The organism is Butyricicoccus intestinisimiae (genome assembly GCF_018918345.1).
GTDB lineage: Bacteria > Bacillota > Clostridia > Oscillospirales > Butyricicoccaceae > Butyricicoccus_A > Butyricicoccus_A intestinisimiae.
In genome coordinates this window covers 114482-172152 of sequence record NZ_JAHLQI010000005.1, presented here as the reverse complement: position 1 = coordinate 172152, position 57671 = coordinate 114482, and the positions used below count along the sequence as shown (strand labels likewise).

The following is a 57671-nucleotide window of genomic DNA, read 5'->3' as shown; positions in this document are numbered from 1 at the left end:
TCGGGATGCCGCGATAGATGAGCGTATCATCATCACAGTCGGTCAAAATCTCACTGACAAAAATGAAATTGCCGGAGGTCTCGCCCTTGTTCCACAGCTTCTGACGGCTGCGGGAGAAAAACCAAGCGGTTCCTGTTTCCATCGTGTTTGCCAATGCCTGCTTGTTTGCATAGCCCAGCATGAGAACTTCATTGTTCCGCTCATCCTGACAGATGACCGGAATCAGCTCTCCTTTTTTGAAAAATTTATCTAAATTCATAGAATTTCCTCACAGTCTAACCGGAATGTTCTTGCCATTCAGGTATTCCTTTACCTGCGGAACTGTCAGCTCGCCATAATGAAATAGCGATGCCGCCAGCGCGGCGTCCGCACCGGTCTTTTCAAATACTTCCGCAAAGTGCTCCAAGTTGCCGCAGCCACCCGATGCAATAACCGGAATGCCGACTGCCTGCGCAACCATATCCGTCAAATTCAGTTCAAAACCGGACTTGGTGCCGTCCTTATCCATCGAGGTCAGCAGAATTTCACCTGCACCCAGTTCATAAACTTCCTTTGCCCAAGCAACGGCGTCCAATCCTGTCGGCTTTCTGCCGCCTGCGACATAGACTTCGTAGCCGCTCGGGCACTGTTCCAAGTCCGTGCAGGCACGCGCGTCAATCGCAACAACGACGCATTGGCTGCCGAATTTCTGTGCAGCCTCTGCAATCAGCTGCTTGTTGGTAACAGCGGCGGAATTGACGGAAATCTTATCTGCGCCAGCGCGCAGCAGCTCTTTAAAATCGTCACTGGTGCGAATGCCGCCGCCGACAGTCAGTGGAACAAACACCTGCTGTGCCGTGCGGCGCACAACGTCCGCGATGGTCTGCCGGTTCTCATAGGTCGCTGTGATGTCCAAAAAAACAATCTCATCTGCACCCTGCTGCGAATAAAACGTTGCAAGCTCTACCGGATCACCGGCGTCGCGCAGGTTGACAAAATTGACACCCTTGACCACGCGGCCGTTATTGACATCGAGACACGGAATAATACGTTTTGCGAGCATTGTCACGCCTCCCCTGCTGCCACGGCAATCGCCTGCTTGACATCCAGCTGACCGGTGTACACCGCCTTGCCGGCAATGGCTTCTTCGATGCCCATGTCGCGCAGCTTGGCGATGTCCTCCAGCGTAGAAACGCCGCCGGATGCCACAATGCCGCAGGAAACTGCATCGCGCAGTGCTTGCAGCTGCTCAAAGTTCGGGCCGGACAGCATGCCGTCCTTGTCAATATCGGTAAAGATAATGGTCTTGACGCCGTACGATTCCATCAGCTTGGCAAAGGCAATGTAATCCGTGCCGCTGTCTTTAATCCAGCCTTCCGTGCGAACCGTACCGTGCAGGGCATCAATGCCAACAGCAATTTTATCGCCATATTTTTCGCAGGCTTCCTTGACAAACTGCGGATTTTTCACCGCCGCAGAGCCGATAATCACACGCTTTACGCCCAGCTCCAATACGCGCTCGACATCCTCCATCGTGCGGATGCCGCCGCCCAGCTCAACCGCTGCGCCGGTCTGCTCAATGACGCGGCGAACCACCGGATAATTCGGATGGGTGCCGTCTTTTGCGCCGTCCAAATCCACCATATGAATCTGCTCCGCGCCGGCGTCCAAAAATGCCTTTGCGGTATCTACTGCGTCCTCCGCAACCTTATGTGCCGTTGCGTAATCGCCCTTTACCAAGCGCACGCACATCTGATCGTGCAGGTCAATTGCAGGTAAAATTCTCATTCTGCCCCTCCTACCATGTTTCCGAAGTTGCGCAGGATGGTCATGCCGACCTCTCCGCTCTTTTCTGGATGGAACTGGCTGCCGTACATCTGTCCGCGTCCAACCAGTGCCGTCACCTGATCGTTGTAATCGCAGGCTGCAATCAAGTCGTTGCTGTCAGACGGGCACATCTTAAACGTATGTACAAAGTACACGTAAGCGCCTTCCGGCACGCCCACCAGCAGCGGATCCTGCTTGTGATACTGCAGGCTGTTCCAGCCAATCTGCGGCAGCTTAAGATCCGTCTCAATTTTCTGCACGCGGCCCGGCAGCAAGCCCAGCCCCTTTGTCGGACGAATTTCATCGCTTTCTTCAAACAGCATCTGCGCGCCAAGGCAAATACCCAAAAACGGCTTGGTCTTTGCCGCTTGAATCAGCGACGCGGTCAGACCGGATTCTTCCAGTGCCTGCATCGCATCCGGAAATGCGCCAACACCCGGCAGGATAATGCCGGAAGCGCCTTCCATCAGCTCCGGTGTGGTGACAATTTTATTTTCCAGCCCAAGAAAATTGAGTGAGTTGGATACACTCATGAGATTTCCTGCGCCATAGTCAACAATTCCAATGTATCCCATCACGTTTCTCCTTTTATGCCTGCATATCTGCGCAAATATCTTCCAGCTCGGTCAGCAGGATTGCATTTTCCTGCTCGCTGCCGGTGGTGATGCGAAGCATCTGGAATTTCGGGAAGCAGCGCACGCAAATGCTGCGTTTTTTCAGTTCTTCAAAGATTTCCGTGCACTTTTCTGTGCGCAAAACAGCAAAATTGGTATGTGTCGGCAAAACGGTAAACACGCCGTATTTTTCCGCCAACTTTTGGCAGGCGGCTTCCAGTTCTTCCTTGCGGGCAATGAGCTGTTTGCACTGCTCCTTCTGCCAGCTCGTATCTTCCAGCACGATGCAGGCAGCGAGCTGCGTCATCGTGTTGATGTTATACGGCGAACGGGTCTTGTTGAGCTGGTCAATCAAATCTTTGTAGCCGATGATAAAGCCGCAGCGCATCGCTGCGCAGCCAAATGCCTTGGACAGCGTTTTCATCACCAGCACATTTTCCAGCGCGGTCGAGCAATCGAGAATGCTCTGATCCCAGAAGTCCATATATGCCTCGTCCACGACAACAAGCGTATCTTCCAGTGCCATGCAAATGCGCACTGCTTCGCCGTGGTCAAAGCCCTGACCGCCCGGATTGCACGGATTGGAGAAAATCAAAATATCCGGCTTTTCCGCCTTTGCGCGGTCAATCACTTGCTGCTCGGTCAGCATAAATTCGCCGTCCTTGAGCATATTGACGACTTCCAGCTCTGCAACCTCTGCATAGAACTGATACATGGAAAAATCCGGAGACAGCACCATGACCTTGCCGCCGCGCGGCGCAAAGGTATTCATAATCAGAGAAATCAGCTCGTCTGAACCGTTTCCGACGACAATATTGCCCGGCGCAATGCGGAATTCGCGTCCTGCCAGACGGCGGACATCCGCCACGGTCGGGTCAGGATAGCGATTGAAATCAATCGTGTCAATGCTCGCCGCAATGGCATCGCGCAGTTCCTCCGGCAGAGAGAAATAGCTCTCGTTGGCATCCAGCTTAATCTGATAGACATCCTCGCACGGATCATACGGGGTCATGCTTGCCAGCTTTTCTGGTAATGTAATCATGTTGTAGTTCCTCCCGTGCTCACTTGTCCTGCTTCGGTTCTGCCTTTTTGGCTTCTTTCTTGGTCTCGTCCTTTGCCCGCAGGCCTTCCTGCAGCTGCTCAGTCAGCGCCTGAATCTGCTGCTTTTTCATCTTCATGCTCGCCAGATTGACAATGACACGGGCGCTAATCGGCGCTACCGTCTCATACGGCTCCAGACCATTTTCCTTCAGAGTCGTGCCGGTCTCGACAATATCGACAATGGCATCGGCAAGACCGAGCAGCGGAGCCAGCTCGACGCTGCCTTCAATCTTGATGATATTGACGTCCATGTTCTTGCGGGAGAAGAAATCACGCGTTACCTTCGGATACTTGGACGCGATGGTTCTAGTATGATAACCGGCGTAAAAATCCTCGCCCTTCTTTCCGCACAGGCAGAAGCGGCACTTGCCAAAGCCCAAATCCAACGTCTCATAGAACGAGCCGCCCTTTTCCATAATGGTATCCTTGCCGACAACGCCCATATCACACACGCCGTGCTCGACATAGGTGATAACGTCAGCCGCCTTGGACAGCACGAGTTCAATATTGGAATTCGGCAAACGGAAGATGAGCTTACGGGAGCCGGAACGCAGTTCGCTGACATCATAGCCGGAATGCTCCAGCAACTCCAGGGTCTTTTTTTCCAATCTGCCCTTGGTCAGAGCGATACGAATAATGTTTTCTGGAGTCATGCCTGTACCTCTACTTCCTTCACGGCGCCATCGCGGAAGATTACCAGCGTGCGATAGCCCTTCTTCTTTGCCAGCTCCATCGCTTCCTTCTCGGTGTCGCACGGTGCCAGCTCTGCCAGTTCACTGTTTGTATTGATGTAATTGAGCGCGCCCTTGAGGTCGCTTCTCTCGCAGAATACCAGCTCCTGCGGAATTACTTTTTTCTTGAGGTCTACGGACTCGGACAGTGCATCAATGTCAATGGCAAAGCCGGTAGCCGGAATATCTCTGCCGAACTTGGCACACAGATTGTCGTATCTGCCGCCCGCCAGAACCGGAGAACCTGCGCCGCCCATGTAGCCGCGGAACATCAGACCGGTATAATAGTCAATCTCCTGTACCAGACCGAGGTCAATCATGACATTTTCGCCATAGCCCGCGTTGGTGATTGCATCAATCAGATTTTTCAGATATGCCACTGCCTTGAGTACGCCCGGATTGTCGGTCAAACCTGCCAGCTCGTCGAGTACCTCGCTGCCGCCGAACAGATTCGGCATTGCCTTGAGGGCACGATATGCCTCTCGATCCTGATACGGCTCCAGCTCATCGCCCAGCGCTGCATAGGACTTGTTCTCGATATTGGAACGAATGCGCTCTGCAGTCTCTGCATCGACATTGAGAGACTGAATCAGTTCCTTATAAATCGCCGCATAGCTCAGCTCGATGCGGAAGGTCTCGCCGCGAACCGCTGCCAGTGCAGCAAACGCAGTGGTCAGAATATCAATATCCGCCATCATGCCGCGTGCGCCGAGCAGCTCGGCACCTGCCTGCATGACTTCCGTTGAATGTCCGCGGTGGAACGAGCTTGCGCGATGTACCTTCTGCATGTAGTACAGACGCAGCGGAAGCACATCGTCATTGAGCTTGGTCGTAACCACACGCGCAATCGGTGTGGTGTTGTCCGGACGCAGCACGAGCAGACGGCCGTTGCGGTCGGTCAGCTTGTACATCTTTTCCTGTCCGATGGACGAGCCTGCCTGCGTGAATACATCATAGTATTCCAGAGACGGCGTGATGATTTCATCATAGCCGCGTGCTTCAAACAGATCTCTGATTCTCTTCTCGTTCTGTCGGAACATGCGGGTCGCCGCGAACAAACGGTCGCGGGTGCCCTCCGGCGTGGAGATTGCATACTGATTCATACTTTATAACCCCTAAATATAATGTTCGTTGTTTTATCGCTTTAGCGTGTTAACATGATAACACGACCAGTTTGGTATGTCAAGCGTTCCGGAAAATGTTACGGAAAAGAAAGCAGCTTCTTACAATCATTTGACAATTCTCTCCGATTTGTTCAGAACAGCGATACCTGCGTACTGGTCGGCATCTCGGACAGGGCGCCGATGCTGGCGAGTGTCTCGACAACGCTCTTTGACACGCGGGAGCAGCGCACCACAATTTCCTCCTGCGACAGGAACGGGCCGTTTTTGCGTTCTTCGACAATCGCCTGTGCAGCCTGTTCACCGACGCCTGGCATGGACGAGAACGGCGGAATCAGACCCTTTTCCGTGATGACGAAATGCTTTGCCTCGGATTTATAAATATCCATCGGTTCAAATACAAATCCTCTGTGATAGAACTCATGGACAACTTCCAGTGTTGTCATCATATCTTTTTCAACAGCAGAAATCGTCTTGTCGCGTTCTTTTGCCTGCAATTCGTGGATTTTATCCAAGCACACGGTATCTCCCAGCACCATGCAGGAAGCATCAAACGCCTTCGCGCGAATGGAAAAATATGCAGAATAGAACGCCAGCGGCTTGTGCACCTTAAACCACGCAATACGATACGCCATGATAACGTAAGCAACCGCATGTGCCTTCGGGAACATATACTTGATTTTTTTGCACGAATCAATATACCAGTCCGGCACATCCTGCTTCTTCATCGCTTCTTCCATCTCCGGCTTCAATCCCTTGCCCTTACGCACGGATTCCATTGTCTGGAAGCTCAGCTTCGGGTCAACACCCTTGCCAATCAGATAGTTCATGATATCGTCTCGGCAGCAAATGCATTCTTTTAGCGGAATGCCGTCATGTACCAAATCCTGCGCATTGCCCAGCCATACATCCGTGCCGTGCGACAGACCGGAAATACAGAACAATTCGTCAAATGTCGTCGGCTTGGTCTCCTTTACCATGCCGCGCACGAACTTGGTGCCGAACTCCGGCACGGCAATACAGCCAATGTCGCCCAAAATCGGGTCCGGTTCGTCTGTGACATACTTGAGTGCTTTATTGGACGTAAACAGACTCATGGTCTCCGGATCGCCGAGCGGAATATTCTGCGCGACAACACCGGTCATGTTTTCCATGTGCTTGATAATTGTCGGGTCATCGTGTCCCAGTTCGTCCAGCTTGAGCAGATTTTCGTCAATGGAGTGATACTCGAAATGTGTCGTGATGATTTCAGAATTCGGATCGTCTGCCGGATGCTGTACCGGACAGAAGTCGTAAATATCGACTTCCTTCGGCACGACGACAATGCCGCCCGGATGCTGACCGGTGTTTCTGCGGATACCCGTGCAGCCCTTGACTAAGCGGTTTTCCTCCGCGCGTCCCACTTCCATGTCGCGCTCCGCCATGTATTTTTTGACATAGCCATATGCGGTTTTTTCCGCAACCGTACCAATCGTACCCGCGCGGAATACATGGTCATGCCCGAACAGCTCACCGGTGTACCAGTGAATGGTCGGCTGATATTCACCGGAAAAGTTCAGGTCAATATCCGGCACTTTATCGCCGTTGAAGCCCAAAAACGTCTCAAATGGAATGGAAAAACCCTCTTGATTAAGCGGTTCTCCGCACTTCGGGCAGGTCTTGTGCGGCATATCCGCGCCGCAGCCAAAGCCCTCATTTTCGTGCCATTCGATGTAATGGCATTTCGGGCACAGATAATGCGGCGCGAGAGAATTTACCTCGGTGATGTCCGACATAAACGCAACCAGCGACGAGCCGACAGAACCACGGGAGCCAACCAGATAGCCATCCTGCAGCGACTTCGCCACGAGCTTTTGCGCAATCATGTACATTACATCGTATCCATTTCCGATAATGGAACCCAATTCGCGTTCCAAACGCGCCTTGACCTTTTCCGGCAGCGGATCGCCGTACATGCGCTTGGCTTTTTCGTAGCACATGCGTTCTAAATCCTCCGCAGAATTGTCCATCTTCGGCGGATAGTTTTCGCGCGGTACCGGACGCAGCGTATCGCACCAGTCCGCAATCATGTTTGTGTTGGTGACAACGACTTCCATCGCGCGGTCTGCGCCCAAATACGAAAATTCCTCCAGCATTTCATCGGTGGTCTTGAGATACAGCGGCGCCTGATTGTCGGCGTCTTTAAAGCCCATGCCCGCCATCAGGATGCGGCGGAACGCCTCATCCTCCGGCTCCAAGAAATGCACGTCACCGGTTGCCACACACGGCTTGTCCAGCTCGTCCGCAATCGCCAAGATTTTGCGGTTGTAATCGCGCAGTTCTTCCTCGTCCTTTGCCGTGCCGTTAGCAATCATAAATTGGTTGTTGCCAATCGGCTGAATTTCCAGATAATCATAAAAATCCGCAATCTTGAGCAGTTCTTCGTGTGACGCGCCGTGCACCATTTCGGAAAACAGCTCGCCCGCCTCGCAGGCAGAGCCGAAAATCAAGCCCTCTCTGTGACGAATCAGCTCACTGCGCGGCATAATCGGCTTTTTATTGAAATATTTCAGGTTGGAATAGGAAATCAGCTTGTACAGATTTTTGAGTCCCACCTGATTTTTTGCCAAAATAATAAAGTGATACCGGCGCAGATTTTTCAGACTGCCGGTCTTGGCTTTGAGTCCCGCCAGCAGCGGGTTGATGTCGGAAATTTTGGTCGCGTGCAGTTCTTCCTGCATCTTTTCCAACAGCTTGATGTAAATTCTGCCCAGAACTGCCGCGTCCTCACTCGCTCTGTGATGGTCGAACGGGCCAACTTTGAGTTTTTTCGCCATGACATCCAGCTTATGCCGCTTCATGTCTGGGAACAGAATCTTACTCATTTCTACTGTATCAATGGAGGTAAATTCCCGCTCGATGCCCAGTCGCTCACAGGCGCGGTTGATAAACGCCATATCAAAGCCCGCATTGTGCGCGACAAGCGGCAAATCTCCCGCAAATTCCAAGAATTTCGGCAGTGCCTCGGAAAGCTCCGGCGCATCCTTGACGGTTTCATCCGAAATGCCCGTCAGCTCCGTGATATTCGCCGGAATCGGCTTGTGTGGATTGACATAGGTTTGAAACTCCTCCAGCACTTCGCCATTGCGCACTTTGACTGCCGCGATTTCGGTCATTTCTTCCTCTGCCGGCTTGAGACCTGTGGTCTCGGTGTCAAAGCAGACAAAGGTTTCGTTCAACGGCGCGTCATAGTTTCCCTTGACAACGGAAACGTTGCCGGAATCATTGACATAATACGCCTCAACGCCATACAAAATCTTCAAATCAATGCCGTTTCGCTCAATCGCATGCATGGCTTCCGGAAAGGCCTGTGCCACGCCGTGATCGGTGATTGCCATCGCCGTATGTCCCCACGTTTTTGCGCGCTGCATGAGGGATTTTGTCGTGGACATGCCGTCCATTGCGGACATATTGGTATGCAGATGCAGCTCGACACGCTTTTTCTCTGCCGTGTCCATACGCATCTTTTTCTTACTCAACACGATGCCTGTCGGCTCCATGATGGTTTCTTTTTCAAAGTTATCAAAGCTGACCTTGCCCTGTACGGTCAGGTACATGCCCTCGTGAATGAGATCCACATACTCATCGGCTTTTTCCTTCGCCAAAAACTTGCTGACGCGCATGGAGCCGTGCAAATCGGTAATGTCAAAGCCAATCTTGACCCATTCCTTGCCGGTATTTTTGCTTTTGATTTCGCGGGTTTCTACCAAAAATACCTCACCGCGAATGGTTGCGCTGTCTACTGCGTGCAGCGCATCCTGAATCGACACAACCGGCTGGTCATACAATCTGCCATACAGCAGATTTTCGTCCTTTTTGATGTGAAATGTTTTGCGATTGTACTGTACTTCGCCCTTGTCGGCACGCACCGGCTTTTTCTTGGGCTTTTCTTTCTTTTCCTGCACGGGCGGCGTGTGCATCATGCGCTTGAGCATTTGTTCTCTGCCCTGCTCCGTCTTCTGCGCCAAGCGCAGTTCGGTTTCTTCGTTGGAGGTCTCGGTATTGACCGCGCAAGTCAAGCCGGTTTCTGTGCGAATCATCTCCGGCAGCTGCCGCAGATCATGCGCCAGATACTCCATGCCGCTTCCCAGCATGGAAACCGTCAGGCCGTTCGCCGTCATGTCCCATTTGCTGTCGGTCAGATAACCCTGTGCAGACGGCTTGCGCAGGACAATATACTCTTTCAGGCTGTCGACATACGGCTGTGTCAGACCATTCAGCTGATAGCGCGGTGCAATGCGCACGCGCGACAAACCGTACATGGAACCGATGCCCTTTTCCATATCAAACAGCGCCTTTCGCGGTACAATGTCGTCAAACTGGACACGACACAGCACAGCACGCTTATCGTGGCTCACCACAACGGAGCATACCTCACCGTTTGTGAGGTATGCTCCGTGGTCTTTGCTTTCATATCGTTCAAACAGATCTCCCAGTGTGGTCAAATCTTATCCTTGCTCCTTTATGATCGCATGAATTTCTTTCATCAGTTCATCCACCAGCTGTTCCTGCGGCACTTTTCGCAGAATCTCGCCATGGCGAAAAATCATACCAACACCGTCACCGCCCGCAATGCCGATGTCCGCCTCGCGCGCTTCGCCGGGGCCATTGACAACGCAGCCCATCACGGCAACCTTCAGCTTGGCGTCCAATCCGGCAACGCGGCGTTCCACTTCATTGGCGATGCCAATCAAATCAATCTTGGTGCGGCCGCAGGTCGGGCACGATACAATGTTTACACCCGTGTCGTTGAGACCGACAGCTTTCAAAATCGCATATGCCGCCGTGATTTCGTGCACCGGATCTGCGGTCAGCGAGACGCGAATCGTGTCGCCGATGCCCAGCGCCAGCAGGCCGCCGATGCCCGCCGCAGACTTGATGGTTCCCATATACTCGGTTCCCGCCTCTGTGACACCCAGATGCAGCGGATAATTGGTCTTTTCGTGCATGAGCTGATACGCCCGCATGGTCGTCGGCACGCTGGACGATTTCAGCGAGATGCAAATATCGTCAAAATCGTATTTGTTGAGCAGCGACACATGATACAGCGCACTCTCCACCATAGCTTCCGGTGTCGGAGAGCCGTATTTTTCCAGAATGTGCTTTTCAATCGAACCAGAGTTGACGCCGATGCGAATCGGAATGTGCTTTGCCCTGCACGCCTCCGCAACCGCCTTGACGCGCTCTTCCGCGCCGATATTGCCCGGATTGATACGAATGGCGCTGACGCCCGCCTCGGCAGAGGCGAGTGCCAGCCGATAATCAAAATGAATATCCGCGACGACCGGAATCGGAGAATGCGCACAGATGGTCTTCATCGCCTCTGCGGCAGCCATATCCGGTACCGTACAGCGAACAATATGACAGCCTGCGGACGCCAACCGCTCAATCTGCGCCAGCGTTGCCTGTGCATCGCGCGTATCGGTATTGGTCATCGACTGCACGGCAATCGGTGCTCCGCCGCCGACCGGCACATTTCCGACAAAAATCTGTTTTGTTTTCATACTCCTCTTCCTTTCTCTCACGCCGCGCCGAGCAGACGCAGAATATCCTGCCAAGTCACATAGACCATGAGCAGCATCAGAATGGCGAATCCGCCGAAATGAATATAGCCTTCGTATTTTCGCGGAACCGGCCTGCGCGCAATCAGTTCAATGAGCACGAACAGCAGCCGTCCGCCGTCCAGTGCCGGAAGCGGCAGCAGATTCATCACGCCCAAGTTGATGGAAATGAACGCAATAAGCAGGAAAAAGCTGGTCATGCTGCTCTGTGCGGTCTGCACGAGCACATCGGTCACGCCGACCGGACCGGACATCTGGTCAATGCCTACCTGCCCGCTGACCAGCTGCTTCAGGCTAATCCACACGAGCCGCGCATAGTCATACGACCGGTACACGGCATTCTTCACTTTATCCACAACCGTCAGCTGTTTGACGGTGAAATCCACACCGTACCGCTGGACGCCATCGTATTCCGCCGGTTCCAGCTTGACATCGTGCAGCTCTTTCTTTTCGCCGTTGCGCTGCACGACGATATCATAGCTGGTATCCGTGCCGAGGCTCAGTCCCGTCGTCACATCCGACGTCAGCAGCACGCGATACCCGTCAATGCTGAGGATGCGGTCGCCCTTCATCAGCATGCTCTCGCCCTGCGACGGAAAGCCGTCCGCAAAGCCTTGAATCACCGGCTCGGTGCCCTCAGTCTGCGGCAGCACCAGAATGAGCACAATGAGAAATCCCAGCAGGAAATTCATCAGCGCACCGGCAGCAAGAATCAGCGCGCGCCAGCCAATCGGCGCACCCGCCAGTGTGCCCGGCTGATCCTGCTCGGTGTCCTCGCCTTCCATGACGCAGGCGCCGCCGAACGGCAAAATACACAGCTTGAAATCCGTCTCGCCGATTTTCTTGTGTGCGAAGGACGGACCCATGCCGACCCAAAATTCGAGCACATGCACACCGGCAGCCTTTGCCGCCATGAAGTGTCCGAACTCATGGACGATGACCAGACAGCCAAACGCCAAAATTGCTAAAATTACAGTTAAAATGGTCAAAGAAACACCTCTTACGAAGCAAATTTACGACAACAGCAGTCCCTTGACAATCTCACGGGCTGCGCGGTCGCTTGCCAGAACATCCTCAATCGTGATTTCCGGCAAATACTCGACGTTGTCCATCGCCGCCTGTACCAGCTCCGGAATGCGATAGAACGGAATTTTATCGTGCAGAAACAGCTCAACGGCTGCTTCGTTTGCGCCGTTCATAATTGCGCCGAGATTGCCGCGGGCGGCAGCCGCACGGCGTGCCAGTCCCAGTGTCGGGAACGCTTCTTCATCCGGTGCAAAGAATGTCAGATTGTGTCTGCGCGGCAGATCCAGTGGCGGCACCTTGCACGGCACACGCTCCGGATAGGTCAGCGCATACTGAATCGGCAGGCGCATATCCGGATTGCCCATCTGCGCAATCACGGAACCGTCCTCAAACTCCACAGCGGAATGCACGATGCTTTCCCGATGCACGACAATGTCAATGTCATCCGGCTCTACATCGTACAGCCACATCGCTTCAATCAGCTCCAAGCCCTTGTTCATCATGCTTGCGGAGTCGATGGTAATTTTGGCGCCCATGCTCCAGTTCGGATGATGCAGCGCCTGCTCCTTGGTGACGTGGCGCATCTGCTCGCGGCTCATGCCGAAGAACGGGCCGCCGGATGCTGTCAGCAGAATGCGGTTGATGCGGTTGCCCGCTGCGCCCTGCAAGCACTGGAAAATTGCCGAGTGCTCGGAATCCACCGGCAAAATCGGCACGCCCTTTTCACGCGCTGCCCGCATGACGATCTGTCCGGCGCACACCAGCGTTTCCTTATTGGCAAGCGCAATCGCCTTTCCCGCTTCAATGGCAGCCATTGTCGGCAGCAGTCCCACCATGCCGACAACCGCCGTCACAACAACATCGGCTTCCGGCAGAGTTGCGGCTTCAATCAGACCGTCCATGCCGGACACGACGCGAATATCGGTATCTGCGAGCTTGGTTTTCAGCTCTTTTGCTTTTTCTTCATTGTACACCGCAACCAAAGACGGATGCAAGGCACGCGCCTGTTGCTCTGCGCGCTGGATATTGGTATTGACCGAAATCGCGCACACCTGCGCCTCGATGGAATCGAGAACATCAATGGTCTGTGTGCCGATAGAGCCGGTCGAACCGAGAATAACAATATTTTTCATGTCTTATAACCCCAGATTAGAAAACAGATGCAGCAGCAGCTCAACCAGCGGTGCCACAAAAATCACACTGTCGAACCGATCGAGTACGCCGCCATGACCCGGAAAAATCTTGCCGTAATCTTTAATGCCGCTCTTTCTCTTGACGATGGAGAACGACAAATCACCGATTTGACCGAGCACAGCACCCAAAATACCGGCTGCCAGACACAGCGGTACAGACAGCGTCAGATTGGTAAACGCACTGACTGCAATGCCGTAAATCACAGTGAGGACAGCCGCGCCGACAACGCCGCCAATTGCGCCCTCAACCGTCTTTTTCGGAGAAATCACCGGTGCCAGCTTATGCTTGCCGAACGCCATGCCTGCAAACAGGGCGCAGGTATCCGAACCCCAAGCCGCCAGCAGCGGAATGACCAGATGAAACGCGCCGTTCTCCGACATCGTGAACATGCGAATCAGGCTCATGAGCAGATACGGAATGAGAATGCCGCCGAAATAGGCACCGGCAAGCTCCTGAAATCCAAACTTTGTGTGATGCCGCAGCAGCAGAACAAACAGAACCACGACACCGATATACAGCATCGCGCGCATCCAATACACCGGATAGCTGTCTCTCGCGCTGGCAAACGACATGCCCAAAGCGAGCAGCATCGCTGCAATTTGCAGCTCCTTGTTGTTTTTTCCTGCGGTCGCTGCGGTAAATTCCTGCGCCGCACAGACGGACAGTGCCATCATGAGCAGCTGCGCGACGATCGGCGGGAAGACGAACAGCGCAAGGATGACAACAACTGCACCGGTCACGCCAAATGCAACTCTTGTTTTCATGGTTTATACTCCTCCGAATCGTCTATTTCTTCTGTTAAATTCATCAATGGCGGCATCCATATCCGCCGGCTTGAAGTCCGGCCACAGGACATCCGTAAAATAGTATTCTGCATACGCGCTCTGCCACAGCAGGAAATTTGACGTGCGAATCTCTCCGCTCGGGCGGATAATAAAATCCGGATCCGGCATGTGCGCAGTGTACAGATGCTGAGAAATCGTGTCCTCAGTGATATCCTCCGGCTTCAGCTGTCCCGCCTGTACTTCCTGCGCGATGGCGCGCACGGCATTTTTTATCTCATCGCGTCCGCCGTAGTTGATGCACAGCGTAGCGACGGAAAATTCCGGCCGCTTTTGTGCCTCTGCGTTGCAGCGCGCGACAAGCTCCCGAATATCCGGTGCGAGCACGGACAAATCACCAATGACCTGCACGGCAATTTCATCCTTTGCCATCGTGTCAATGGCTTCCTTGAGATATCTGCGGAACAGGTTCATCAGCGTGCTGACTTCTTCCTCCGGACGCTTCCAGTTCTCCGTGGAAAATGCATACACGGTAAAATATTTGACGCCAATGTTTTTGCAGTATGTTGCGATGGTGCGGAACGTCTCTGCGCCGACCTTATGTCCGGCGGTACGCGGCAATCCGCGTTTTTTTGCCCAGCGTCCATTTCCGTCCATAATAACCGCAATATGCTGCGGCACTGGGCGGTCGGACGGCTGCGGCGGCGTGCTGTCCTCTTTTTTCAGTATATTGAACAACGCCACGGTACTATGCACCGACCTTTCTTTCTAAATCCGTGCGCCTTGCGTCTGTGCGCGAAAGCGCCGATATACGCGACATGGGCGACTGAAGATAGCCGCCCACATGTCTTGTACCCCGTTCTATTGTTGTTTAAACAGACTTCAGTTCTTCCGACTTTGCCGCAGTCGTCTTGTCGATCTCCTTGATATACTTGTCGGTCAGCTTCTGCATATCCTTTTCTGCATCTGCCAGCTCGTCCTCGGTGATCTCAGACTTCTTCTTTGCTGCCTTCCACTTATCAATGGCATCGCGGCGAATGTTGCGGATGGCAACCTTGGATGCTTCGCCTTCCTTGGATACCTGCTTGATGAGCTCCTTACGGCGCTCCTCGGTCAGCGGCGGGAAGCTCAGACGAATCAGCTTGCCATCGTTCTGCGGGTTGATGCCCAGCTCGGAAGTCTGGATTGCCTTGACAATCTCCTTGAGCAGAGATGCATCCCACGGCTGAATGGTCAGGGTGCGCGGGTCCGGAGAAGCCACAGCAGCTACCTGCTGAATCGGGCTTGCAGTTCCGTAGTAATCAACCGTGATCTTATTGAGCACGCTTGCATTTGCGCGGCCTGCGCGGATGCCTGCCAAATTTTCTGCCAGAACGTCCAGAGACTTCTGCATTTTTCCTTCATACGGTTTCAAATCGGGTTTCATAGGGTGTTTCTCCTCTCCAAATATACCAAATTTACTGATTATTTACCATGGTGCCGACCTGCTCTCCCATGACGGCACGGTAAATGTTTTCCGGCTCCTTCAGTGCGAACACGAGCAGCGGAATGTTGTTGTCCATAGAAAGAGTCGTCGCGGTGGTATCCATAACAGCCAGCTTCTTCTCCAGCACTTCCATATAGGACAGCGTGTCATACTTCTTTGCGTCCGGATTCTTTGCCGGATCGGAATCGTATACACCGTCGATGTTCTTCGCCAGCAGAATAATCTCCGCATTGATTTCAGCAGCGCGCAGCGCAGCAGCTGTATCGGTAGAAAAATACGGATTGCCGATGCCGCAGCCGAAAATAACAACGCGGCCCTTTTCCAGATGACGGGTTGCCTTGTTGCGAATGTACGGCTCTGCGATCTGACGCATCTCAATTGCGGTCTGTACACGCACGTCTACACCGCGCTGCTCCAGAGCGTCCTGCAGTGCCAGCGAGTTAATCGTGGTAGCCAGCATACCCATATAGTCTGCACGGGTGCGCTCCATCTTTCCGCCGCCGTCCTTGACGCCGCGCCAGAAATTGCCGCCGCCGACAACGATGCCGACTTCCGTGCCGATTTCTACGCACTTTTTGACAACGTCGCAAACCGGACCGATGACGTCAAAGTTCAGACCGAACTTGTTGTCGCCCGCCAGTGCTTCGCCACTGATTTTGATTAAAACACGCTTATATTTCGGTGTATCCATTTTGTTGATTCCTCCATGTGCGATCTGTTTGCTTCCATGTACAACGTCGGGCAAGTATGCCTTATGTTCTTATGTTATATCATACATGATTGCCGTTCAGATTGCAAACGGTTTCCAGCAATTTTCTTCCGTTTCGCCATAATTCACATCTCTGTAAAAAAATCTCTGCGGCAAAGCAAAGGGAGCTGCTATCCAAACAGCTCCCTTCGATGCATTTCGGTTTTTATTCTATCACCTTCGGAAGAAATACACGGATTTCCGTACCGACGCCGAGGCCGCTGTCCAGTTCCACTCTGCCGTGATGATATTCTACAACATGCTTGACGATGGACAGTCCCAAGCCCGTTCCGCCAATCTGCTTGGAATGGCTCTTGTCCACACGGTAAAATCGTTCGAACACGCGCAGGCGCGATTCCTCCGGTATGCCAATACCGTCATCCTTGACCTTTATGGTGATTTCCTTCTCGTCCTGTGACAGCGACAGCCAGACATTTCCGTTCGGATGATTATATTTGATGGCATTTTCGCACAAATTATACACCAGTTCACTGAGCATGCCGTCCTCGCCGAGCAGCACTGCCGGACAGGTTTCCAAATGCAGGGAGACCTCTGCTTTTTTTGCCACCGGCTCCAGCGACTCCATCACCGCTTCGCACAGGTCATCCAACTCAACCGGCTCCAAGCTCTGCGGTTCTTTGACTTCTTCCTCAATGCGCGACAGGCGGATAATATCGTCGATCAGCGCAATCAAGCGCAGGGATTCTTTATGAATGCTGCCGGAGAACTTGCGAATGTCATCCATGCTCGCAACCATGCCGTTCTCCATCATCTCCGCATAACCGGAAATCGACGTCAGCGGTGTTTTCAGTTCGTGCGAAACATTGGCAGAAAACTCCTGTCTGCTGCGCTCTGCCATGCGCTGCTGGGTCTCATCCAATACGATCACCACAGCGCCGTCTACTTCACCCAAACGCAGCATCGGGCTGGCATAGATATGATACACACGCCCGTGCATCGTAAAATCATCGTTGAGACTTGCACCGGACAGCGCTGTCGTCACACAATCGTGCAGTTCCTGCGTGCGGTTGACAATCAGATAATTCTTTCCGATAAATTCACTCGGATCTGCCACCCGCCCCGCCAGCATATGAATGGCACTCGGGTTGACGGAGACAACGTTTTTATCCTTCGATACCAGCAGCAAACCTTCCCGCATATTGTTGGTGATGATGCCGAGAATTTCCCGCTCCTGCTCCAAAATCTCTTTCTGCGTGTGAATTTCCTGATCCTGTGCCTGAATATGCGAGAAAAACGGTTTGAGCTCCGCATAGGAATCGGCATTGACGCCCGCCTGATCCAGCGCACGTACCGCGCGCTCAACTGGCTTCATCATCCATTTTGTCAGCCAGTGGGACAGCAACAGCGCCATGCCAAACAGAATAACCATGACGACAACAATGCCCGGAACGGATGTCAGCATCATGCTGCGAATGCTGGAATACTGCTGTGCCAAACGCAGCACATTGCCATCGGACAGCCGCAGCGCATAGTAATAGCTCGAAGAATCTGTTGTCGAGGAATTTCGAATGTCCTCACCGAATCCGTCGTGTATTGCCTGCTGAATCTCCGGACGATCCAAGTGGTTTTCCATCTTGGACGCCTCTGCATTAGAATCATACAGCACGGTGCCGTCTGAGGTGATAAACGTCACGCGCACGATGTCCGGCAGTCCCTGCAAAATTTTTTCATAGGACGCCTCATCGACATAATCATAGCTCTGGCTGATCGACTGTGCCAAATCATTGATGTACTGCTCCGCCTGCCGCATCGAGCGCTGCGAGGTCACTGCCAGCGTCAGCGCACTGGCACACAGCACGCCGACTGCACTGAGCAACAGCAGCACCCAATAAATCCGCTTTTTCATTCCTTCGCCTCTTTATCAATCTTATAGCCGATGCCGCGCACGGTCTGAATCATCGTGCCGTCATCGTGAATTTTCTTGCGCAATGTGTTGATATGAATATCTACGGTTCGCGTCGCACCGCCGTAATCAAAGCCCCAGACCTGTTCCATAATCTGATCGCGCGTCAGCACACGTCCCTGATTGCGCAGCAAATCGCACAGCAGGCGAAATTCTTTTCGCGTCAGCAGCACTTCTTCGCCGTCCACCGTGACAACATGTCCGTCCTCATCCACGTGAACATTGCCGTAGTCATAGCTGTGTGCGCCGTTGACCGCCGCGCTTTTGCTGCTCTCCACGGTTCGCCGTGCCACGGCGCGAATGCGCGACAGCAGCTCCAAAATGCCAAACGGCTTGGAGATATAATCATCTGCGCCGAGATCCAGACCGCGCACCTTATCCATCTCCGCGGTTTTGGCGGTCAGCATGATAACCGGCATCTGACTGGTCTCCGGCGCCGCGCGCAGATGCTTGAGGATAGACAGACCGTCCTCTCCCGGCAGCATAATATCCAGCAGCACCAAATCCGGTTTTTTCTCATTGACTGCTGCATAAAACGAGCGTCCGCCCGGAAATCCCTGCGCCTCGTACCCACTTCCGTTGAGCGCATAGACCACCATCGTACGGATGCTTTCGTCATCTTCAACTACATAAATGGACAGTTTTTCCATACCAGTCCCTCCTATTTTCATGGTCGCTATCTAGCCATATTATAGCAGACCCGCAACAGATTCCGCCATATTCCAACGTAAAATGTATGTAAAATCCCGCCAAAACGCAAAAAACTTCCGCAGAATCTCTCCGCGGAAGTTTGTCGCTGTGTTATAGAAACAGATCTGCCTGCGCGCGGCGCTGAAACTTCTGTTCCAGCTCGCGTTTGTGATACAGATAAATCTCGTTGTCAAAAAATCGCGCCTGCTTCGGACATTTTTTGATACAGGCACCGCATTTGATGCACGGACCGACATAGCGTTTGACATCGTTCGCATCAATCGAGCCGAGCGGGCACAGCTTGGCGCACAGCCCGCAGCCCGTACAGGCGTCCGACACCACCGGTTTGACCTTGAGGTATTCCTTTGCGTTTTTCGGTGCGAAATACGGCTTATACGGCGTGTTTCCTTTGACGGCAACCGGCTCTGTAGGAAGCTCCCGCAGGGCTTGCAGCTTGTCGTCAATGCGTTCGGCGAACGAATCCGCCAGCTGCAAATCCGCCGCGTCCGGTCTGCCCGCCGCCAAAATTCTCGAAAACGAATGCTCTCCGACAAACGCCGCTCCTGCTATTGTGTGGAATCCATTGGATTCTAACACATCGCGCAGCTCAATCAAGGCATCGTCATAATCCCGATTGCCATATAAGACAACTGGAACCGCCAGTGTGTCACTGCCGTGAATGGCATCGCGCACATACGGCAGCAGCTTATTGGGCACACGGCCGGCATAGACTGGCACGCCGACAACCGCCAGTTCCTCCGATTGGCAGAGAATGTCCTGTTCCCGCGCCTTGGGCAAAGTAAAATCGTTCTCCTGCACCGGAACATCGAGACATTCGGACAGCTTCGCTCCGATTCGCCGCACAACCGTCTGTGTGGTATTGGTCGCGCTGAAATAGATCAGCCGCACACGCTTGATTTTCATATCAGCAATCCCTCCCAGCATATTTGCTGGTTATAGTATATCACAGCACCCGATATATCCCAAGCGGTTTCTGCTCTCCCGGCAGGCATTGACAAAGGCGCGGAACATCTTGCGGCTGTTTTCATCGCGCCGCCAAAACAGCTCCGGATGCCACTGCGTTGCCAAGAAAAACGGCTGCCGTCTGTCCTCTACCGCCTCGATGAGACCATCTGCCGACCACGCGCACGCGGTCAGCGTGGGTGCCAATTCGCGCACGCCCTGATGATGATAGCTGTTGACCGCAATGTTTTGCTCGCCCACAATGCGATAGAGCAGGCTGTCTCCGTCAATCTGAACGCAATGCACCGCTCTGTTATATGGCGGCGCCATGTGGTGCCGGATTTCGCTGGTCAGCTCATGCTCCAGGTCCTGATACAGCGTGCCGCCCAATGCCGCATTAAACAGCTGGATGCCGCGGCAGATGCCAAATGCCGGTTTTTGATGGATGCGGCACATCTGCAGCAGCTCCCGCTCCATAATATCGCGCTTTTGGCAAATCTCTCCGCAGGTCTCCCTGCGCTGTTCGCCGTACAGAGCCGGATCTACATCCTGTCCGCCGGTAAACAAGACACCGTCCACCATGTCAAACAGCTGATGCAGCTGTTTTGGCCCGCAGTCCAGCGGAAAAATCACCGGAATGCCGCCCGCCTGTGTGATGCCGTCCAAATACCCCGGAATCATCCAAACACTATCGCGCTGTACGTCATACAGCGGCGTCACGCCAATCACCATCTGAGTCATTATGTTCTCCTTTCTTGCATAAAAAAATGGAGCCGGCGTTTTTCGCCTGCTCCATTGCCACTTGTTGATATTCCATTAAAATTTTACGTCATCCAAATCGTCTGTCTGCTTGACACCGACAACACCCAGTGCAATCAATGCCGAGCCAATCGCCGCGATGACGCCGCCCATCGAAAGAACGGCAATCCATAATCCTTTTTTCATATCCTTCACCTCGTACAGATGATTTATACATAGTATATCACAAGCCGCTTTATTTTGCATCTCTTTTTTCGCATTTTTAATGGTCTCGTAACATTTGCAGCAGCTTCTCTTTCTCTCGTCCGCGCAAATCTGCAGTGCCCGCGATGTGTTCCAGCTGTTCGGCGGTCTGCGGCCGCTTTTGCACCAGCTTCTCCAAGATTTTATCAGAGAAAATAGAAAATGCCGGTTTCCCCCGCAATTTTGCTATATTTTTGCGAAATTCACGCAGTTCGCGCGACAACTGCGGATTGTCAGAGGCACGGCTCTCGCGCGCCAAGCGCTGTTCCTGTGCCGAAATATCCGCCCGCACGCGAAGGGTCACGCGTTTGTTCTCAAACAATACCGGCTTTGCCGCCGCTGTCAAGCTGAGTCTGGACGGATTTTCCTGCCGCACCAAGCAGCCGATACCGACAAGCCGATGCATTTCCGTCAGAATTTCTGCCCGCTCGGTGTCGCGCATGATACCGAATGTCGACACGGACGCATATCCTGTGTCCGGTTCTCCGCGCAAAATATCGCACAGCTGCTCGGCGTCACATTGCTCTTTGACGCGGTACACACAGGATAAAATTTTCTGCGCATCCGTCGTGATGTCTTTTTCCACGCTGGTGCTCTCGCAATTGCTGCACTGTCCGCAAAAATCCGGCGCATCCTGTCCGAAATACGCCAAAATATGCTGCCGCAGGCATTGCTCTGTGAACACATATCGCTTCATCTGCTCCAGCCGCCGCAAATTTTGCTTTTTGAGCCACACCACCTTCTCATCGGTCAGTGCCGGATTTTCCGGATCCTGCCGAATCAAATACTCGTGCAGCCCAATATCCGCTTCGTCAAACAGCATGAGGCAGTGTGCAGGCTCTCCGTCGCGTCCGGCTCTGCCCGCCTCTTGATAATAGCTTTCGAGATTGCGCGGCATGCCAAAATGCACAACAAATCGTACATCCGCCTTGTTAATGCCCATGCCAAACGCATTGGTCGCGGTAATCACGGGGATTTCTCCGCTCAAAAACTTGCGCTGGACAGCGCGGCGCGTCATAGCATCCAGTCCCGCATGATATGCCGCCGCGGAAATCTGATTATCGCAGAGATATTGTGCCAATTCCTCGGTTTTTTTGCGTGTCAGACAGTAAATAATGCCGCATTGGCCGGGATGTTCCTGCACGAATCGCAGCAGCTGTCTCTCTCGGTCATACGGCCTGCGCACCTCATAATACAAATTGGGTCGGTCAAAGCTCGTAATCAGCCGCTCCGGCTGGTGCAGATGCAGCGACTGAATGATATCCTCCCGCACCTGCGCCGTTGCTGTCGCCGTAAACGCAGAAATCACCGGCCGTTCCGGCAGGCTTTCCAAAAATTGCGGAATGCGTCGATAGCTGGGGCGAAAATCATGTCCCCACTGGGAAATACAGTGCGCCTCATCTACCGCGACCATAGAAATTTTTAATTTGTGCAATACATCGTGGAACCGCAGCATCTCCAGCCGTTCCGGCGCAATATAAATAAGCTTACAGCGGCCAGCAGATGCCGCCGCAATCGCATCGCGCCGTTCTTCCGCAGATTGCGAGCTGTTGATAAAACAGGCGGAGATGCCCGCCCGCTGCAGCGCTGTCACCTGATCCTGCATCAGAGAAATCAACGGAGAAATGACCAGCGTGACGCCGCGCAGCAGCATGCCAGCCATTTGATAGCAAATGGACTTTCCCGCACCGGTCGGCATCACGCCGAGCACATCACGCCCTGCCAGCATCGCGTCAATGAGTTTGAGCTGTCCGGGACGAAATTCTGTGTATCCAAATGTCTCCCACAGCAGGCGATGCTTCAAATCCATGCCTATGCGTCCTCTCTTTCCGTGAAATGTACGTTTAGTATGCCACATTTCTGTGCACTTCGCAACCTTTACAATTTATCAGGAATGCGTTATACTGCTAATACATCTTATTGAACGAAAAAAGGAGACACTATGATATTTGAACTCATTAAATCATTCATTCTAGGTATTGTGCAGGGCATCACCGAATGGCTGCCGGTTTCTTCCACCGGTCATATGCTGCTGGTAGATGAATTTCTCAAGCTGGATTTCCCTAAGGACTTCACGGATATGTTCTTTGTTGTCATCCAGTTCGGTTCGATTTTGGCGGTACTTGTTCTGTATTTCGACAAATTAAACCCATTTTCCAAGCACAAAAACGAAAAGCAGAAGCGTCAGACCTGGGCGCTGTGGGAAAAGGTCATCATTGCCTGCATTCCCGCCGGTGTTGTCGGCATCCTATTCGATGATCTCATTCACGACCTGCTGTACGGCCCGATTGTCATCGCCATCGCGCTGATTGTCTACGGTATTCTGTTCATCGTGCTGGAAAATTCTCACCCGACTCCGACGACCACTTCTCTGGAAAAGCTGTCGTTCAAGAAAGCGTTCTGTGTCGGCATGTTCCAGATGCTCTCTCTGATTCCGGGCACTTCCCGTTCCGGTTCGACTATTCTTGGCGCTGTCTTTCTCGGCTGTGAGCGCTCAGTCGCCGCAGAATTTTCCTTCTTTCTTGCGATTCCGGTCATGCTGGGCGCAAGCGGACTCAAGATGATCAAATACGGTCTCAACTACACCGGCGAACAGGTTGCCGTCATGCTGATCGGTACCGTGACCGCCTTCATCGTGTCGGTTTTTGTCATCCGTTTCCTGATGAGCTACATCCGCAAGCACGACTTCAAGGTGTTCGGTTATTACCGCATCGTACTCGGCATTCTGGTGCTGCTGTATTTCGGTCTGATTGCAAAGTAAATCACACAATCTCCCGCTGCACAAAAAATTTGTGGCGGGAGATTGATTTTTACGCGAGATATGAAAAAACAGAGACGATTGCTTTCGTCTCTGTTTTTTTTATCTATTTACTTTTTGTCCGGCTTAAAGCTATCCTTCAGCGAAACAATGCGATTGAAGCTCAGACCGCCATTTTCCGACGGCTTGGTGTCCTGCATATAATAACCCATGCGGACAAACTGCATACGGGTGCCTGCCGGCACGTCCTTGACCGACTGCTCCAGCTTGCATCCGGTCAGAACCTTCTTGGATTCCGGATTCAGGTAATCCAGATAGTTGGTGCCTTCCGGCACGGAACCGGTGTTCTCCAGCGTGAACAGATTGTCAAACAGGTTCAAATCAGCATCGACTGCGTGCTTTGCGGATACCCAATGGATGTTGCCGCGCACCTTGCGTCCATCCACCGGATTGCCATTGCCGGTCTCCAAATCTGCGGTGCAGTGAATTTCCACGACCTCGCCGTTGTCGTCCGTGATGACCTCATTGCACTTGACGATGTACGCACCCATCAGGCGAACCTCTCCGTCCGGCTTGAGACGCTTGAACTTCGGAGGCGGAACGATAGCAAAATCGCTCTTTTCAATCCACAGCTCGCGGCTGAACGGCACTTCACGCGTTCCTGCGCTCTCATCCTTCGGGTTGTTTGCGACCGCAAAGGTTTCTTCCTTGTCCTCCGGATAGTTGGTAACAACCAGCTTCACCGGCTCGGTAACTGCCATGCGGCGCAGAGCAGTTGTATTCAGCTCTTCGCGAATGCAGTGCTCCAGCAGGCGAATATCTACCAGGCTGTCCGTGGTGGAGACGCCGGCGCGGGTGACAAAATCCAAAATCGCAGACGGTGTATAACCGCGGCGGCGCAGACCGCACAGAGTCGGCATGCGCGGGTCATCCCAACCGTCTACCTTGCCGGTCTCAACCAGCTCGCGCAGGTAACGCTTGGACATCACTGTATGCGTAACATTCAGACGCGCAAACTCTCTCTGCTTCGGATGAGACGGCAGGCACGGTGCACAGTTGTCAACCACCCACTCGTACAGCGGACGATGATTTTTGAACTCAATCGAGCACATGGAATGCGTGATATGCTCCATCGCGTCCTGAATCGGATGTGCGAAGTCATACAGCGGATAAATGCACCACTTGTTTCCAATGCGGTGATGGGTTGCGTAAACAATGCGGTAGATTGCCGGATCGCGCATGTTCATATTCGGCGATGCCATATCAATCTTTGCGCGCAGCGTCTTTGCTCCCTGCTCATATTTGCCCGCACGCATTTCCTCAAACAGCTTGAGGTTTTCCTCGACCGAGCGGTCACGATACGGGCTGTTTTTGCCCGGCTCGGTCAGGCTGCCGCGATACGCGCGCATCTCTTCCTGAGACAGATCACAGACATATGCCTTGCCCTGCTTAATCAGGTACTCTGCGCACTCGTAGCACTTGTCAAAGTAATCCGAGCCGTAGAAGATGCCGCCGGACGGCTGCGAACCGGTCAGCCACTCGACATCCTGCAAAATGGCCTGTACATACTCATCGTCCTCACGCACCGGATTGGTGTCGTCAAAGCGCAGATTAAACAGGCCGTTGTATTTCTGTGCAACAGACCAGTTGATATAAATCGCCTTCGCCGAGCCAATGTGCAGGTAGCCGTTCGGCTCCGGCGGAAAACGCGTGTGAATTCGTTCGGTCAGACCGTTTGCAATGTCTTCATCAATGATTTCATGCAGAAAATTCGATGCAAATTCCATTGTTGTTCCCCTTTTTTCTAGAATAGAGTAAGACAGCAGATTTCATGTTTTCATGACATGAGACTCCGTTGTCTTACTCGTAAATACGTGTTCTTTTTTTACAGTGCCTCGCAGGCAGCAGCCAGACGAGCTTTGATTTTTTCCGTCGGCATCAGCTGCATGACGGAGTACAAATCCGGCGCATTGGTTCTGCCGCAGATTGCCACGCGCAGTACCATCGAAATATCGCCGACCGGTCCCTTATACTGTTCCGGATTCTTTTTATACAGCTTGGTTTCCGGCGCAAAGCCATGGCGCTCGGCCAGTGCCTTGACCTTGTCAAACCATACCGTCATTTCGTCCTGTGCATCATACACATCCTGATACTCGGTCAGAATTGCCTTGGCATCTGCCTTGGCGCGCTCCGGCATACCGGAATAATCCGGCTGGAACAGCTCATCAAACATGAAGTCCATGTATGCCTTGGTCTCGCTCCACAGAGCCAGATCCTTGCGCGGCTTCTTGCCGCCTCTGCCGATAGACAGAAACTGCTTGGTCATCTCCGGATCGCGGACAAACAGCTCGTGGAACTCTGGATCATTGTCTGCGCTCCACTTGGCAACAGAATCATACACATCCTCGGCGCTCATGCGGGAGATGACGTTCTTGCTGACATCATGCAGCTTATCCATATCAAACAGCGAGCCGGACACGCTCATCTTCTTGGTGCTGAACGGGAAATCATCCAGCGGTGCTGTCTGATTGGCACGGCGCCACTCCTCGAAATTGGAGTTGAGCAGCGTCATCAAATATTCCATGACAGACGGTACCGGAATGCCCTGCTGATAGTAATAGGACAGTGCCAGCTCTGGATCCTTTCTCTTGGACAGCTTGCGCTTGGAGCCGCCGTCCATCTTCATCAGCTGCGCGGTGTGCACATACTTCGGGCGCTTCCAGCCCAGTACATCAAACAGCTGCAGATGCACCGGCAGCGTAGCGAGCCACTCCTCGCCGCGCACGACATGCGTGGTGTGCATCAGGTGATCATCGACAACATGCGCAAAGTGATAGGTCGGAATGCCGTCCGACTTGAGCAGGACGATATCCTGATCGTTTTCGGTCAGCTCCAGCTTGCCCTTTACCAAGTCGGTATGGCGCACCTTGTTCTCGATGCTGCCCGGAGAGCGGAAGCGAACGACATAGCTCTCCCCTGCGGCAATGCGGCGCTCGATTTCTTCCAGCTCGCAGTCGCGGTACTTCGCATACTTACCGTAATAGCCGAAGTTTTCCTTATTGGCTTCCTGCTGTGCATGCATCTCTGCCAGCTCTTCCTCGGTGCAGAAGCACGGGTATGCATAGCCGCGCTGCACGAGCTGCTTGGCAAATACATGATAGATCGCTGCGCGCTGGCTCTGGCGGTACGGGCCATACTTGCCCTTGTCTCCGTTTTCTGTGACGCCTTCGTCAAACGGCAGGCCAAAATTCCGAAATGTCTCCAGAATCAGCTGTACGCCGCCTTCTACCTCGCGCTTTTTGTCGGTATCCTCGATGCGCAGGAAGAACACACCGCCGGACTGATGCGCCAGGCGCTCATCTACCAGCGCACCATACAGGTTGCCCAAATGCATAAAACCGGTCGGACTCGGACCCATACGAGTGACCTTTGCGCCCTCCGGCAGATCTCTTTCCGGATAGCGGGCCTCGACCTCCTCCGGTGTCTCGGTGACGTCCGGAAACAGCAGCTCTGCTAAACGATTATAATCCATTGTATTACCTCGCCAATCCTGTGACATACTGGTCACAGACTCAATTTTTTTCCGCACCCCATTGTAAAAACGGGTGTTTAAAAGCAAGTATAAGCATACCATAGTTTTCCCGTTTTCGCAATGTCAAGCCGCAAAAAACCAGCTATCAAGTGAAAAATGCTAGAAAGGCGACAATCATTCACAAAAACCTGCGCGCTGCATGCGGGATTTTTGATTCCCTGCTGTTAATTTTTGATACATTTTGTTGTGTTTCCACAAAAATCATGCTATAATGGTTGTAGTTTACAGTAGCAAATAAAGGTGGTGTTTTACATGAAGATCCAAGAATCCGGTGAAAACTATCTGGAGACGATCCTTCTGCTTGAAATGCGCAACGGTACCGTCCGCGCTGTTGATATTGCGAATGAACTCGGTTATTCCAAGCCAAGCGTCACCCGTGCCATGGGTGTTCTGAAAAAGGCTGGTCTCGTCGATCAGGAGCTGTATGGAACCATTCAGCTGACCGAGGCGGGACGCAAGCGTGCCAACGAAATTTACGATCGTCACGTGCTCATCAAGGAATTCCTGATGACCGTACTTTCCCTCGATGCACGAACCGCTGAGACCGATGCGTGCCGCATTGAGCACATCGTCAGCCAGACGACCATCGACCGTATTCGCGCACTGCTTCAGGAAAAGCGATAATTTGCTCTTGACGGAAGCAAAAAAATATTGTATACTAATCAGGCAGTTTTAAAACTGTCTGATTGATTTGGAGAGGTATCGAAGTGGTCATAACGGGGCTGACTCGAAATCAGTTTGCGAGCAATCGCACGCGGGTTCGAATCCCGCCCTCTCCGCCATAAATCCACCGTCATTCTCATGGAATGCGGTGGATTTTTTTATGCACAAAACCTCCGACTGGCAAAGGAGCACTGGTATGTCACAAGTAACAAAGCGTGCATTGGAACAATCTCTCAAAAATTTACTGCTGAAAAAACCGCTTACCAAAATCACGGTGAGCGACATCGCAGCCGACTGCGGCATCAATCGCATGACCTTCTATTATCATTTCAAAGATATTTATGACCTCGTGGAGTGGGCTTGTCTGGAAGATGCCAAGCGTGCCTTGGACGAAAAAAAGACCTGTGACACCTGGCAGCAGGGACTGCTGCAAATTTTCGAGGCTGTTCAGCAAAACAAACCGTTTATCCTGAACGTTTACCGCTGCGTTCACAGAGAGCAGGTGGAAAAATACCTGCAGCCGCTGGTAGATCATCTGCTGCTGGACATCATTCAGGAAAAATCTGGCGGGATGACGGTCAGAGACGAGGACAAACAGTTCATCGCACAAATCTATTCGTATATTTTTATCGGTCTTATGCTCGACTGGATCAAAGAGGATATGCGGGAGGATCCGCAGAACATTGTAGATCGGCTTGCCAAGCTGATAACCGGCTCGATATCGGCGGCTCTTGCAAGATTCCAGCTGTAATTTTTATCACTTCCGCCCATCTGATAAAATTTTTTACACTTCTCCGCTCCGTGATAAGTTTTTTATCACGGGGCTTTTTTTGTCTATTGTAAACGGCAGCAGAACGGGTATACTGAAAGCACAAAGAAAAAAAACGGGAGGTTGTTGTTATGTATTACTCTGCAGGAACGTATGAATCTTTCGCTCATCCCGAAAAACCAAAAAATGTAGATCAAAAATCCGCTTACATCATCGGCACCGGTCTTGCCGGTCTGACCGCTGCGTTCTATCTCGTTCGTGATGGACAGATGAAAGGCGAACACATTCATCTGTTTGAAAAGCTGGCGCTTGCCGGCGGCAGCTGCGACGGCCGCAAGGATATCACCAAAGGCTTCTTCATGCGCGGCGGACGCGAAATGGACAACCATTTCGAGGTCATGTGGGACACCTTCCGCGATGTTCCGTCCATCGAGACACCGAACGTTTCGGTCTTGGATGAATATTACTGGCTCAACAAGCACGATCCCAATTACTCCCTCTGCCGTGCGACGGTAAACCGCGGCGAAGACGCACATACGGACGGAAAATTCGAGTTGGATAAGGAATCCGCGCTGGCGCTCTCCAAGCTGTTTTTGACACCGGAAAAGGATTTGGAGAACCGGAAAATTTCCGATGTGCTGCCTGACTCCTTCTGGAACACGAATTTCTGGCTGTACTGGCAAACCATGTTTGCTTTCCAGCGCTGGTCCAGTGCATTAGAAATGAAGCGGTATCTGTGCCGCTATGTGCATCACATCGACGGTCTGCCCGACTTCCGTGCGCTGCGCTTTACAAAGTATAATCAGTACGAGAGTATGATTCTGCCGCTCGTAAAATATCTGGAATCTCACGGCGTGCACATCGAATTCGGCATGGATGTGAAAAACGTCCTGATCGAAACCGAAGGCGGCAAAAAAATCGCCAAGCAAATTTTGTATGTGAAGGACGGCAAACAGCAGACCATCGACCTCATCGAGGATGATTTGGTATTTATCACAAACGGCTGCTGCACCGATACTTCGTGCTATGGCGATCAGACGCACGCACCCGACCTCTCTGCCGTCAAAAACGGCTGCGGAGAGTCGTGGGATATGTGGAAGGCGATTGCCGCACAGGCAGAGCACGGCGAATTCGGCAATCCGGAAGCGTTTTGCAGCGATGTGGACGCGACAAACTGGATGAGCGCCACGGTTGCCACCGCCAACGAGGACATCATTCAGCATATCACAAACATCTGCAAGCGCGACCCGCGCACCGGCAAGGTAACCACCGGCGGTATCGTGACGGTAAGAGACAGCACAGACAACTGGTATCTCTCTTGGACCATCAACCGCCAGCCGCAGTTCAAATCACAGGACAAAAACACGGTGCTTGTGTGGCTGTACTCGCTCAACACCAATATTGAGGGCAATTATGTGAAGAAGGCCATGCGCGACTGCACCGGTGAGGAGGTCTGCCGAGAATGGCTGTATCACATCGGCATCCCGACCGAGAACATCGACGCGCTGGCACACGATGCCTGCAACACCACCACTTGCTTCATGCCGTATATCAACGCGTTCTTCCAGCCCCGCAAGGAATCCGATCGCCCGAAGGTTGTACCGGATGGCGCCGTCAATTTTGCTTTTATCGGTCAGTTTGCTGAAACGCCGCGCGACACCATCTTTACCACCGAATATTCCATGCGTACCGGTATGGAGTCCGTGTATACGCTGCTGGATATTGACCGCGGTGTACCTGAAGTCTGGGGCAGCAAATACGATGTGCGCGAACTCCTGCGCGCCTGCTATTATGCCATCGACAAAAAGCCGCTCAGTCAGGTCAGCCTGTCCTTCACAGAGAAACGCATGCTCAAGATTCTCTTGAAAAAGACCAAGGGCACCGACATCGAAATTCTGCTGAAGCAAAGCGGACTCATCGAATAACATCTTGACAGAAAGACCCGCAGACAGCACGTCTGCGGGTCTTGTTCGTATGATGTATCACTGATTTTGAATGCCGCCAATCATTGCCGGAATAAACTGTTTTTTGCGCGAAACAACGCCCTTGAGCAGCAGCGGCTGTCCCTTCTTTACCAGACAATGGAAAGCATTGCTGAGCAGCAAATCCGCATCCTTGCCCGCAAACAGAACCTCGCTGGACTGATCCAGAATGTTGGTCACGAGATAGAAAATCATGTCTACATTTTCCTTTGCCAAAACCTGTTCCATCTCACCCTGCAGCATTTCCTTTGCCATCTCGCGGTTTTTGGCGCTGACATAGCTGCCCTGACCGACGCCGAAGCGGATGCCGCCGCTGGCGAATACCTTATAGTCCTGCGTCAGCACCTGTTCTGCTGTGCGCTCCTGCAGATTCTCGCCCGCTTCAAACATTTCCTGTGCAAACTGGTCAATATCAATGCCTGCAATTTCCGCCAGCTTGCGCGCCGCATACTCATCCTGCGCCGTGCAGGTCGGAGAGCGGAAAATCAGCGTGTCCGACAGAATGGCACTGCACAAAATGCCCGCCATATTCGGCTCGATTTCCACGCCATTTTCTCCATACATCTGATAGATAATGGTCGCTGTGCAGCCAACCGGATGATTGCGGAAATACACCGGACTGCTCGTCTCCAGATTGCCAATGCGATGATGGTCAATAATCTCTAAAATTTCCGCTTCCTCAAAGCCGTCGACGCACTGGGTCTTTTCGTTGTGGTCAACGAGAATCAGCTGCTTTCTCTGCAAATTGAGCAAGTTACGGCGGGAGATAACGCCCTGATAATATCCCTGCTTATCCATGACGGGGAAATAATTATGACGCACACGGCCCATGATTTTTTTTGCTTCTTCAATCGGCGTATCCAACTGAAAGGAAATCATCGCTTTTGCCATTGGATGGCGAATCGGAATACTCTGATTGATGAGGCACGATGCCGCATAGGTGTCATACGGAGTGCTGATGACCGTGCAGTTGTGCTCCTTTGCAATCTTGATGATGGTTTTGGCAATTTTCGGGGTCATGCACACGACCAAGCACGCCGCTTCCAGCTCAATGGCACACAGCTGCGCCTCATAGCGATTGGCAACCAGCACAATATCTCCCGGATCGACCATATTTTCCATTGCTTCCGGACTGCCCGCCGCGATGACAATTTTGCCCTGATCCAGAATCATATCATGATCTCCGGTAATCAATGTGCCGTGCAGCGTTTCTACGATATTGGCAATCGGCGTGCACGCATTGGATACGGCATGCGGATCCAAACTGTCCATATTTGCCATTGCCAGACGTTTCAAGGTGATGAGACCTTCCGGCTTGTTGTCATTCGTTGTAATCGGCAGCGTCGTGATGTCCTGATCTCGCATGGTCTCCCATGCGCGGCGCAGTGTCATATTTCCGTCCACGCCATCGATATATCGAATGTCAATATCGCTGACCGTCGCATGGACATCCAAACACATCTCCGGCGGCTCCATATGAAATTTTCCCAAGACAAACGCCGTTTCCTGATTGATCTCTCCCGCCCGTCTCGGCTCATATGTCCGGTCCGAAGTCAAATTCTTCAGATTTGCGTAAGCGATTGCAGAACAAATGGAATCTGTGTCCGGATTTTTATGTCCGATGACACAGATGCTCCGCTGCATCGCATTCTTCATTTTCATTTTATTTCCTCCCATACGTATATTCCCAACCTCATTAGTTATATCGTAAAACACCATATACCAAATGTCAACTGCTACCGCACACTGTCTTTGTTATTTTTAACACGCTTTTGCGGCAAACGCTGTGCCACAACAAACTACTTCTTGACAATCTGTCGTTTCTTGGTAAACTGAATGTAACAAGTTGAAAAGAGAGTAGTTTTATGAAGCATCAATCCCCCCAAAAACACCAACCGACAACCCAGCAGCTCCCGCCTTCCCGCCGCAGGGAAATCGCACGCCGCAAGCGCAAACGCCGCAGACAGATTCGGCGCATCGGCCTGCTTCTCGTTCTCGCGGTGCTTTTTCTCCTGCTCGCCACGCGCGGCGTGAGCTGTGTCCGTCAGACATTGTCGCAGCATTCGGAGAGCAAATCCTCCCACTCTTTTTTATCCGGCAATGACAACAAGAAAAAGACCGTAAAGCCCGGCAGTCTGTCACTCATCGCAGTCGGTGACAATCTCATGCACAACACGCTGCTCACGGACGCCGCGACCAGCGACGGCTACGACTTCACGCCGTTTTATTCGGAAATCAAGCCGTATGTGCAGGCGGCGGATATCGCTGTCATCAATCAGGAATCCCCGCTCGGTAAGGGCAAGGCGGAAGGCTATCCGAGCTTTAACACCCCGCAGTCCTGCGGTGACGCGCTGGTTGACGCCGGTTTCGATGTCATCTCACAGGCAAACAATCACATCATGGATTCTACATCCAGTGCCGTCTATGACACGATGAACTACTGGGATTCTCAGGCAAAAAACGGCGTCATCCGCATCGGCATCAGCCGCGACGCAGAGGATCGCGCCACCGTCCGCTATATCAAGCGCAACGGCATCAAGGTCGGTTTTCTCGCCTATACCTATGGTCTCAACGGCGCGCACTTGCCGGACAGCAATCCGGATCTTGTCTCTCTGATTGACAAGGATACAATGAAAAAAGAGCTTGCCGCAGTAAAGGAAAAATGCGATGCGGTTGTCGTCGTCATGCATTGGGGTGAGGAATATCACCAGACGCCCAACGAGGAACAGGAAGATCTCGCTGAATTTCTGACAGAAAACGGCGCGACACTCATTATCGGCGCGCATCCGCACGTCTGCGAACAGGCGGACTGGGTTGAGTCGGAAAACGGAAACCGTGCCTTTTGCATCTACTCTCTCGGCAATTTCATCTCGGGTCAGAACAAGGCGGAAACCATAGTTGAGGGCATGCTGCAGGTGACCTTGACGAGAGACGAGACCGGCACCGTAACGGTAGAGAACCCCGGTGTCATGCCGCTGGTGTGCACATCCAGCAAATTCCGTTCGTACCGTGTGATTCCGCTCGATGACTATACACAGGCGATGGCAAAAAAGCACACGCTGGCAGGCCGCTGTGACGTCTCTCCGTCCAACCTGAACAGCATTGCGAAAGATGCCTATGGAAAATATCTGATCGCAAAAACCATTCCGAAAACATATGATACAACATACGCCGAAAAATCCAGCAAAGTATCCGAATCTTAGCGGTATCACCTTGCAATGCCTGCAAAAAATCGGTATAATAATTCTCTGGTGTAAAAATACCATAATTTTGCTGAAAACGAAAGATATTTCGGCTTTTGTATACGAGGATGATTCACATGGTTTACAACAATGTATTAGAAGCAATGGGACATACGCCGATGATTCGGCTGTCCCGCATGGCAGATCCGGACAGCGCACAGATTCTGGTGAAATTTGAAGGTCTGAACGTCGGCGGTTCCATCAAAACCCGCACGGCTTTTAACATGATTGCAGACGCAGAACGCAAGGGACTGCTCCACGAGGATTCCATCATTGTGGAGCCGACAAGCGGCAACCAAGGCATCGGCTTGGCACTCATCGGCGCTGTACGCGGTTATCGGACAATTATCATTATGCCGGACTCTGTCAGCGAAGAACGCCGCAAGCTGGTTCGTCATTATGGCGCAGAAGTCATTCTCATTCACGATGACGGCGACATTGGCGCATGCATTGATGAATGTCTCCAGACCGCTTTGCGCATGGCGAAGGAAGATCCGCATGTGTTTGTTCCGCAGCAGTTTGCCAATCCGGCAAACGCGGACATCCAGCGGCGCCAGACTGCACAGGAAATTCTGGAACAGGTATCCGGCCCCATTGACGGCTTCTGCTCCGGTGTCGGCACCGGCGGCACCATCACCGGTATCGGTGAAGCGCTGCGCGCAGTCAATCCGGACATGACAATCTGGGCGGTTGAACCGGAAAACGCGGCAATTTTGTCCGGCGGCTCGGTCGGCACGCATTTGCAGATGGGCATTGGCGACGGCTTGATTCCGGATATTTTAAACACGCAGATTTATGACCATATCCAGATTGTCACAGACGAGGAAGCGCTGCAGACCGCCAAGGATCTGGCGCGTCTGGAAGGTCTTATGTGCGGCATTTCAAGCGGCAGCAACGTGGCAGCGGCGCAAAAGCTCGCCAAGAAGCTCGGCAAGGGCAAGACGGTCGTGACGATTTTGCCGGACACCGCAGAGCGCTATTTCAGCACGCCGCTGTTTGAAGATTGACAGCCCGTATAATGCTCACACAGTCGGTCAATACTGACTGTGAGGTGAGAATATGATGAACGATGACTGCACGCTGCTCAATGCCATCCGACAGACGACAGAGATGGGCGCAGACGGCATTGACGCGGTTTTGCCGTACACCAGCGGCGAATTTCGACAGGCGCTCAAACAGCAGCGCACAGAGTACCAAAAAATTCATGATTCTGCGGACACCCTGCTGCACAAGCTCGGCGGAGAACCGGAAGATGTCAGCACCTTCACCAAGTGGTCGAGCGAGCTGACCTCCGGACTCAAAACCATGATGGATTCCTCGCAGTCCAACATCGCCAATATGATGATTCAGGGGAACACCATGGGCGTGACCAAGAGCATGCAGACCATGCGCCGCTGCGATGTGCAGGATGCCGCGGTCTCCCGCTTGGCGGATAAGCTGCTTGCAACCGAACGCACCAATATCACGCAGATGAAATCTTTTTTGTAGGCGTGTCACACGGCAGAAAAAGCCGAGGGAATTTTGTCCCTCGGCTTTTGCATTTCCCGAATATCTGCACAAAAATACGGCCTTTTGCCAACTGTGCCGCAAAATTTTTTCGATTTATTCACAAAAATAATACATAATCTTTATGCAAATTTCATGCCAAATCATTGAATGCCGGAAAAAACTATGCTATGATATTTTTGTTAGTGGACAGAAACGGAGGTAGCTTTATGGAGTGTACAATGACACTTGACCCGTCTCTTTGTCCAGATGCGGAGCTGCGCACAGAAGGAACGTTTGCAGGAATGTATTTGCCCAGACCTGCGGCAAATGGGGATGTGCATCTCATCTGGAAGCTCAAAGGCACAGGCAAACAGAATCGTCTGGAAACCATCGCCTCATGCACAAAAGAACAGCCGGTTTTCATCATCTGCAATTCCAACGGTTCCAACTGCACCGTCATCACGGAAAACGGAGATGAAATCGGAAAATTAAACAAAACCGACGCAAAACTCTATCATCAGTACGTCGAAAAATTTCGGTATCATGTATACATCAAATCCATCAAACGCGAGCTGGAAAAACCGCGTGTCCGCATCCTTGTGATTGTCCACGAGAGACCGGAACCGCTGCGGCCATAAAAAAAGCCTGAGAGAAAAAAATCTCTCAGGCTTTTGTGTTATTCTTCTGCCATGCGGTATCCCACGCCGATTTCGGTTCGAATGTAATACGGTTCTGCCGGATTGTCCTCCAGCTTTCTGCGGATATGTGCCATATTGACGCGCAGAATGCGGTTGTTATCCACGGCATACGGCCCCCAGATGCGGCTGATGATATAATCATAGGTCAGCACGCGGCCGGGACGGCGGGCGATCAGCTCGACAATCTTATACTCGATCTGCGTCAGGTGCACTTCCTCACCGCGCAGCGTGACCTTGCGGCGCTCAAAGTCTACGGTCAAATCCCGCACGCTGTAGCTGCCGCGCGGCATATCGTCGCCGGATTCCAGCTTTGCCTGATGGCGCAGGGCGGTGCGGATGCGGGCGAGCAGCTCAGAGGTTCCAAACGGTTTGGTGATATAGTCATCTGCGCCGAGATCCAGCGCCTCGACTTTCTGGTTTTCTTCCTCTCGTGCGGATACAATCAGAACCGGCACACCTGACCACTCGCGCAGCCAGCGCAGCAGCTCCAAGCCGTCCATATCCGGCAGACCCAAATCCAGCAAAATCAGACGCGGGCAATGCGAATTGATAATCGAGCGCGCCAGCGTACCCGTTGACGCCTGCAGGGTATGATAGCCGTTGGCTGACAAAATCGTTGTGAGCACGTGCGCAATCGGCTGTTCGTCTTCTACAATTAAAATGGTCTCTCCATTCATTTTTCTTCCTCCTCCAGCGGCAGGGTAAATAAGAACTGTGCACCTCCATCCGGATGATTGACCTCCCAGATTTCACCGCCGTGCGCCGTGATAATCGAGCGGCACAGCGTCAGACCGATGCCCAGACCGCCGCGGCGGCTGTCCGGCTGAGCCTGCACGGAATCAAACAGATTTTCTTTTTTGTCGTCCGCGATGCCGGGGCCAAAATCCCTGACGGAAAATTCCGCCCATGCTCCATCGCGGCGCAGGCCGATGTCAATGGGAGTCTGTGCATAGCGCACGGCATTTTCCATCAAGTTGATGAGCACTTGCACGATAAGTGTGGCATCCATCGGGACAAACAGCATGTCATCCTCCGGCAGATCCACGCGAATTTGTGCATCCGGAAACCGTTTTTTGCACCGAGATACCGCCTCTACAATCACTTCTTCTGCGGCTTCTTCGGATTTTTTCAGCTCTGCCACCTGCGAGACGCGCGTGACAGACAACAGATTTTCCACCATGCGCAGCAGCCACTCTGCATCTTCATGAATATCTGCGGCGAGCTTGCGCGTTTCCTTTGCGCCGATGCTGTCGCCGTTTTCCTCAATCGCCGCGGATGCGCCGATGATACCGGTGAGCGGTGTGCGCAAATCGTGCGAAATCGAGCGCAGCAGATTGCTTCTAAGCTTTTCTCTGTCCGCTGTCATGGCCGCGCGGTTGCGCTCCTCTGCCAGACGCTGCCGCTCCAGAGAAATACCCGTCTGTGCCAAAATGGCTCTGACATGCTCTTGAATTTCTTCTGCAATGTCCTTGTTCCACAGCAGACCGATGCATCCCAGCATTCCGCTGCTTCCCGGCACCGGAATATAATGGAATCGGGCATAGGGAGAATGTATGGTACCGACGCCGGTATCACACGCCTCTCGGAAGCAATCGGAAATGGCACTGTGCTCGATGGCATCCGAGACAAACCCGCCGATTTCTCCGACAATGCGTTCTCGGTTTTCGCGGATGTCGTTTTCATCCTCTAAATACAGCACCGGACAGCCGAGCTGGTCGTGCAAATACTGCATGGCCAGATCAATCATCTGATCCGCGTTCTGTGCACTGGCAAGTTTTTGCGAAAAGTCATACAGCCGGCGGGTATGTTCCTCGCTGTTTTTGGCGCGACGCGCCTGCAGCTTGACGCTGCCCGTCGTCGCACTGGTCACAACCGAAATCAGCGCCATGGACGCAAAAATAATCGGATAACCTGCCGTCGTAAAATCCAATTGGAAAAACGGGTCGGTAAATGCATAGTTGACGGCAATCACGCCGATGATGGAGGCGGCGATGCCCCACCCATATCCATCCGTCACCCGCGCCGTCAGCAGCACGGCAAGCGTAAACACCGCCGTGACATTCGCCGAGCTTTTGGAATAATGCACCAGCAGTGAGGACACCAGACACGCGATGAGGATAATGCCAATCGTAAAGCCCAGATCCAGCACATTCTTTCGGCTTATCGAAATGGACTGCCGTTTTTTTCGTTTTTTCTCATCCATTCAATATTTCCCTTCTTTCAACTGCCTTCCAACCAAATCGACAGTTTTTTGTTTCTTTTGTTTCTATTATACCAATCAGGCTGTGTCGAAACAAGCGTTCCTGCGTTAAGGATTCGTTTCGTCAATCAAAATCTTTCTGTCATATTTGCTGATTTTTCCTCAAAATTCCCCCATGATTTCCAGAAGAAATCTCCATTTTTTCTTAAAATCTTCGATATATTTGTCAAAACCTATTTGCATTTTTATTTTTTATGCTATAATATGGAGAGATACAGGAGGAACACCTATGGATAATATTTTAAAACCAGTTCTGATAGCCGTTATCATCATTTTAGCTGTACTTATTATCTGGAAGGCAAACCGCTTTACGACTGCTGACCAGCCGGAAAAGGAAACAAAAGCTCCCCCGGAATCCAAGAAGCCGTCTCCGGAAAGACCGTCTTCTACTCCGCTGGAATTTTTCATCGTGTATCAGGGCAGACGCGTGCCGGTGACACATTATCCGTTCACCATCGGCAGCCGCAACGACAACGATTTAATTATTACTGACTCCACCGTCTCCCGCCAGCATGCGGAGCTGTTCCGCAAAAGCGGACAAGTGTGCCTGCGCGACCTCGGCTCCCTCAACGGAACCATCGTCAACAAGGTGCCGCGTTCTGAAATCGCCATTGTCGGCGGCGAACGCATCCAGCTCGGCACGACTGTTTTGCAGATCGAGCGCGCGATGGATGACGTATCCGATGACACACAGTATATTCGGAGGTGATGTAAGCTACCATGGCACAAAAGAAAAAAGTAGCGAAAAAAGTACAAAGAACCCAGAGACCGGCTCGTGCAAGTAAAAAGTCCCTCGGCATTCAGGTGCTGATACTGTTTATTCTGTTCCAGCTGGTTTCTCTGCTTACGGTTCAGATCTCTGGGCGCGGCACAGCGTATCTGTATATGATGCTCCCGCTCATGATTATTACATACGGCGGCTGGCTGTGCGTGAACCGCATGCACGCGGATGTTCCGTTCTTTCTGGACACCGCCATGCTGCTGACGTTCGGCACGATGATTCAGTGTCTGCTGCTCAAGCAGGACGAAATGCCGACTTCTCTGATTGTCATCTATGTGCTGGCAGCAGTTGCCGGCGTCATTGCTGCAATCGTATACAAGCACGCACCGATGATTGCTTCGGCAGTCGGCACCAGCATTCTCATGGTGCTGTCCGTCATTCTGTACATGGCAACTCTGCTCATTGGCAAGGCGGTCGGCGGCGGCGTGCGAAACTGGATTAACATTGCCGGCTTTTCTCTGCAGCCGTCCGAGTTCAACAAGATTATTTATGTTCTCGTCATGGCAGGTCTGTTATGCACCAAGGACAAGCCGGGACGCAAGCGCGTCTGGTACGCGATTGGATTTACGCTGGTAAATCTGGGATTCTTGGGTATTCAGGGCGAGTTTGGTACGTTCCTGCTCATCCTGTGTACATTCCTTTGCATGATTTTCCTGTTTGTACCGGATATCAAGGTCTTTGCCTCTGTCACCGCAATCATCGCTGCAGCCGGCGCGGCAGCAGCTGCGTGCGGCATGTCGCTGCTCAAAGCTACCGGCGGCAAGAGCGATTTTGGTCCGATGCAGTTTGTCCTCAATCAGGTGCAGAAAATCGCCAATCGTTTTATCTACTGGCGTGATCCTGCCAAGGACGCGCAGGGTGCCGGTTATCAGATTTTACAGGGACGCAAAGCGCTGCTCAACTCCAATCTGTTTGGCAGCAGCACGACTACCCCGCTGTCCAATCCGTCCAACGACATGGTATTCCCTGCTCTGACGGAGCGCTGCGGCTTAATCATTGCCGTCATGATCTGCATTATCTTCGGTCTGCTGCTCATTCGCGGCAGCCGCATTTACTATCACTGCGGCGACCGCTATCATCAGGCAGTCAGCGCAGGTCTCAGCCTGCAGCTGGTCATTCAGGCATTTATCATTATTGGCGGTTCCACAGGCATGATGCCGCTGACCGGCATCACACTCCCGCTCATTTCCCGCGGCGGTTCTTCGCTGATGGCAACCTTTATCAACATCGCGGTGATTCTTGTAATCTCCGCCGGAAACCTGTGGAACGGAAGGAGGGATTACACCAGCTATGACTCCAAGCTTCAAAAAGCGCGTACAGTGCATTCAAAGCGCATTTCTCATCTGCGCAATCGCAATCGCGGTCGGTCTGGTATGGACAACACTCGGTAATCCGGAAAGCCGCGAGGCTGCCCGACAAGAGACTTTGCAGCGCACGTATATCCGCGGCACCATCACAGACCGCGACGGCACGCCGCTGAGCTGGTCTACCAAGGCAAACGGTTACCGCAGCTATATCGACGGCGAGACCAAGCAGCGCGCCTTTTCCACGGTTGTCGGCTATTATTCTCCGGCATACGGCACGTTTGGTCTGGAAAAAACCTTTAATTCTCAGTTGATTTCCAGCAAGTGCAAATCCGACGGCAAGCAAATCGGCAACACCATTCAGACCACACTGGATACCAATTTACAGACTGCGACATATTCTGCCATTTCCGACATTGCAAACGGTGCAGCGGTTGTGCTGGATGCAAAGACCGGTGAAATCGTCTCCATGGCGTCAACACCGAGCTTTATTCAGTCGGATTTGGAGGACAATTGGTCGGAATACGCCCAGAAAACCGGTCTGTTTCTGCCGAATGCCTATAAATCGACATTTGCCCCAGGCTCCGACTTTAAAATCATCACCGCTTGTGCGGTTCTCGACAACGGCGTAGGCGATACCAACGTCAATGACCGCGGTTCCTATACCTTCAAGAACGGTCAGACCATCACAAACTATGACAGCCGTTCGTTCGGTTCCATCGGTCTGGAGGGTGCAATCCGCAACTCGTCCAATGTTTACTTTATCACAAAGGCGTTGGAGATGGGCGGAGACAAGTTGGAAGCCAGCCTGCGCAAGTTTAAGCTGGGCGAGGATATTCCGCTCGACTTCACCACGCTGTCCTCCAATCTCGACTTTGAGGACAAACGCGATGAGGTTGTCGGCTCTATCGCATTTGGTCAGGGCAAAACCGAAGTGACCCCGTTGTACATGGCAATGGCTTGTCAGTCCATCGTCAATCACGGCACGATGCTCAAGCCGTATCTCATCAAATCCGTCACGGCTGGAAACGGCACCAAGGATGATACCTATACGGATTCTCCGGAAGAGCTGACCACAGTCACTTCTAAGGAGACTGCTGATGAAGTGGTTTCCTGCATGGAAGTCGCTGCAGATCATTACGGCTTTGGCTACTATGGCAATCAGGGCTGGCATGTCGCTGCCAAAACCGGCACGGCGCAGACCGGCAAGAGCACCAATGCGTGGATTGTGACGGCTCTGCTCGACTCCAACAATGACCCGCAGTATGTCGCTGTTATCATGGCCGCAGATCAGCACCACGATGGCATCTACTACAAGAATCAGCTGGAAGATATTTTCCAAGCAACGGCGAAATACGATGCCTCGAAAAATTCTTCTGATTCTTCCGACGAATAACACGCCCAATATATCAGAACAGCAGTTTGCACTGCTGTTCTTTTTTTGTCAAATTATTGTATTTTTCGACATTTCATGTCATACTGGTTATATCATTTGTAACCGCCTCTGCCGAAAGGATGGTATGATTTATGAAAGCAAAACGATTACTCGCGCTGGTTCTCTCCTGCTGTCTCTGCAGCAGCGCATCCGCTGCGCTTGCCGCGCCGAAAAACACAGATACACAGCAGCTTCATAGTGTATTTGACGCGGCAACTGTCTCGCGATACAGCCATTTTACAGACAAAACCTATGTGCTTCCATCCGGCTATACCATCTATGACGGCATGGATGTCTCCAGCAAGGACGGAACCATTCATTGGAACGCAGCTGCAAAAGACGGCATTGCCTTTGCATTGATTCAAGTCGGCAATCGCGGTGTGAAATCCGGTGATTTATTTCAGGATGAAATGTACACAGCCTATATGGACGGTGCCGCAGCCGCTGATATTCCGGTTGGCGTCACGTTTTCCTCTCAGGCACTCGACACCGCAGAGGCAGAAGAAGAAGCCCGATTTGTATTGGAGCATGTAAAGCGTGACAATGTGCAGCTTCCCATCGTCATGAACTATGCCTACTATGACGGCTCCGGCAGACTGGAACAGGCAAATCTGAGCCAATCTCAGAAAACAGCCAATGTTCTCGCATTCTGCGGCATCATTCGCGATGCCGGATATCAGCCCATGCTGTGCGCCAGCAGAGATTTTTTAACAAACGATATCTATACAGAGCAAATCAAACAGGACGGTGTACAAATCGGCGTCGCACACTACACCACGCAGACCAGCTGCACCGGATATACCTGCTGGCAATATACCGGCTCCGGCCGTGTAAACGGCGTTTCCTCCGATGTCTCCTGTAATTTTTATTTGACCACCGGTGATTTGATTCCCAAGCATACCGTCTGCGGATTCCAAGACGTACTTTCTTCCGATTGGTTTGCTCCGGCTGTCAGCTTTGTATTTCGAAACAATCTCATGAACGGAAATTCTCCGACACAATTCGCGCCGCACGCCGCATTGACCCGTGCGATGGTCGCGCAGGTTTTGTATAATTTTTCCGGCAGACCCGCTGTCACGCAGGCGGCTCCCTTTTCAGATGTTTCCGACGATCAGTGGTTTGCGAAAGCTGTCGCATGGGCACAACAAAACGACATCATGAGCGGATATCCAAACGGTACGTTTGGCGCCTATACGCCCATCACCCGACAGGACTTTGCCGCTGTGCTGTATCGCTATTCCAACAAGCGGCAGCTCGACACCAGCGCCCGTGATAATCTGCATCAATATCAGGATGCATCCGCTGTTTCTTCCTATGCGCAGGATGCCATGCAGTGGGCGGTTGCCTCTAACATCATCTCCGGCAAAACCGCCACACAGCTGGCGCCGCGGGATTCCGCGACCCGTGCCGAGTGCGCGCAGATGCTCAAGAATTATTTGACCGGCGTTGCGTCTTCTCTGCTTTCTTAACAATCACACACAGCAAAACAGGCATTTCCAGCCGGAAATGCCTGTTTTTATTATGCAATCGGTGCAACGCTGCACACGATCAATTGTTCTCCGTCCACGCGAAACCGAATCTCCATGCCGGCAAATTCCATGCCGTACACGCGCTCCGGATCGTGCTGATATGACGGCCGCGGATCATGCGCGAGCACGCCGCGCAGGGCTTCTCGATGTGACACCGGCACCTGTTCCAGCAGCTGCTCGGGAAATGTGACTGCCAGCGTGTATCCGCTCGTATCGTTGGTAAATCCGCCCCTTGCATCCGGATGATTGTCCGCATACGGGATAAACGGCTTGATGTCGTAAATCGGCGTGCCGTCCATCAAATCCGCACCGGACACCCAAATCACAGGGCCTTCCTCCGTGTGCAGTTGAATTTTCTCTATCCGCACACTGGACAGACCAATCGGATTGGGCCGAAATGGCGAACGCGTCGCAAACACGCCCATGCGCGTATTGCCGCCGAGCCGCGGCGGGCGCACAGTCGGTGACCATGTTTCTCTGCGGGCATTGCCGGAAAACTGCCAAATCAGCCACACATGCGAAAAATCCTCCAAGCCGCGCAGGGCATCGGGATTGCGGTATGCCGGTTCAAATACGATTTTTGCCCGCAGCGTATCGACAATGCCGCTCTGCCGCGGAATGCCAAATTTGGTCGGAAAATCCGTGCGAATGGTTGCAATCACCTGCATTTCATTGTCATTCATTCTGTCTATCCCCCTATACAAATTTCCGCTGTACTGCCGGATGCACCGCGGCGCACGACAATCTGCCGGTTAATCCGGTCTTTCAGCTCTGCCACATGAGAAATAATGCCGATGAGCCGATTGCCGCCGGACAGACGCACCAGCACGCCAATCGCCTGCTCCAATGCAGCACCGTCCAGTGTGCCAAATCCTTCGTCCAAAAAGACCGTTTCCACCAGCACGCCGCCCGCATAGCTCTGAATGACATCCGACATGCCGAGTGCCAGCGCCAGTGCGCCCAAAAACGACTCGCCGCCGGACAGTGTCTTGACCGAGCGCCGTTTGCCGGTGTAATAGTCCATGACGTCAATATCCAAGCCCGACTGACTGCGATTGTTTTCTGCCGTCTTGCGCCGATACATCTCATAGCGTCCCTGCGTCATATCGCGCAGGCGCAAATTGGCGCGATGCAGCACGCGTTCAAAATATGCCGCCTGTACATACTGTTCCAGCATGAGTTTTTGCTTGCCCGCCAGCTCACCGTTTGCCGTCTGCGACAACTCACGCAGAGCGGCGGTCTGCTGCTCCAGCTGTTCCAGCTCGCCCTGTACCTGCTCGATGCGTGCGAGCAGCGCCTGATTGTGCTGTCTCCGCGCATCGCACTGTGTGCGCCGCTGTTCGCTGTCCTGACACGCACGCTCCGCCTGTTCGCGCGCCTGCCGCAGCTGCTGCACGTCCTCTATTTCATCCTGAGAAACCGCAGCCGCATATTCCTGTTCCATGGAACGTGCGGTTGTCCACCTCTGAGAAAATTGCCGGCATTGCTCATCTGCACGCTGAAATTGCTCCGGCGTCAGCAAAGCCGCCTGATACGCTTCACCGCTGGCAAAGCCTGCCGCATGAACCGCATCGCGCCACGCCGTCTGTGCCGTCTGTGCCGTTTGCTCTTGCTGCTGCGCCTGCGTGCAGGCGGATTGATACACCTGCTGCGCACTGTTCCAATCGCGCTGATGCCGTTCCCAATCGCTTCTCGCCTGTTCTATGCGCTGGTTTTGTGCATCATAGGCAGCTTGTTTTTCGCGCAGCTGCGCGTCCATTGCGGCAAGATCGCGCATAGGCAGGGCATCCAGCAGCGTCTGTGCCTCTGCCTGCATGGCTGCCGCCATGCGGTCGGCTTCGTGATAGTCGCGCTCTGCCTTCTGTGTCTCCAGTTCTTGCTGCGGCAGCACACTTTGCAGGGTTTGTACCTGCGCGGCAAGCTGTTCCAATCGGTCGACCTGCGCGGCAACGCGTTTGCCGTCCTCCATCAGCTGTTTGGTGTGCGCATGCTGCCGGGCAATTGCCTCCTCCAGCTGTTCCCGCGTCGTATCCGGCTGCTCAAACAAGTCCTGCATGGCCTGCCGAACCGCTTTTTGTGCCGCTTCTGCGCGCGAGCGCGCCGCAGCCGTCTGCGCGCCAATCTGCTGCAGAGCTGTTCTCTGCCGCTCCATGCGCGCCCGAAGCGCCTGCAATTCCTGTTCACTCGGTACCTGCGCCTGTATCTGTGCCGGATGCGGGTGTTCCAGCGAACCGCACACCGGACACGGTGTATTTTCGCACAAATCGCGCGCCAAAATGCCCGCTTGTCCGCGCATCCAATGCAGTTCTGCCGTGCGGCATGCCTGCTCATCGCTTTGATACAATTGCTCCTGCTTCAAATAGCTTGCCTGCTGTTCGTCCATCTGCTTTTGATTTTGTGCCAGTTCTGTAAACAGATCCCGCATGCTTTCCAGCTGCTTTTCCCGCTGGGATGCCTCTCGCCAGTCGCGGCGCAGAGATTCCCGTCGCATCTGACCGGCATGTAAATTCTCCGTCTGCCGGCGAAGATCGTCCACGCGCTGCCGCTGCGCATTCCATGCGTCTGCCGCCGCCTGATAGATTTTCTGCTTTGCATCGGCGGATGCGCGTGCGCACAGTGCCCGTTTCTGCTTGTCCTGCCACAGCTCCGCTTGGCGTTTTGCATCACACAGACGTGTAATTTCCTGCTGCAGCGCTTGCAGCTGCGGCAGCAGGGCTTGCGCCTGCTGGTTTGCCTGTTCCAGCTGCGCCGTCCGCTGTTCCAATTGCTGTACGCGCTGTTTTTGCGCATGAACCTGTGCGGTCAGCTGTTCCCATCGCGCGTGCTCCGACTGATACGCCTGCCATTTCGGCTGTACCAAATCTCTTGCGCGGCGCGCCTGCTCCAATCGCTGCGCTTGCGCCTGCATCGCAGGCCGCTGCGCCTCCAGCTGCTGCAATTGCTGTCTGGCTGCGTTCCATTTATCCCGCGCCTGCTGCTGAGCCTCCGCCTTGACCACCGCTTCAATTGCAACGGTTCGCGCCGTGCGCAGCTGCACAAGCTGCTGCTCCAACTGCCTGCCAGTCTGCTCGTCATCGCGATTTTGTTCGCGCACCCGTGTTAAAAGTTCGGAAAAATCTTGTGTTTCCGGCATTTGTTCCAGCTGAAAGCCTTCTGCGTACTGCGATACCGACCGGCTGGCATCCTCGCACTTGCGGTTCCAAGCGAGATACTCCGCCTTGATGCGTTTTTGCAGCGAAACCAGCGCTTCGGTATGAAAGACATTGCGGATAATCTTGGCGCGGGACTGGCTGTCCGCCGTGAGCAGCTTCATAAATTCTCCCTGCGCAATCATGGAAATCTGCTTAAACGAACGGCAGTCCACGCCGAGCAAGTTTTGCACCGCTTCGGTCACAGCGGTTGCGCCTGCGATCGTCGAACCGTCCGGATTGGTCAGCACCGCATTGGGCTGCTGGGTGACCGTGCCTGTACCGCGTTTTTTTGGCCGCTCGTATTTTGGTGTCCGATGAACTTGATAGATCTCTCCACCGTGTGAAAACGTAAATTTTACATAGGTATCCGCCGTCGGCGGTGCAAAATCCGACCGCAGTTGATCGGCACCGCGCTGTGAACCGCTGACCTCGCCAAACAGCGCAAAGCAAATCGCATCAAAAATGCTCGTCTTTCCCGCACCGGTGTCACCGGTGATGAGAAACAATCCGCTGCCGCCGAAGTCCTGCATATCCAACGTCATGGTGCCGGAATACGGTCCAAACGCACTAACCGTTACATGAATCGGCTTCATCGCTGTCCTCCATTTCTCTGCCAATGCGCGCAAGCTGCTGCTTTTGCCAGTCAGTCATTTGCTTTCCATTTTGCTCCGCAAAAAACTGCTCGAACAATTGCACCGGCGTCAGCTGCTGAGCAGCTTCCTCGCGCTGCAGCCCTTCGGCATCGGCGGTTTGCGTGCGAATGTTGTCAAAATCCAGCCGCATGAGATTGGGATATACTGCGCGCAGTGCCGCCTGCGGGTCATATAGCTCCTCATCATCCGTCAAAATCACACGCAGATAATCATTCGTATCTCCCGCCCGCTGCACCAGCTCCGAAGTCACGTCGCACAGCTTGCCGCGCACTTCTCTCAAGTCCCGTCTGGGTGTCAGCGGCAGCAGCGTAATATCCGGTTCTCCACACTCTCTTATCGTCACAAGCGGGACGGATTTCGGATATCGCGCCTCAGAAAACGAATATTTGAGTAGCGAGCCGCAATACCGCACGCTGTCACGTCCCAATCGCTGCGGGCGGTGAATATGCCCCAGCGCCACATAATCATACGCGTCAAACAGCGCTGCATCCACCGCATCGATGCCGCCGACCGGAACAATCTCCGAGTCCGACTGCTCCGGCATCGCGCCGCCAACCGTCACAAACGTGTGTGCAACCAGCACATGCCGTGCGCCATGCTCCCATTGCGTCCGCGCCAGCGCCGCCTCCATCACACACTGCTGGGTGCTCTGCTCCAGCTGCATCGTCTCGCGCCATTCCATCGGACGCAGCCAAGGCAACAGATGAAACTGCACGCGGCACTGTTCGCGGTCTGCCAGCGTGACGGATGCAACCGTTCCGTCAAACGTGCCAATCAGGTGCATGCCCTGCTGGGACAGCAGCGTCTTGCCAAAGTCCAAGCGTTCACCGGAATCGTGATTGCCGCTCACCGCCAAAACCGTGATATTTCGTTCACACAGCTGCGTGAAAAACCAGTCAAACAGCGAAACGGCTTCACCAGGCGGAACCGTCTTATCGTAAATATCTCCCGCAATCACCACCGCATCTACCCGATTCTGTGCTGCCATGCGAACCACCTGCTCCAGCGCAAACCGCTGGTCATCCAGCATAGAATAGCCGTATACGCGCTTGCCGAGATGCAGGTCTCCGAGATGTAAAAACTTCATCGTGTTCTCCTTCCTGTTCTCTGCCTCTATCATACCCTGAATTGCATCTATTTGCAATTGCTGCACACAGATAACAAAACCGGTGAAAGTTTCCTCTCACCGGTTTGCGTTTGTCTTACATATCATCATCCAGCACCTGCACGGCGGCGCCAATGAGCCGCGGGCCGACATACGAAGCCAGCGTACAGTCAATCTGTCCGGAAAATTCCTGCTGGAAATTCGGTGCCGCTTCGCGCAGCATCTCGGCAATCCGTGCGCCTTCCTCCGGTGTACCGCCGTGTGCCCACATGATGTTGTAGCGCTTGTTGGGCTCCAGCTTGGACACGACAACCTGCACCAGTTTTTTCATGGCCGCCTGTCTGCCGCGCACTTTGTGTGTGCTCGTCAATTCACCGGACACCGGATCAAACGCAAGAATCGGCTTGATGCCGAGCGCCGTACCCGCCATTGCCGTAATTTTTCCAATGCGTCCGCCGCGCTTGAGATATTCCAGCGTATCAACAGAAAAATACGGATACACCTGCTTCATCATGCGCGGGATGCATGCCAGCATAGTTTCCCACGTTCTGCCCTCTTCAATCCAACGGGCAACCGTCAGAACCATAGCGCCTTCGCCCAAGCTGCCGCTCATCGAATCAAATACCGCAACCTCCAGCGCTTCCTCTTCCTCTCCCAGCATGCGCACAATCTGATAGCCGCCGCTCAAGCCGCTGGACAGCATAATGGCAATGACTTTTTCGTAGCCGTCCTCTTTGATTTTGTGCAGGGTGTCCTCGATGACTGCGCCGGACGGCAGAGAGGTTTTTATCACCTCATTGGGCTGGCGGCGATACACATCGTCCGGAAAAATATCCACGCCGTCCTGATACGAACCCTCTTCAAATGTAATCGTAAACGGAACAACGTAAATATGATTTTTTCTTGCAACCTCCACCGGAATATCCGCACAGGAATCCGTCAGCAATGCAATTTTATCCGTTCTCATGTGTATTCTCCCTCTTTTGACAAGACTTTTATTTTTATATTATACCACAAATACAATATAAATTCTACTGTTTGTTTACGGACGTAGTGACCGAAAAATCAACTGCTGCGCCATATCTTTACAACTGTCCAACGAAATTTCTTCCCGACAGCACACCCGTTTTTCCAACATGCTGACGTATCCGCCGAGCGCCGACAAAATCGCATACTCGCAAAAACGGTCGCTGAGTGCCGAATCAATTTCTCCGTTTTTCCGGCTGTTGGCGAACACGTGCCGCTCATAGCCGCGCATACGGTCAATGATTGCCTGCGCCTGCTCCCGATTGCGCATGCCGAGCTGGGCGCGCTGTTCATACGAGAGAAAGGTTCCCAGCACCGGCAACGCGCGAAACGGCAAAAAGCGTTCCTGCTCCAGCGCATCGAGAAAGCGCGCAAGCACGGCGTGCAGGGATACATCCCGCGTTATTTGCTGCTCCATCCAATCGGCAAACTGCTGCAGCGTGTATAGCATGGTACAACTCAGAATATCTTCTTTCGAGGAAAAATACTCATATAACGTTCCTTTCCCTATGCCTGCCGCTGTCGCAATGTCCTGCACCTTGATATTGGAGAAGCAATTTCCGCCCGCCGCCAGCTGCAGGAGACCGCGAAATGCCGCGATCTCCTTGGGCGAATAGGTTTTACTCTGCATCATCTTCCCCCACATCTATACGCTTCAGTGTCTTTTTCCGGTTGAACAGATCGTACATGATGGGCACAATCACCAGCGTCAAGACCGTCGCGTAGCTCAGACCTCCAATGACGACAATCGCCATCGCCTGTCCCATTTCCGCACCGCTTCCGATGCCCATTGCCATCGTGGACATCGAGAGTACCGTTGTGAGTGCTGTCATCAAAATCGGGCGCATGCGCATTTTTCCGGCCTCCATCAGTGCTTCGCGCTTAGGCATGCCGTCCAGCCGCAGTTCATTGACACAGCTGACAAACACAATGCCGTTGTTGACAACGACACCTGCCAGCAGGACAAAGCCGAGCATGGCGATAATAGACAGCTCCTGCCGTGCAAAAAGCAGACCCAGCAGGCCGCCGGTGCACGCCAGCGGCAGCGTGAACATGACGATGAACGGTCCCAGTAGGCTCTGGAACTGTGCCACCATAATCAGATAGATAAAGACAATCGCAAGCAGCAGCATGAGTCCCAGATCCTGCATCGAATCCGTGATGTTCTCCATCTCGCCGGTAATTTCCGCATGCATGCCGTCCGGCATCGGATAGGCGTCCAGAATCTTCTGTACTTCTTGGCTGACCAGCGTGATATTGTGATCGTCATCAACAGCCGCTGTGACCGACATGGTTCGCTCATTGTTGTTGCGCCGAATGGCTGACGGTGCCTGCCCATCCGTCTGAGAGGCGATGGTGTCCAGCTTGACTTCCTTGCTCTCACCGGTCTGTTGATCCGTCGAGGTAATGGTCTGCTTCATCAAATCATCCGTAGTGATGCTAGACGGCTTTTTGACGACAACCGGCAAATCTTCCGTGCCGACGGTCAAGGTCGTGGAATTTACTTCTGTGGTCAGCTTGTCTGCAAGCGCCTGATAAACCTGCGCCACCGTCAGTCCCTGCTCCATCGCAGCGTCCTTGTTGACGGTAATCACTTTCTCCCGATCCGGATCCTCATTGCCGTCCGAGATGTCTTTTAGTCCGTCTACCTTTTTCAGCTTTTCAGCAATGTCCGCGGAAACTGTTTGCAGCTGATCCAAATCATTGCCATAAATATCCACCTGTACGCCGCTGCCCATATACGAACCCAAGTCCATATTGGACGCGGATACATTCATCTCGCAGTCCAGCTTTTTGGTTTTTTTGGCAATTTCATCGGCAATGGCCTCGTTGTCCGCACCCTTGTCTAAAATCAGATAGAACGAAACACTGTTGGCGTTTGTGCTCATCATAGACGTCATATCCGAACCGCCTGTCATGGCGCCAACGGTTTTTACGCCGTCTACCCTGCGCATAATCTTCATCGCTTGATCCGCCATGGCCCGTGTCTCCGTGTCATCCGAGCCGGCCGGCATGGTCATTGTCGCGCTCATCTGCTCCGAGGACATAGACGGTATGAAAATCATGCCCTTTGCCACGGTCGCCGCAACAGACACCACCAGCAGTGCTGTCACCGCGAGCAGCGTCACCGCACGATGCGACAGACACCAGCGAAGTACCTTCTCATATCCTCGCAGGAAGCCGTCAAACCGCGCGTGCGTGACAACTTTTTCCTTTTTCATCAGCGTTGCACTCATCGCCGGAACGACGGTCAGCGCGACGATAAACGATGCGGACAGCGAATAAGCAATCGTCAAACCCATATCCGCAAACAGCTGCTTGGTGATGCCCTGCGTGAACACGATCGGCAGGAATACACACACAGTCGTCAGCGTCGAGGCGAAAATCGCACCGCTCATCTGCGCTGCACCCTGCACGGCGGCTTTTGCCGCCGGAACACCGAGATTGCGCAGGCGATAGATATTTTCAATGACGACAATGGAGTTGTCCACAAGCATGCCGACGCCGAGCGCCAAGCCGGACAGCGAGATAATATTCAGCGTCATGTTGCTGAAGTACATGAGCACAACCGCAAACAGCACGCTGAGCGGAATGCTGAACGCGATGATAACCGTCGGGCGAATGTCACGCAAAAAGACAATCAGCACGAGCACGGCGAGCAGACCGCCATATATCAGATTGGACAGCACGCTGCTGACAATCAGATGAATATAGTCACCCTGATCCATCAGCGATGTGATGTGCAGCTTGCTGTTGTTCTGTTGAAATTCATCTATTTTCTCACGGATGGCATCCGAGACTTCCGAAGTCGATGCCGTGGACTGCTTGGAAAAGCTGAGCACAACCGCATCATTGCCGTTTACCTTGGCATAAGAGGTATCTGCGTTTTGATCTGCATATTTTACTTCTGCCACATCAGACAGATGAATATCGCCGATGTCTCCGGTATCCATGTGAAACAGCACCATATTGGACAAATCATCGAGCGAATCATACTTTTCTCCGACTTTGAGGACGTAAGAATTGTCGTTGCTGTCCGAGATATAGCCCGCCGGCATCTCAAAATTTTCTGCAATTAAAATCTTACTGATCATGTCTGCGGTAATAATGCCGCTGATGTCCGCGGATTTGTACGCCTGATCGCGCGATTTTTCAAATTCGTCTACCGCAGAATCCAGCTGCTTCTGTGCATTTTCCAGCGATGCCTTGCCGACAGAAATCTCTGTCGCACCTTCTGCAATATTGAGCGTGGCATTCATCTTGCCCGCTTCCACCTTTTCATACGCGGCATTCGCTTCGTCCAACGCCTGCTGCAGCTGCGGTTTCATCGCCTCTGCGGCTGCCAGCTGTGTGTTGACATCGTTGAGGGATGCGGTGATTTCCTGTACGCGCTGGGCGGCATATGCCGTGGTCTGCACGAGCTTGACAAAGTCGGCACGCGACAGGCTGAGCATCTGAGATAAGTCCTGTTCCGGCGCGATTTTTTGCATCATGTCCTGTACCGCCTGCATGGCTTTTGCATAATTTTCATCGCTCATGCTGCCGATATATGTCGCCGGATCTTTGAGCGCCTCAAGCATTTTCGCAGAGTTCTGCGCCATTGCCGCGAGATCCTCCATAGAAGGCACGCCGTTGATTTCCGGCACGGTTCCGGTAAAGTCATACGCAACAACCATGACAGCGAGCATATTGACCGAATCGTTCATGTCCGCATACTGCTGCAGTGCTTTCTGCTCCGCCTGATAAGCCGCCTGATTGGCTTTCAGCGTTGTCTCCTGCGACAGCAATGCCTGCAGCTGGGCGGTTGCGGCGTCAACCTGTGCGCTTGCCTGCGCCAGCTGCTTGGACGCCTCATCTGCCGAGCTGTCCAGCTTGGATTTTCCGGCGCTGAGCTGTGCCTTGGCATCATCCAGCTGAGATTGGCTGTCATCCAGCTGCTTTTTCGCATCTGCGAGGTTCTGATCCACAGCCGCCAGCACGCGATCATTGACCGCGTCAATTTTGCTCTGATCCAAGACGACCTGCACTTCCGGCGTAATCAATCCCGTTGTGCTGACCGATGCCACACCATCCAGACGTTCAAATGCCGGCAGCAGTTCGTCATCGACATACTGTGACACCTCTTTGGCGTCTTTGCCGTCTACGTCTACACTCGCCACAAGCACCGGCAGCATATCCGGTGTGATCTGCATCATGACCGGTGTGCCGGAATTTTCCGGCAAACTGCCTTTGATTTGGTCAATGGTATTGCTCATCTCGATGCTGACCGCATTCATATCGGTTCCCTGTTCAAACTCGAGCACAACAATTCCCACATTTTCATTGGATGTCGATGTGATATTTTTGAGTCCCGTCGTGCTGCCAAGCGCAGATTCCAACGGTTTGGTGACTTCTCCTTCGACGGATTCCGGTGACGCACCGGGATCTGTCGCATATACAACCATGTACGGCAGATCCATATTCGGCAGCAGATCTGTGGTCATCTTGGTAAACGCTACCACACCGAGCACAAGCACAAGTATGATACCGACCAAAACGGTAAATGGTTTTTTTACGCTGATCGTTGGCATGATTTCCCTCCTGCGGATGGATTTCCGACCGACCGGTCGGTTCTAATATAGTGTAACATTATCTCCGTGCTCTCGTCAAACGATTGTTCGCATTTCATACAGGAAACAAACACGGAACTGGACATTTTTTTCGTCTTGCAGTACACTACAGACATCTTAGCACATCAAGAGGTGTCCCATATGTCAAATCTCATCCGCACAGCACAGCTCGCTGATTTGCCGCAGCTCAAAGCCATTTATAACCATGCTGTTGCGCACTCCACGGCAACTTTTGATTTATACCCACGCGATGACGCCGACCGGCTCGCGTGGTTTCAGGCACATCAAGGAAAATATGCCCTTCTTGTCTGCGAGACCGACGGTGTGATTGCCGGTTACGCCTCTTTGTCCCGCTATCGAGAGCGCCCAGCCTTTGACGGTGCGGCAGAGGTCTCTATCTATCTGCATCCAGATTTTCGCGGACAGCACATCGGCTCGCAGCTCATGCAGAAAATTCTCGCCTTTGCCGCACAGCAGCCGGACATTGACACTGTGATTTCTCTCATCACGAGCGAAAACACCGTCAGCATCCATTTGCACGAAAAATTCGGCTTTACACTGTGCGGCGTCATTCATCGGTGCGGAAAAAAATTCGGCAGGTATCTGGATCTCAGCATCTATCAAATTTTATTTTGATTTATGCATTTTGCACAAATTGCTGCGCGTTTTTTCAGATAATATTCCATAGACAACACAAAGAAATTCCTGTATGATAGAATTGTAAGTAAGAATCATTCTCAGTTAAAAGGAGGGATTTCTATGATCGACCGCAAGACATACAACAGCATTTCGTACTCCATTTCCATTGTCGGCAGCTTACAGGACGGCAAATACCGCGGCTGCGTGGTAAACTCGCTGCAGCAGCTCACCTCGTCCTCTCCGGCAAAATTTGCCGTGACACTCAATAAGTACAATTTAACCGAAGCTGCTGTGGAGCAGACCGGTGCATTTTGCGCGACCGTCGCAGCGGCAGACTGCCCGCACGACATCATCAATCTGTTCGGCTATAAATCCGGACGCATTACGGACAAATTCGCTGCCTATGACACCAAGACCGATGACGCCGGATGCCCTTACATCACAGACGGCATGTGTGCCCGTCTCAGCTTCCGCGTTGTACAGCAGGTTGATTTGGACTCCGCCGTGCTGTTTATCGCCGAGGTGACAGAGGCGAAAATTTTGAAAGACGGCGGCGCTCTCACTGTGGATGCATTCAAAAACGCAGGCAAAGAGGTGCCGCCCAACGCGCCGATTTACCGCACGCTGGATGAGCACTACGGCTACCGCTGCTCGGTCTGCGGCTACGTGCACAAGTCGGACACCCTGCCGGATGACTTCCGCTGTCCTGTGTGCAAGCAGCCCGCAAGTAAGTTTGAAAAGCTGTAAACACAGCAACTTCTATTTCCCTGCTTCGGCAGGGAAATTTTTTTCGCAAACTTCTTTATTTTCTGAAAGGATTTGCCGTTCTGTATCGTATACTAAATAAGAGCGCTCAAAGAATCTCGCAGAAAGGAGTGTATCATATGATGGATCGCAGCCAAGCTGAATATTTGGCGGATACCTACGCCGATCTTATTCTCCGCCTCAGCTATACTTATTTAAAAAACACACATGATGCACAAGATATCTGTCAAACCGTCTTTGTTCGTTTGCTGACACATCCCGTACAATTCGACAGCTCTGTACATGAAAAAGCCTATATCATCCGCATGACCATCAACGCCTGCAAGGATATATTAAAAAGTCCTTGGCGAAAAAAGACCTGTGGTCTTGATGTCGTCGCAGATATTCCCGCACCAGAGCAGGCAGAACATTCGTTGTTGTCCTTCGTGCAAAATTTGCCTATTCGCTATAGAACAGTCATCTATTTGTATTATTATGAAGAATACTCCACGCAGGAAATCGGACAACTGCTCGGTATTTCTACCGCTGCGGTTCACACACGATTATCTCGCGGACGCACGCTATTGAAAAAGCAGTTAGGAGGAGACGACTATGCGCAGCGAATTTAACGAATACAAGCAAGAACTGCAGCATTTGCAGTATTCTTCCGAGCAAAAAAAGCAGCTTGCCACCACTTCTCTGCACAGAGCAGAGTTTGAACGCAAGCATGCACCCAAGCGGCATTCCAAACGCCGCATGACAGTTTCCATCGTTGCCGCCATCTTGGTGCTTATTATCACAGCCGGTGCCGTTGGCTCTTGGAAGTCTGTCGCTGAACTGTTTGCTCCATATTTCGGAACCAGTAAAAAACAAGCAGAAGTCATGGGTGTTATGGGAACAGCGCTGGATGAATCTGTCACACAAAACGGTGTGACACTCACGGCAAACGGCATCATCGGAGACAAATACAACGCTTGCATGTTGTATACGCTATCTTGGGATAAAGAAACCTCTGTTGAATTGCCGGACAATCTTCCCGCCGATACATGGGACACCAGCAACACAAAACTGCTGTTCAAAGATGAGACTCCTAAATTTTGGAATGCAACGATTGTACAGGTATCCAAAGAAAAGCGGCAGATCAAATTTTTGCTCCGTCTATCTTCTGAGCAGCCTGTAATCCAAAAAGAGTTTACGCTGCATGTTCGTGATATTCAACTGTGCTGGCCAGATGAAACCGGTGAAACACAGACGCATCTTGTTGCCAAGGGCAATTGGGAGCTAACCACCAAGACTGATTACTCCGATCTTTCCTGCAAACTCAAAGGAGATAAAACCTTTGAACTGTTGGATGGGCACAAAGCAACGCTCAACGAAGCGTATCTCTCTCCACTCGGTGCTTATTTTGTATGGACAGCACCGGAAGCAAGTGATTATAGCCATGCATTTGATATAACGATAACCAAAACAGATGGAACAACAGTTTCTATGCAATATGTTGGCGGCACCACAGCATATCAGAAGAAAACTGCCCGATACATCAGTGTTTTCCGTTCTGACACGATTCTTCCGCTGGATGACATGGAACGTGTTACCGTTGGCAAAACCACCTATACCCTTTCCCGTGACTAATTATACGTTGTTATATGCCAAAAGGCTCCCTCTCGGGAGCCTTTTCGTGAAGAGTTTTATAATGAATATAGGATTTAGGAAACAAGCAAAATTTATAATTCTTCCACCGAAATGACGCCCTCGGTCCCGCCGACCGTTTCAAGCACGCGGCTGACGCCGCAGCCATGCGGCAGGCGCAGCGCAAAAATTGCGCAGGCGTTGTGCTTTTTGCTGCCAGTGGAACGCGTAATCTGGATGTTCAGCAGCTTGATGTTGTTGTCTCGATACAGCTGCAGTACCTGTTCCAGACAGCTCTTTCCGGTGTATTCCATATACAAATTGATTTCCGGTACGTTTTCCAGCACGCGATATTCCAGTTTGGAAAAAACCAGCTCCGCCGCCATGATAAACACCGTTGTCAAAATGCCGCCCTCATAAAAGCCGCCGCCAAAGGCAAGACCGATAATTGCACAGGTCCACAAGCCGGCAGCCGTCGTAAGTCCCTTGACGCGCTGTCTGCGGGTGACAATAATTGTACCTGCACCGATAAAACCAATACCGGCAACTACCTGTGCACCCAGACGCGCCATATCGGTAAAATAATGCATGTTCAAATATAAATACTGGCTGGTCAGCGTGGTAATCGCCGCACCAATGCAAATCAAAATATGCGTGCGGAAGCCCGCCGGACGGCGCTTATAGGATCGCTCCATGCCAATGATGCCGCCGCACAGCACCGCCAGTGTCAAGCGAACAAAAGCCGAAGCGAGTGTGACTTCCCTCAGACCGTCAAACAAAGATAG

At 52.6% G+C, this 57671-nt stretch carries 49 protein-coding genes and 1 tRNA gene (2 of these 50 running past the window's edge); 17 read left to right on the top strand and 33 right to left on the bottom strand.

Annotated features, from left to right (window positions below; all coding sequences use genetic code 11):
- The 21 genes from hisI to recQ form a co-directional block, all read right to left on the bottom strand.
- Positions 1 to 259, bottom strand: partial view of a phosphoribosyl-AMP cyclohydrolase gene (gene hisI / locus KQI75_RS10375; RefSeq protein WP_216470727.1) — the 5' portion only. 74 nt of this gene lie to the left of the window's left edge; 259 of the gene's 333 nt are visible here — the first part of the coding sequence; its start codon is at positions 257 to 259; its stop codon lies beyond the left edge, outside the window.
- A gap of 9 nt (positions 260 to 268) precedes the next feature.
- The gene (hisF, locus tag KQI75_RS10370) at positions 269 to 1042 is read right to left on the bottom strand and encodes an imidazole glycerol phosphate synthase subunit HisF (RefSeq protein WP_216470726.1); all 774 of its coding nucleotides are present in this window, start codon (positions 1040 to 1042) and stop codon (positions 269 to 271) included.
- 2 nt (positions 1043 to 1044) lie between these two features.
- Entirely contained in the window at positions 1045 to 1767 is a 723-nt protein-coding gene (hisA, locus tag KQI75_RS10365) for a 1-(5-phosphoribosyl)-5-[(5-phosphoribosylamino)methylideneamino]imidazole-4-carboxamide isomerase (RefSeq protein WP_216470725.1), read from the bottom strand.
- Positions 1764 to 2381 (bottom strand): imidazole glycerol phosphate synthase subunit HisH, encoded by a 618-nt coding sequence (gene hisH / locus KQI75_RS10360; protein WP_216470724.1) that lies wholly within the window; start codon positions 2379 to 2381, stop codon positions 1764 to 1766. The genes hisA and hisH overlap by 4 nt, the downstream gene beginning before the upstream one ends.
- Positions 2382 to 2394: 13 nt before the next feature.
- On the bottom strand, positions 2395 to 3462 hold the full coding sequence (locus KQI75_RS10355) for a pyridoxal phosphate-dependent aminotransferase (protein WP_216470723.1): 1068 nt from the start codon (positions 3460 to 3462) through the stop codon (positions 2395 to 2397).
- 19 nt (positions 3463 to 3481) lie between these two features.
- The gene (gene hisG / locus KQI75_RS10350; RefSeq protein ID WP_216470722.1) at positions 3482 to 4174 is read right to left on the bottom strand and encodes an ATP phosphoribosyltransferase; all 693 of its coding nucleotides are present in this window, start codon (positions 4172 to 4174) and stop codon (positions 3482 to 3484) included.
- Positions 4171 to 5355 (bottom strand): ATP phosphoribosyltransferase regulatory subunit, encoded by a 1185-nt coding sequence (gene hisZ, locus KQI75_RS10345; RefSeq protein ID WP_216470721.1) that lies wholly within the window; start codon positions 5353 to 5355, stop codon positions 4171 to 4173. Before hisZ ends, hisG begins: the two co-directional genes overlap by 4 nt.
- A gap of 152 nt (positions 5356 to 5507) precedes the next feature.
- Positions 5508 to 9857, bottom strand: coding sequence for a PolC-type DNA polymerase III (locus tag KQI75_RS10340; RefSeq protein ID WP_216470720.1), 4350 nt, complete (start codon positions 9855 to 9857; stop codon positions 5508 to 5510).
- A 3-nt stretch (positions 9858 to 9860) separates the two neighbouring features.
- Positions 9861 to 10916, bottom strand: a complete 1056-nt coding sequence (gene ispG, locus KQI75_RS10335) for a flavodoxin-dependent (E)-4-hydroxy-3-methylbut-2-enyl-diphosphate synthase (protein WP_216470719.1) — start codon at positions 10914 to 10916, stop codon at positions 9861 to 9863.
- A gap of 17 nt (positions 10917 to 10933) precedes the next feature.
- Positions 10934 to 11962 carry an RIP metalloprotease RseP gene (gene rseP, locus KQI75_RS10330; protein WP_216470718.1) on the bottom strand — a complete coding sequence of 343 codons (1029 nt, stop codon included), beginning with the start codon at positions 11960 to 11962 and terminating at the stop codon, positions 10934 to 10936.
- A gap of 24 nt (positions 11963 to 11986) precedes the next feature.
- Positions 11987 to 13132 (bottom strand): 1-deoxy-D-xylulose-5-phosphate reductoisomerase, encoded by a 1146-nt coding sequence (dxr, locus tag KQI75_RS10325; protein WP_216470717.1) that lies wholly within the window; start codon positions 13130 to 13132, stop codon positions 11987 to 11989.
- Between the two features lie 3 nt (positions 13133 to 13135).
- Positions 13136 to 13957: a phosphatidate cytidylyltransferase gene (locus KQI75_RS10320; protein ID WP_216470716.1), complete on the bottom strand. Its 822-nt coding sequence runs from the start codon at positions 13955 to 13957 to the stop codon at positions 13136 to 13138.
- Positions 13958 to 13960: 3 nt separating this feature from the next.
- Entirely contained in the window at positions 13961 to 14713 is a 753-nt protein-coding gene (locus tag KQI75_RS10315; RefSeq protein WP_407927190.1) for an isoprenyl transferase, read from the bottom strand.
- A 133-nt stretch (positions 14714 to 14846) separates the two neighbouring features.
- Positions 14847 to 15401, bottom strand: a complete 555-nt coding sequence (frr, locus tag KQI75_RS10310) for a ribosome recycling factor (protein ID WP_216470715.1) — start codon at positions 15399 to 15401, stop codon at positions 14847 to 14849.
- A 31-nt stretch (positions 15402 to 15432) separates the two neighbouring features.
- On the bottom strand, positions 15433 to 16152 hold the full coding sequence (gene pyrH / locus KQI75_RS10305; protein WP_216470714.1) for a UMP kinase: 720 nt from the start codon (positions 16150 to 16152) through the stop codon (positions 15433 to 15435).
- Between the two features lie 223 nt (positions 16153 to 16375).
- Positions 16376 to 18076: an ATP-binding protein gene (locus tag KQI75_RS10300; RefSeq protein WP_216470713.1), complete on the bottom strand. Its 1701-nt coding sequence runs from the start codon at positions 18074 to 18076 to the stop codon at positions 16376 to 16378.
- Positions 18073 to 18783, bottom strand: a complete 711-nt coding sequence (locus tag KQI75_RS10295) for a response regulator transcription factor (protein WP_216470712.1) — start codon at positions 18781 to 18783, stop codon at positions 18073 to 18075. The genes KQI75_RS10300 and KQI75_RS10295 overlap by 4 nt, the downstream gene beginning before the upstream one ends.
- 151 nt (positions 18784 to 18934) lie before the next feature.
- Positions 18935 to 19747, bottom strand: a complete 813-nt coding sequence (locus tag KQI75_RS10290; RefSeq protein ID WP_216470711.1) for an EFR1 family ferrodoxin — start codon at positions 19745 to 19747, stop codon at positions 18935 to 18937.
- Positions 19748 to 19777: 30 nt separating this feature from the next.
- The gene (locus KQI75_RS10285; protein WP_216470710.1) at positions 19778 to 20527 is read right to left on the bottom strand and encodes a gamma-glutamyl-gamma-aminobutyrate hydrolase family protein; all 750 of its coding nucleotides are present in this window, start codon (positions 20525 to 20527) and stop codon (positions 19778 to 19780) included.
- A 75-nt stretch (positions 20528 to 20602) separates the two neighbouring features.
- Entirely contained in the window at positions 20603 to 20731 is a 129-nt protein-coding gene (locus KQI75_RS13710) for a hypothetical protein (RefSeq protein ID WP_281416215.1), read from the bottom strand.
- 76 nt (positions 20732 to 20807) lie between these two features.
- Positions 20808 to 22598, bottom strand: a complete 1791-nt coding sequence (gene recQ, locus KQI75_RS10280) for a DNA helicase RecQ (protein WP_216470709.1) — start codon at positions 22596 to 22598, stop codon at positions 20808 to 20810.
- A gap of 132 nt (positions 22599 to 22730) precedes the next feature.
- Here recQ and KQI75_RS10275 point away from each other — a divergent pair, with 132 nt between their 5' ends.
- A complete protein-coding gene (locus tag KQI75_RS10275; RefSeq protein WP_216470708.1) occupies positions 22731 to 23549 on the top strand; it encodes an undecaprenyl-diphosphate phosphatase in 819 nt (272 codons plus the stop codon).
- A 107-nt stretch (positions 23550 to 23656) separates the two neighbouring features.
- On the opposite strand, the gene KQI75_RS10270 is transcribed toward KQI75_RS10275, so the two are convergent.
- Together KQI75_RS10270 and gltX are read right to left on the bottom strand one after the other, a co-directional pair.
- A complete protein-coding gene (locus KQI75_RS10270) occupies positions 23657 to 25333 on the bottom strand; it encodes a glutamine--tRNA ligase/YqeY domain fusion protein (protein ID WP_216470707.1) in 1677 nt (558 codons plus the stop codon).
- A gap of 98 nt (positions 25334 to 25431) precedes the next feature.
- Positions 25432 to 27078, bottom strand: a complete 1647-nt coding sequence (gene gltX / locus KQI75_RS10265) for a glutamate--tRNA ligase (protein WP_216470706.1) — start codon at positions 27076 to 27078, stop codon at positions 25432 to 25434.
- Between the two features lie 312 nt (positions 27079 to 27390).
- Between gltX and KQI75_RS10260 the strand changes: the two genes are divergently transcribed.
- The 4 genes from KQI75_RS10260 (at position 27391) to KQI75_RS10245 (ending at position 30495) form a co-directional block, all read left to right on the top strand.
- Complete coding sequence (locus tag KQI75_RS10260; protein ID WP_216470705.1) at positions 27391 to 27762, top strand: metal-dependent transcriptional regulator; 372 nt, start codon at positions 27391 to 27393, stop codon at positions 27760 to 27762.
- Positions 27763 to 27831: 69 nt separating this feature from the next.
- Positions 27832 to 27920 (top strand) — tRNA-Ser (locus KQI75_RS10255).
- Positions 27921 to 27997: 77 nt separating this feature from the next.
- Positions 27998 to 28552, top strand: a complete 555-nt coding sequence (locus KQI75_RS10250; protein WP_216470704.1) for a TetR/AcrR family transcriptional regulator — start codon at positions 27998 to 28000, stop codon at positions 28550 to 28552.
- A 149-nt stretch (positions 28553 to 28701) separates the two neighbouring features.
- The gene (locus tag KQI75_RS10245; protein ID WP_216470703.1) at positions 28702 to 30495 is read left to right on the top strand and encodes an oleate hydratase; all 1794 of its coding nucleotides are present in this window, start codon (positions 28702 to 28704) and stop codon (positions 30493 to 30495) included.
- Between the two features lie 57 nt (positions 30496 to 30552).
- On the opposite strand, the gene KQI75_RS10240 is transcribed toward KQI75_RS10245, so the two are convergent.
- Positions 30553 to 32214 carry a putative manganese-dependent inorganic diphosphatase gene (locus KQI75_RS10240; RefSeq protein WP_330655562.1) on the bottom strand — a complete coding sequence of 554 codons (1662 nt, stop codon included), beginning with the start codon at positions 32212 to 32214 and terminating at the stop codon, positions 30553 to 30555.
- A 203-nt stretch (positions 32215 to 32417) separates the two neighbouring features.
- On the opposite strand from KQI75_RS10240, the gene KQI75_RS10235 reads away from it, so the two are divergent.
- From KQI75_RS10235 to KQI75_RS10220, 4 genes are all read left to right on the top strand, one after another.
- Positions 32418 to 33755: a CapA family protein gene (locus KQI75_RS10235; RefSeq protein ID WP_216470702.1), complete on the top strand. Its 1338-nt coding sequence runs from the start codon at positions 32418 to 32420 to the stop codon at positions 33753 to 33755.
- Positions 33756 to 33871: 116 nt separating this feature from the next.
- Entirely contained in the window at positions 33872 to 34801 is a 930-nt protein-coding gene (cysK, locus tag KQI75_RS10230; protein ID WP_216470701.1) for a cysteine synthase A, read from the top strand.
- 52 nt (positions 34802 to 34853) lie between these two features.
- Entirely contained in the window at positions 34854 to 35282 is a 429-nt protein-coding gene (locus tag KQI75_RS10225; RefSeq protein WP_246566583.1) for a hypothetical protein, read from the top strand.
- A 227-nt stretch (positions 35283 to 35509) separates the two neighbouring features.
- On the top strand, positions 35510 to 35920 hold the full coding sequence (locus KQI75_RS10220; RefSeq protein WP_216470700.1) for a hypothetical protein: 411 nt from the start codon (positions 35510 to 35512) through the stop codon (positions 35918 to 35920).
- Positions 35921 to 35958: 38 nt separating this feature from the next.
- Here the strand turns inward: KQI75_RS10220 and KQI75_RS10215 are convergent, their stop codons facing one another.
- Together KQI75_RS10215 and KQI75_RS10210 are read right to left on the bottom strand one after the other, a co-directional pair.
- Positions 35959 to 36657, bottom strand: coding sequence for a response regulator (locus KQI75_RS10215; protein WP_216470699.1), 699 nt, complete (start codon positions 36655 to 36657; stop codon positions 35959 to 35961).
- Positions 36654 to 38183 carry a DUF4118 domain-containing protein gene (locus tag KQI75_RS10210; RefSeq protein WP_216470698.1) on the bottom strand — a complete coding sequence of 510 codons (1530 nt, stop codon included), beginning with the start codon at positions 38181 to 38183 and terminating at the stop codon, positions 36654 to 36656. The genes KQI75_RS10215 and KQI75_RS10210 overlap by 4 nt, the downstream gene beginning before the upstream one ends.
- Before the next feature lie 286 nt (positions 38184 to 38469).
- On the opposite strand from KQI75_RS10210, the gene KQI75_RS10205 reads away from it, so the two are divergent.
- The 4 genes from KQI75_RS10205 (at position 38470) to KQI75_RS10190 (ending at position 43229) form a co-directional block, all read left to right on the top strand.
- Positions 38470 to 38949, top strand: coding sequence for an FHA domain-containing protein (locus KQI75_RS10205; RefSeq protein ID WP_216470697.1), 480 nt, complete (start codon positions 38470 to 38472; stop codon positions 38947 to 38949).
- 11 nt (positions 38950 to 38960) lie between these two features.
- Positions 38961 to 40412 carry an FtsW/RodA/SpoVE family cell cycle protein gene (locus KQI75_RS10200; protein ID WP_216470696.1) on the top strand — a complete coding sequence of 484 codons (1452 nt, stop codon included), beginning with the start codon at positions 38961 to 38963 and terminating at the stop codon, positions 40410 to 40412.
- Complete coding sequence (locus tag KQI75_RS10195) at positions 40312 to 41721, top strand: penicillin-binding transpeptidase domain-containing protein (RefSeq protein ID WP_216470695.1); 1410 nt, start codon at positions 40312 to 40314, stop codon at positions 41719 to 41721. The genes KQI75_RS10200 and KQI75_RS10195 overlap by 101 nt, the downstream gene beginning before the upstream one ends.
- Before the next feature lie 131 nt (positions 41722 to 41852).
- A complete protein-coding gene (locus tag KQI75_RS10190) occupies positions 41853 to 43229 on the top strand; it encodes an S-layer homology domain-containing protein (RefSeq protein ID WP_216470694.1) in 1377 nt (458 codons plus the stop codon).
- Between the two features lie 50 nt (positions 43230 to 43279).
- On the opposite strand, the gene tsaA is transcribed toward KQI75_RS10190, so the two are convergent.
- The 6 genes from tsaA to KQI75_RS10160 all read right to left on the bottom strand — a co-directional run bounded on the left by tsaA (position 43280) and on the right by KQI75_RS10160 (position 53835).
- On the bottom strand, positions 43280 to 43972 hold the full coding sequence (tsaA, locus tag KQI75_RS10185; RefSeq protein WP_216470693.1) for a tRNA (N6-threonylcarbamoyladenosine(37)-N6)-methyltransferase TrmO: 693 nt from the start codon (positions 43970 to 43972) through the stop codon (positions 43280 to 43282).
- A 5-nt stretch (positions 43973 to 43977) separates the two neighbouring features.
- Positions 43978 to 47073 (bottom strand): AAA family ATPase, encoded by a 3096-nt coding sequence (locus KQI75_RS10180; protein ID WP_216470692.1) that lies wholly within the window; start codon positions 47071 to 47073, stop codon positions 43978 to 43980.
- A complete protein-coding gene (locus KQI75_RS10175) occupies positions 47048 to 48220 on the bottom strand; it encodes an exonuclease SbcCD subunit D (RefSeq protein ID WP_216470691.1) in 1173 nt (390 codons plus the stop codon). Before KQI75_RS10175 ends, KQI75_RS10180 begins: the two co-directional genes overlap by 26 nt.
- Before the next feature lie 115 nt (positions 48221 to 48335).
- The gene (locus tag KQI75_RS10170; RefSeq protein ID WP_216470690.1) at positions 48336 to 49205 is read right to left on the bottom strand and encodes a DegV family protein; all 870 of its coding nucleotides are present in this window, start codon (positions 49203 to 49205) and stop codon (positions 48336 to 48338) included.
- Between the two features lie 75 nt (positions 49206 to 49280).
- Positions 49281 to 49898: a TetR/AcrR family transcriptional regulator gene (locus tag KQI75_RS10165; protein WP_246566580.1), complete on the bottom strand. Its 618-nt coding sequence runs from the start codon at positions 49896 to 49898 to the stop codon at positions 49281 to 49283.
- The gene (locus KQI75_RS10160; RefSeq protein ID WP_246566577.1) at positions 49885 to 53835 is read right to left on the bottom strand and encodes an efflux RND transporter permease subunit; all 3951 of its coding nucleotides are present in this window, start codon (positions 53833 to 53835) and stop codon (positions 49885 to 49887) included. Before KQI75_RS10160 ends, KQI75_RS10165 begins: the two co-directional genes overlap by 14 nt.
- A 180-nt stretch (positions 53836 to 54015) precedes the next feature.
- Here KQI75_RS10160 and KQI75_RS10155 point away from each other — a divergent pair, with 180 nt between their 5' ends.
- The 4 genes from KQI75_RS10155 to KQI75_RS10140 all read left to right on the top strand — a co-directional run bounded on the left by KQI75_RS10155 (position 54016) and on the right by KQI75_RS10140 (position 56889).
- Positions 54016 to 54510 carry a GNAT family N-acetyltransferase gene (locus KQI75_RS10155; protein ID WP_216470689.1) on the top strand — a complete coding sequence of 165 codons (495 nt, stop codon included), beginning with the start codon at positions 54016 to 54018 and terminating at the stop codon, positions 54508 to 54510.
- A gap of 123 nt (positions 54511 to 54633) precedes the next feature.
- Positions 54634 to 55260: a flavin reductase gene (locus tag KQI75_RS10150; protein WP_216470688.1), complete on the top strand. Its 627-nt coding sequence runs from the start codon at positions 54634 to 54636 to the stop codon at positions 55258 to 55260.
- A gap of 137 nt (positions 55261 to 55397) precedes the next feature.
- Entirely contained in the window at positions 55398 to 55886 is a 489-nt protein-coding gene (locus KQI75_RS10145; protein ID WP_216470687.1) for a sigma-70 family RNA polymerase sigma factor, read from the top strand.
- Positions 55870 to 56889 carry a DUF4179 domain-containing protein gene (locus KQI75_RS10140; protein WP_216470686.1) on the top strand — a complete coding sequence of 340 codons (1020 nt, stop codon included), beginning with the start codon at positions 55870 to 55872 and terminating at the stop codon, positions 56887 to 56889. Before KQI75_RS10145 ends, KQI75_RS10140 begins: the two co-directional genes overlap by 17 nt.
- A 92-nt stretch (positions 56890 to 56981) precedes the next feature.
- Here KQI75_RS10140 and KQI75_RS10135 read toward each other — a convergent pair whose 3' ends face one another.
- Positions 56982 to 57671, bottom strand: the 3' portion of a protein-coding gene (locus tag KQI75_RS10135) for an MgtC/SapB family protein (RefSeq protein ID WP_216470685.1). Its footprint extends 3 nt past the window's final position; only the last 690 of its 693 coding nucleotides appear in the window; the start codon falls outside the window, past its right edge; it ends in the stop codon at positions 56982 to 56984.

Coding starts and splice junctions, on each gene's coding strand:
- KQI75_RS10210 (WP_216470698.1), bottom strand. CDS start 38,183: ATGGATGAGAAAAAACGAAAAAAACGGCAGTCCATTTCGATAAGCCGA.
- KQI75_RS10300 (WP_216470713.1), bottom strand. CDS start 18,076: ATGAAAAAGCGGATTTATTGGGTGCTGCTGTTGCTCAGTGCAGTCGGC.
- KQI75_RS10205 (WP_216470697.1), top strand. CDS start 38,470: ATGGATAATATTTTAAAACCAGTTCTGATAGCCGTTATCATCATTTTA.
- KQI75_RS10140 (WP_216470686.1), top strand. CDS start 55,870: ATGCGCAGCGAATTTAACGAATACAAGCAAGAACTGCAGCATTTGCAG.
- KQI75_RS13710 (WP_281416215.1), bottom strand. CDS start 20,731: ATGAAAAAAGGATTATGGATTGCCGTTCTTTCGATGGGCGGCGTCATC.
- hisG (WP_216470722.1), bottom strand. CDS start 4,174: ATGACTCCAGAAAACATTATTCGTATCGCTCTGACCAAGGGCAGATTG.
- KQI75_RS10290 (WP_216470711.1), bottom strand. CDS start 19,747: ATGAAAATCAAGCGTGTGCGGCTGATCTATTTCAGCGCGACCAATACC.
- KQI75_RS10225 (WP_246566583.1), top strand. CDS start 34,854: ATGATGAACGATGACTGCACGCTGCTCAATGCCATCCGACAGACGACA.
- KQI75_RS10295 (WP_216470712.1), bottom strand. CDS start 18,783: ATGGAAAAACTGTCCATTTATGTAGTTGAAGATGACGAAAGCATCCGT.
- hisA (WP_216470725.1), bottom strand. CDS start 1,767: ATGAGAATTTTACCTGCAATTGACCTGCACGATCAGATGTGCGTGCGC.
- ispG (WP_216470719.1), bottom strand. CDS start 10,916: ATGAAAACAAAACAGATTTTTGTCGGAAATGTGCCGGTCGGCGGCGGA.
- KQI75_RS10250 (WP_216470704.1), top strand. CDS start 27,998: ATGTCACAAGTAACAAAGCGTGCATTGGAACAATCTCTCAAAAATTTA.
- KQI75_RS10190 (WP_216470694.1), top strand. CDS start 41,853: ATGAAAGCAAAACGATTACTCGCGCTGGTTCTCTCCTGCTGTCTCTGC.
- recQ (WP_216470709.1), bottom strand. CDS start 22,598: ATGGATTTGAAGCATCGCCTGCTGTGGGAGACATTTGGATACACAGAA.
- KQI75_RS10175 (WP_216470691.1), bottom strand. CDS start 48,220: ATGAAGTTTTTACATCTCGGAGACCTGCATCTCGGCAAGCGCGTATAC.
- KQI75_RS10270 (WP_216470707.1), bottom strand. CDS start 25,333: ATGGAATTTGCATCGAATTTTCTGCATGAAATCATTGATGAAGACATT.
- KQI75_RS10285 (WP_216470710.1), bottom strand. CDS start 20,527: ATGACTCAGATGGTGATTGGCGTGACGCCGCTGTATGACGTACAGCGC.
- KQI75_RS10220 (WP_216470700.1), top strand. CDS start 35,510: ATGGAGTGTACAATGACACTTGACCCGTCTCTTTGTCCAGATGCGGAG.
- pyrH (WP_216470714.1), bottom strand. CDS start 16,152: ATGGATACACCGAAATATAAGCGTGTTTTAATCAAAATCAGTGGCGAA.
- KQI75_RS10240 (WP_330655562.1), bottom strand. CDS start 32,214: ATGAAAATGAAGAATGCGATGCAGCGGAGCATCTGTGTCATCGGACAT.
- KQI75_RS10165 (WP_246566580.1), bottom strand. CDS start 49,898: ATGATGCAGAGTAAAACCTATTCGCCCAAGGAGATCGCGGCATTTCGC.
- KQI75_RS10215 (WP_216470699.1), bottom strand. CDS start 36,657: ATGAATGGAGAGACCATTTTAATTGTAGAAGACGAACAGCCGATTGCG.
- KQI75_RS10160 (WP_246566577.1), bottom strand. CDS start 53,835: ATGCCAACGATCAGCGTAAAAAAACCATTTACCGTTTTGGTCGGTATC.
- hisZ (WP_216470721.1), bottom strand. CDS start 5,355: ATGAATCAGTATGCAATCTCCACGCCGGAGGGCACCCGCGACCGTTTG.
- KQI75_RS10235 (WP_216470702.1), top strand. CDS start 32,418: ATGAAGCATCAATCCCCCCAAAAACACCAACCGACAACCCAGCAGCTC.
- KQI75_RS10155 (WP_216470689.1), top strand. CDS start 54,016: ATGTCAAATCTCATCCGCACAGCACAGCTCGCTGATTTGCCGCAGCTC.
- KQI75_RS10320 (WP_216470716.1), bottom strand. CDS start 13,957: ATGAAAACAAGAGTTGCATTTGGCGTGACCGGTGCAGTTGTTGTCATC.
- cysK (WP_216470701.1), top strand. CDS start 33,872: ATGGTTTACAACAATGTATTAGAAGCAATGGGACATACGCCGATGATT.
- hisH (WP_216470724.1), bottom strand. CDS start 2,381: ATGGGATACATTGGAATTGTTGACTATGGCGCAGGAAATCTCATGAGT.
- KQI75_RS10180 (WP_216470692.1), bottom strand. CDS start 47,073: ATGAAGCCGATTCATGTAACGGTTAGTGCGTTTGGACCGTATTCCGGC.
- KQI75_RS10150 (WP_216470688.1), top strand. CDS start 54,634: ATGATCGACCGCAAGACATACAACAGCATTTCGTACTCCATTTCCATT.
- gltX (WP_216470706.1), bottom strand. CDS start 27,078: ATGGATTATAATCGTTTAGCAGAGCTGCTGTTTCCGGACGTCACCGAG.
- dxr (WP_216470717.1), bottom strand. CDS start 13,132: ATGAAAAATATTGTTATTCTCGGTTCGACCGGCTCTATCGGCACACAG.
- tsaA (WP_216470693.1), bottom strand. CDS start 43,972: ATGAATGACAATGAAATGCAGGTGATTGCAACCATTCGCACGGATTTT.
- KQI75_RS10355 (WP_216470723.1), bottom strand. CDS start 3,462: ATGATTACATTACCAGAAAAGCTGGCAAGCATGACCCCGTATGATCCG.
- frr (WP_216470715.1), bottom strand. CDS start 15,401: ATGAAACCCGATTTGAAACCGTATGAAGGAAAAATGCAGAAGTCTCTG.
- KQI75_RS10145 (WP_216470687.1), top strand. CDS start 55,398: ATGATGGATCGCAGCCAAGCTGAATATTTGGCGGATACCTACGCCGAT.
- KQI75_RS10195 (WP_216470695.1), top strand. CDS start 40,312: ATGACTCCAAGCTTCAAAAAGCGCGTACAGTGCATTCAAAGCGCATTT.
- KQI75_RS10170 (WP_216470690.1), bottom strand. CDS start 49,205: ATGAGAACGGATAAAATTGCATTGCTGACGGATTCCTGTGCGGATATT.
- KQI75_RS10245 (WP_216470703.1), top strand. CDS start 28,702: ATGTATTACTCTGCAGGAACGTATGAATCTTTCGCTCATCCCGAAAAA.
- KQI75_RS10260 (WP_216470705.1), top strand. CDS start 27,391: ATGAAGATCCAAGAATCCGGTGAAAACTATCTGGAGACGATCCTTCTG.
- hisF (WP_216470726.1), bottom strand. CDS start 1,042: ATGCTCGCAAAACGTATTATTCCGTGTCTCGATGTCAATAACGGCCGC.
- KQI75_RS10275 (WP_216470708.1), top strand. CDS start 22,731: ATGATATTTGAACTCATTAAATCATTCATTCTAGGTATTGTGCAGGGC.
- KQI75_RS10200 (WP_216470696.1), top strand. CDS start 38,961: ATGGCACAAAAGAAAAAAGTAGCGAAAAAAGTACAAAGAACCCAGAGA.